The sequence below is a fragment of the Microbacterium kribbense genome (genome assembly GCF_039537285.1).
GTDB classification, from domain to species: domain Bacteria; phylum Actinomycetota; class Actinomycetes; order Actinomycetales; family Microbacteriaceae; genus Microbacterium; species Microbacterium kribbense.
The window spans coordinates 286469-343434 of the sequence record NZ_BAABAF010000007.1 but is presented as its reverse complement, the minus strand read 5'-3'; the positions used below and the strand labels follow the sequence as shown (position 1 = coordinate 343434).

Genomic DNA, 56966 nt, shown 5'->3' with positions numbered 1-56966 from the left:
ACCGGTGGACGATCGCCCGTGACGGACACGCGTTTCGTCGGGTCGTACCCTCCCCCGACCCGGTCCGCATCATGCAGGCGCCACTCATACGCCTGCTGCTGGAAAACAACCACCTCGTGGTCTGCGTGGGTGGGGGCGGAGTACCGGTGAAGACCGATGCGAAGGGCCGCCGGCAGACTGGGATGCAGGCTGTTGTCGACAAAGACCTCGCGAGCTCGGCACTGGCGGCCGAACTCGGAGCCGATACCCTCATTATGCTCACCGATGGTGACTTCGTCAGCGAGAACTGGGGCACTCCTGAACAGCGCGATATCCTGACTGCGTCGGCCAATGCGATCTCCGAGTTGAAGTTCGCCGAAGGGTCGATGCAGCCCAAGGTCGATGCTGCGATTCGCGTCGCCCGCGCTGGCGGCCGTGCTCTGATCGGTCCGCTCGACCGTCTCGATGACCTGCTGGCCCGCAAGGTCGGCACCGAGATCCGTCCCGACGTCGAGGGCGGCATCGTCTACGTCTGAGGGTTCCTACCGACCCGGGCGCGAGTCGTCGGCGGCGTGAGGGGCGCCTCGGAGTACTGGATCCTCATCACGCCACGTCGGGTCGTCGAGGTAGCGGATGTTGCCCATGTGCGCGAGGATCAGTTCGCTGACGCTCCGGACATCGCGCCGGGCGATGGCCTGGTAGAGCGCCTCATGCTCGGTGACCACATCCTGAAGTTTCTCATGCTGCACGAGTAGCCAGCGGATACGGCTGCGCAGCAGGGTGTCGATCTCGAAGAGCAGATCGTTGCCCGCGATCGAGGTAACGGTTTCGTGGAAATCGGCGGCGGCACGCCGCGCCGCGGCGTCATCGTCTTCCCGCGCCGCGGCGACTTCGCGCTCCAGTACTGCCCGCAGCCGGCCCAATCCTTCGCGACTGCGCCGGTCTGCTGCGAGTCGGAACGTCAGCACCTCGAGCGCGGAGCGCACTTCATTGAGGTCGGCAACATCGGCTGGTGTGAACTCGCGCACGATCGCCCAGGTGCGGGGGCGCAGCGTCACCAGACCCTCAGCGACCAGGGTCTTAAGCGCCTCGCGCACCGGGACCCGGCTCACACCGAGTTCGGCGGCCAGGTCGCGCTCGACCAGTTTGCTGCCGGGCACCCGCACGCGGTCCACGATGTCATCACGGATCTGCCGCGTCACCCGGGCGGTCTCGGACTCGGTGGTCTCTGCGGCAGGCACGCCCTCCATTCTGTCATCGGTGGCGTTGGGTGACGCCCTGTGAGCGACGCGACCGGCCGAGTCCGCGCGCACTCGGAGGGGGCCGAAGCGAGGAGATCTGGCCCGATGAGGACCGGATGTGCCCCGGGCGTCCTCATTCCGGCAGGCAACGCTGTCCGGCCTGAGTCTCCGGTGCTCGCTGGGGCGCCGTGGGCCACCTGCTCGTCCGCTCGATGTCGCACCTGCGCGGCAGAATGAAGTAATGTCGCCGGATCGCCTGCGCGCCCTACGTCTGCGCTCGCATCGGCTGTCGGCGCCGGCGGTGACGGTGACGGGTGCTGCGGCTCACATGCTGGCCGTGCAAGCCCAGGAGTTCTCTCGTACACTGACCGTTCACGCGCATGCCCACCCGGCGTGGCCGCTGTCATCGGGCCGGGCAAGAACGGCATGGTGCGGCCGATCCTGCTTGCGCACGGCATCGTCGTCGGCGTCTGGTCGCACTCTGGGGCCGTCGGCCGACACGCCGACGATCCGGTGCCCGAGGTGCTCACGGCCGGTGCCGCAACGGAAGCGGAGGTGGCTGCCGCCCTCGCGCGCTACGCCCGGTTCATCGCCTGCTGACGCGCGGGCACGCGGGTCCCCTACAGCTCCAGGGCGTTCAGGCCGCTTCATCGCACGGGAACGCTCGAAGGCATATCCAGCGCCGACATTCCATGCACGGACTCGCGCGACGTGACGCAGGCGGTCATGCCGACCTGCGCTGCGACCGGATCAGGTGCACCGTCAGCGCGACGATCGACGGCATCATGCGGGCCGGCGGCGCGACCCGCCCGAGAGCCTCGCCGGCCGGCACGCACTCGATCGTCATCACCGCGGTGGATGCCGCGGGCGACGCGTCGACAGGCGTGGGCGGCCGACCTGTCGGTCGGGACCGTCCCGCCCGCGGCGGGGGACGCACAGAGTTCGGAGGATGGCCCCAACCTCGGACGGTTCGGTGGGAATTCATCCGAGGTACGTCACATCTCCGAAGCCTGGGAGCCTACCCATGCCCGAGCGCGCGCAGCAGGGCTGCCCCGGCTATTCCGCCGCGTGCTTGTCCAAGAACGCGTACACCTCGGCGTCATCCACCCCGGGGAAGGCCCCGCGGGGCAGGGGCGCGAACATCTGCATGTGCACCCGCGCACTCGGCCACGCCTTGTCCTGCCAGCGCGCCGTCAGGTCCGGGTCCGGCCGGTGGCAACAGGCCTCGTCCGGGCACGTCGACACCCCGCGTTTGTGCGTCTCCCGCCCGCGGAACCACTTCGCATCGTCGAAGGGCACACCCACCGTGATCGAGAACTCGTCGTCAGCCGTCGAGCCGGTCTGCGTCGCGCACCAGAACGTGCCCGCCGGGGTATCGGTGTACTGGTAGTGCTCGGTGGTGCGGTTGCGCTCGGCGAACGCCGACCGCGCCGAGAAGTTGCGGCACACCAGCTGCCCCTCCACCGCGCCGGTCACATCCATCGGCAGCGGCAGGTCGTCGTTCTCGTACACCCGTGAGATCGTGCCCGCCCCGTCCACCCGCAGGAAGTGCAGCGACATGCCCAGGTGCTCGGTGACCAGGTTGGTCATCCGCATCCCGGCTGCCTCATGCGTGACGCCGAACGCGTCGCGGAAGTCCTCGACCGCGAGGTTGCGGTCCTTCTTGGCCTGCTGCAGGAACGCCAGCGATGCCGTCTCGGGCATCAAGCAGCAGGCGGCGTAGTAGTTGATCTCGAGGCGCTGCTCCAGGAAGTGCGCGTAATCGGTCGGCGGCTGGTGCCCCAGCAGCCGGTGGGCCATTGCCTGCAGCGCCATCGAGCGCAGGCCGTGGCCGCCGGGGATGGATGCCGGCGGCAGATAGATGCGGCCGTTCTCCAGGTCGGTCACCGACCGGGCCGAGTGCGGCAGGTCGCTCACATAGATCAGCTCGAAGCCGAGCTGATCGGCCATGATGCTGACCGTGCGATGCGTGAGCGCACCCGCGACGTGCCCGGCCGCCTTCAGCTGCTTCTCGGCGAGGTGCTCGATATCGGGCAGGTAGTTGTTCTGTGCGCGCATCCGCAGCCGCAGCTCGGTGTTGGCCCGGCGCGCCTCCTCGGGGGTGGCGATGGCCTCGCGCTCGCGGCGCTGCAGTTCGCGGTGCAGCCCCAGGATCGACTCCAGCGTCTGGTCGCCGATCCCCTTGGTGACCTTCACCGGAGGGATGCCGAGCCGCCGGAACAGCGTGCCGGCCTGCGCCCGCTCCAACTCGATCTCCAGCGCCGCACGCCGGTTCGGCGGCTCGGCCGACAGCAGGTCCGTGACATCGGTGCCGGTGACCCGCGCGATCTCCTGCAGCAGCGACAGCTTCGGCTCGCGCTTGCCGTTCTCGATCAGGCTCAGATGGCTGCCGGCGACGCCGACCTGCGCGCCCAGCTCGTCAAGGGTCAGCGAGTGGGCGAGGCGATGATGCCGAATGCGATGCCCGAGGGTCGTGAGTTCGATGGCGGAGACCATTCCTTGATGATAGCGAAAGAATCGATGTTCTTTGCACTGAAATCTCGCGAAAGAGTGCTAATCCCTTGAAATAGTTGGAGAAACAGGCGTGATCCGAACCAGGACACGCGATCTGATGGGAGCAGCCATGGCCCTTGCTGAATCGTTCATCCGTACCGCATCCACCGGCATCCGCCCGCTGCGCGACGTGCGCGACTTCGGCCGCCAGCCCGATTATGACGGGCCGGGTATGGCCGCTCTGATCGCGTGGGTCGACGAGATCGCGGCATTGACCGAGCCCGACCGCATCCACTGGATCGACGGCTCGCGCGCCGAGAACGACGCATTGCTGCGCGAGATGGTCGACGAGGGCAAGCTCATCAAGCTGAACCCGGAGTGGCGGCCCGGCTCCTACCTGGCCCGTTCCAACCCGAAGGACGTCGCCCGGACCGAGGCGCGCACCTTCATCTGCTCGGCGCGCGAAGAGGACGCCGGCCCCACGAACAACTGGGCTGATCCGGACCAGATGCACGCCACCCTGAACGGCGTGTTCGCCGGCTCGATGCGCGGCCGCACGATGTACGTGATCCCGTTCTCGATGGGCGCCGTGGGTGGCCCGCTTTCGCACATCGGCGTGCAGGTCACCGATAGTGCCTACGCGGTGGCATCCGTGAGCATCATGACCCGCGTCGGCGACTCCGTCACGCAGCTGATCGCCGAAGGGGCGCCGTGGGTCAAGACCGTGCACTCGGTCGGCGCGCCGTTGGCTCCGGGCGAGCAGGATGTCGTCTGGCCGTGCAGCGACGAGAAGTACATCGCGCACTTCCCCGACACGCTCGAGGTGTACTCCTACGGGTCGGGCTACGGCGGCAACGCCATCCTCGCCAAGAAGTGCTTCGCGCTGCGGATCGCGTCGGTCATCGGCCGGAATGAGGGATGGCTCGCCGAGCACATGCTGCTGATCCGCGTGATCGACCCGCGGGGCAAGGCCTACCACGTCGCGGCGGCGTTCCCGTCGGCGTGCGGCAAGACGAACCTGGCCATGCTGCGCCCCACGATCCCCGGGTGGCGGGTCGAGACGATCGGGGACGACATCGCTTGGCTGCGTCCGGGCGAGGACGGCCGGCTGTGGGCCATCAACCCCGAGGCCGGTTTCTTCGGCGTCGCGCCGGGCACCGGCGAGTCGACCAACGTCACCGCGGTCGAGACGCTGTGGGGGAACACGATCTTCACCAACGTCGCGCTGCGCCCGGACGGCGACGTCTGGTGGGAGGGACTGACCGACCAGGCGCCGGCCGAGCTGATCGACTGGCAGGGCAACCCGTGGACGCCGGCATCCGGCCGCCCCGCCGCCCACCCGAACTCGCGCTTCACGGTCAGCGCCGCGCAGTGCCCGCAGATCGCCGGTGACTGGGAAGAGGCCGTTCCGCTGGATGTCATCCTGTTCGGCGGCCGCCGCGCCACGAACGTGCCGCTCGTGGTCGAAGCCACCGACTGGACGCACGGCGTGTTCCTCGGCTCGAACATCTCGTCCGAGCGGACCGCCGCCGCTGAGGGCACCGTCGGCGAGCTGCGTCGCGACCCGTTCGCGATGCTGCCGTTCTGCGGCTACAACATGGCCGACTACTTCGGGCACTGGCTGGACGTCGGGCAGAAGCTGCGCTTCGACAAGGCGCCGCGCATCTTCCAGGTCAACTGGTTCCGCAAGGGCACCGACGGGCGCTTCCTGTGGCCCGGCTTCGGCGACAACTCGCGCGTGATCGACTGGATCATCCGCCGCGTGGACGGCACCGTGCCCGCCGTGGACAGCCCGATCGGCCGCCTGCCGCGCCCCACCGACCTGAACCTCGAGGGCCTGAGCGTGTCCGACGACGACCTGCGCGAGCTGTTCGCCGTCGACCCGGCGACCTGGCAGCAGGAGGCCGACCTGACGGCGGAGTACTACGCGACCTTCGGCGGCAAGATCCCGGCGGCACTGCAGGCCGAGCTGTCGGCGTTGCGCTACCGCCTGAAGAAGGCCGCCCAGGCCTGATCCGGCAGCGCTCGGCTGCACCAGCGGCGCCTCGCTACACCAGCAGCGCCTCGCTACACCAGCAGCTGGTGCTTGGCAAGGTCGCGGTACAGCGGAGTGGATGCCACCAGCTCGGAGTGCGTGCCCTGCCCGATCACCCGCCCGTGATCGAGCACCACGATGTGGTCGGAATCGACCACCGTCGACAGGCGGTGGGCGATCACGATCAGCGTGCGGCCCTGCGCGACGGCGTCGATGGCCTCCCGCATCCGCTGCTCGTTGACGCCGTCCAGCGATGAGGTCGACTCGTCCAGCAGCAGGATCGGATGAGCGGCCAGCAGCGTCCGTGCGATCGCGAGGCGCTGCCGCTCGCCGCCGGAGAGCATGACCCCCGACTCGCCGACCGGTGCATCCACTCCGAGCGGGCTGCGCTCGAGCACCTCGGTGAGGTTGACCGCGTGCAGCACGCGCACGCAGTCCTCATCGGATGCCTCGGGACTGGCCAGGCGCAGATTGTCGGCGATCGAACCGGCCAGGGTCGGGGCATCCTGCTCGACGTAGCCGAGCTGCTCGCGCAGCGCGCCGCGCTCCAGCATCCGCACGTCCTGCCCGTGCAGCAGGATCGCGCCGGAGGTGGGGTCGTAGAACCGCTCGATCAGCGCGAGCGCGGTCGACTTGCCGGCGCCCGAGGGGCCCACCAGCGCCACGCGCGCCCCCGCCGGCACCTTGAACGACACGCCGCGCAGGACCTCGGCGTCGGCGTCGGCGCGCGGCCGGGCGCCGTCCCCGACGCCCTCGGGCGCGGTCGGGTCCGCCGACTCTGCGGGGTCTGATGCGGCCGGCAGCGAGACGCCGGAGGTGTCCACCCGCGCGGACTCCAGCAGCGCGAGGGCTTCGGACTCGGCCGTGCGGCGTGCCCGCACGACCGCAGTCGGGTACCGGAAGTGCACGTCGCGGAACGCGATCGCCGCAGGGGATGCCGCAGCCGCGGACCGCTCCGCGGCTCCTTCTGCACCCCGCTCCGCGGCCCCTTCTGCACCCCGCTCCTCGGCCCCTTCTGCACCCCGCTCCTCGCTCCGCTCCGCGGCTCGCTCTCTGCCCTGCTCCTCGCTCCGCTCCGCGGCTCGCTCTCTGCCCTGCTCCTCGCTCCGCTCCGCGCCCCACCCCTCGGCCCGGCCGAGGGGATCTGCCGAAGCGAGGACCGAAACCGCGGCATCCGTCCTCGCCTCAGCGAATCTCCTCGGCTCGGCCGAGGGTGCCGCCGAGGGGGCCGCAGGGCATGCCGCCGAGGGTGCCGCCGAAGGTGCCGCCGAGGGTGCCAACTGCGCCGCGATCGCGGCGTCGTCTTGCGTCTCGGTGGGCAGCTCGAGCACTTCCTGGATGCGCCCGAGCGCGCCGAGGGCCTGGTTGACCGAGGTGATCGCGCCGAAGAACGTGCCCAGCGGCTGGATCAGCATGAACAGGAACATCACGAACGTCACGAGCGAGGCGATCGTGATGGCGCCGGCCGCGACGCGGAACCCGCCGACGCCGAGCACGACCAGCAGCGACACCTGCAGTGCGATGCCCGCGACCGGCACCACCAGTGCCGATGCCTTCGCGATCCGCACGCCGACGTCGAAGGTCCGCGCCGCGATGTCGGTGATCGACGCCTGCTCGCGCGCGGCGGCGCCGGATGCCCGGATGGTGCGGATCGATCCGATGGCGCGCTCCACGCCCGATGAGAGATGGCCGACCATCTCCTGCTGCACGCGCGTCTCGCGCCGGATGCGGCCGGCCAGGGCCCCCACCACCGCCACGGAGGCGCCGATGACGACCAGGATCAGCACCAGCAGCAGCGGGTCGATGATGGCCATCGCGATGATCGCGCCGGCGAACAGCAGCGCATTGCCGACGGCGTCGGCCAGCCCCTGCGTGAGCACCGCGTACAGCAGCGTCGTGTCGGTGCCCACGCGCGAGACGAGGTCGCCGGTGCGCCGCGAGTCGAACTCGCTGATCGGCAGGTGCAGGATGCGGGCGATCAGCCGCCGTCGGCTGGAATACACCACGGCCGTGCCGGTGCGCTGGAGCAGATAATGCTGGAACCCCGAGATGAGCGACGCCACCACCACGAGCACGACCAGTACCAGAACCAGGGTGCCCAGAGGCCGGTCGGACTGCACTCGGGTGATCACCTGGCCGACGATCAGCGGCTGGGCCAGGCTCGCGATCGCGCCGAAGATGCTGAGGATGATCACGACGGTGATCACCGGTTTGTGCTCGAAGATGTAGGGCAGCAGCTGGCCCAGGCGTGCCCGCGGACCCTCGGGTCGGCGGAATCTGCGGCGGGGACGTGCGGCCTGTGACATAGCGGTACCTCGGTCAGCGAAAGGGGGCTTGTCTACGACCGTACTTCTTCTGCGCGTCTCCACGCGCACGAGGGCCCGCGGCGATGCGCCGCGGGCCCTCGTGGGGGAGTGCTCAGTGCGGCATCGCCGCCAATGCTTCGGGGTCGATCGTGGCGATCGCGCGGGTGTCCTGGAAGTCACGGACTCCTTCGATGCCCTGCTCGCGGCCGAATCCGGAGCTCTTCATGCCGCCGAACGGGGCGCGCAGGTCCAGGCGCGGCGCGCCGTGGTCGTTGACCCAGACGTAGCCGCAGACCAGCTGGGATCCGACGCGCTGCGCCGATTCGGGCGAGGCGGTCCAGACCGACCCGCACAGCCCGCCCCAGGTGTCGTTGGCCTCCCGGACGGCTTCCTCTTCGGTGTCGAACGGGATGATCGGGATCACCGGGCCGAACTGCTCCTGGGTGACCACCCGCAGGTTCAGCGCCGGGTCGATCACGATCGCCGGGCGGATGAAGTTGCCGCCGGCCAGATCGCCTCCGGGCAGCTCCGCGAATTCGCGCACGTCGGCACCGGCATCCTTGGCCTCCTGGATCATGTCGGCCACGAATGCCTTCTGCGCGCCGGAGTTCAGCGGGCCCATCGTGGTGCCCTCATCCAGTCCGTAGCCGAGCACGACCTTCTCCAGCCGGGCGGTCAGCCCGGCCACGAGCTCGTCCATCCGGGACCGGTGCACGAACACCCGCTTGGCATTCATGCAGATCTGTCCGGTCGTGTCGTAGATCGAGGCGAACAGCCGGTCCAGGTGCTCGTCGTCCAGGATCGCGTCGTCCAGCAGCACCGCCGCGTCGTTGCCGCCCAGCTCCAGGGTCACCCGGGTGAGGGTCTTGGATGCCATCTCCATCATCCGCTTGCCGCCGGGCACCGACCCGGTGAAGGAGATCTTCGCCACGTCGGGGTTCTGGATCAGGCCGGACATGTTCTCGTCCTTGCCGCTGATCACATTCAACACGCCGGCGGGCAGCTTCTCGGCCACCCGCTGCACGACCCGGGCGATCGCCAGCGGGGTTGTCGGCGGGACCTTCACGATCACGCTGTTGCCGGCCAGCAGCGCGTTTGGCAGGGACGCGCCCAGGATCGCGATCGGCCAGTTGAACGGCACGATCAGGGTGACCACGCCCAGGGACTGGTATGCGATCTCGGTCGAGACCGGGATGGCCCCCGGAACCACCGGCAGCGTCTGCGTGGTGTCGACCTGGTCGGCAACCCCCAGGGTCAGGTTCCACCGGATCTCGAAGACGAGGGCATCCACCCACGCCTCGAACCGGATCTTGCCGTTCTCCTGCGAGAGGATCGCGGCATCGGCGTCGCGATCATCGCCGATCCCGGCGATCGCGGTGGCCATCGCCGCCGCCCGGTCGGTCGCACTCAGCGCCGACCAGGCCGGATACGCGGCCTTGGCCGCGGCGACCGCATCGGCCACGTCCTGCGCGGACGCCGAGGCCGCCTCGCCCACGATCACGCCAGGCTTGCCCGGATCGGCGACCTTGAGCACCTCGTCGGTGAACCGCTCCTGGCCACCGATGTACAACCCGGTGCGCACCCCCTGCATCGTGGTGCCGACCGCTTCTGCTGTTTCAGACATCCCCATCACCCTTCGTGTGCCGTGCCTGTTCGCGCACTCAGGTGTGCGCGATGATTCCGCGCTGATGCCGCGTGCGCGGGGCCGCCCACGCCGCATTCTCGGGAAGCTGGTGACTCCATCGTCCCGCACTGTGCGGCGGTATTCAAGACTCGCGACAAAATCATCACGAATATCGTTGACAACTTTCAGTCCGCGTTATCCTCGGAACACGGACTGGGCGCGAGAACGCCCTCCGCAGCGGCACGGTTCCTAGGAGGCACGGCGGCCATGACGACGATCGAACAGGGCGCGGACGTGTCCGCGGACCTCACCCATCAACTGCGTGAAGCGATCCAGGATGCCGAGTTCGCGCCGCACCAGCGCCTCATCGAGGCCGACCTCAGCGAGCGCTTCGGCGCATCGCGTGCCTCGGTGCGCACGGCACTGCTGAACCTCGCCAACGAGGGGCTGATCGAACGGCTGCCCAACCGGGGTGCGCGGGTGCGCGCCATCACGGTGGCCGAGGCGGTCGAGATCGTCGAGGTGCGCATGGAGCTGGAATCGCTGGTCGCACGCAAGACCGCGCAGTCGCTGACCGCGGAGGATGCGGCGGTGCTGCGGGAGCTGCGCGGCGGCATCCTGGACGCGATGCACGAGGGCAGCCTGATCCAGTACTCGCGGTTGAACCAGCAGCTGGACCGGGTCATCTGGGATGCCAGCGGGCACGCGACCGCGATCGGACTTCTCGAGCGACTGCGCGCGCAGTCCGCCCGGCATCAGTTCCGGTTGAGCTTCCTGCCGGGGCGCGCGACGCTGTCGGCACCCGAGCACGTCGCCATCATCGACGCGATCCTGGCGCGCGACCCGGAGGCCGCCGACCATGCGACCCGGGTGCACCTGGCGGGGATCATCGCGGTGCTGCGCAGCCAGGAATGAGACGAACGGCCCGGCGGATCCGCCGGGCCGTTCGCCGCTGTGAGGTGGGACAGCTATCGGGTCATCCGAAAGAGCTGACCGTGTCGTAGCCCTTGCCGTTGTACTTCTGCACGACCACGCTCGACACTGCCGGCTGACCGTCGACGGTGGTGTCCACCGCGGTGTCGGGCAGCATCAGCGGCGCTTGGAAGTCCGAGATCGTCCGCAGTTCCTTCATGAACTCATCCCGGGTGGGCGTGGTCATCTTCTGGAACACCTGGTCGAGCACGGCACCGCTCATGTAGCTCCAGATGCAGTGCGGGAACGCCGGCACATCCGGGTAGTTCGCGTACGTCTTCAGATTCGACAGGAATGCCTTCATGTCGGCGTCATCGGCGAACGCGGGGCTGGATGCCGATGCCGAGAATGCGACCGAGTACACGCCGGGGAAGGCCGAGGCTTTTCCGGGTGTCAGGATCGCGCCCGGGCTCGACGTGTTCGAGGGCAGGAACCAGCTGGGCTTCCAGTTCAGCTGCTGCGCCTTCTGCAGTGCCGAGATCACCAGCGGGGTGATCGACATCGCATTGAAGAAGACGTCTGCCTTGGTGGCCGCCATCTCGGTGAGCTGGCCGTCCACCGAGGTGTCGGTGGCCTCGTAGGTGAGCTCCTTGACGATCGTGATGTTCGATGCGCCCTCGATGCCCTTCTTGAACCCCTCGACGTAGCCCTTGCCGTAGTCGTCGTTCTGCGACAGCACGGCGACCTTGTGGTCGCTGCCGGAGGCGGCCAGCAGCTTGCCGAACGCCTCGCCCTCGTTTAGGTAGGTCGGCACGAAGCCGAGCTGCCAGGGGCTCTGCGACTGATCGCTGAAGATCGGGTCACCGGTCTCGACGAGCACCTGCGGCACCTTGTCGGCGGTCGCCGCTTCGCGCCAGGCGCGGTTGGTCGGCGTGCCCAGGCCCATGCCCATCAGGAACACACTGTCCTTGAGCTGGTCGTAGTTCGCCTTCGCCTTCTGCGGGTCGTAGCCGTCGTCGAGGGCCTTGATCTCGATCTTGCGGGTCTTGCCGTCGCCGAACTTCACGCCGCCGTCAGCGTTCTTCGCGCCGAAGTACGCCGTGACGCCGGCGACCGTGCAGGTGCCGGGACCGGCGGTCGCGCCGCTCAGCGGCGTCGTGATGCCGATCGTCAGCGTCGTGTCGGTCACGCCGGGACTGGTCGGGGCGGCGCTGCCGCCGCCACCGCCGTTGTCGGTGCCGCCACGGGCGCACCCGGCGAGTGCGAGCGCGACGGCTGCCACGGCGACGATGCCGACGGCATTCCTTGCTGTCCTTCGCATGTTCATGCCTGACCTTGCCTCTCTGTTGGGGTTCCCTCCGCCGCTGCGGCCAATTCGGGGGCCTGGGGCGGAGTGGCTTGGGGACTGGGTGCGGACCCACCGCGCGTGCGGCGCGTGAACCGGGAGAGCACACGCGGCAGCGACACGAGGCCGCCGGGCAGCAGGAACAGCACCGCGAGCAGGATCGCACCCTGCAGCACCGCGGTCAGGTTCGGGTCGACGATGTTGGCCAGCTGAGGGATCAGCACGTAATACGCCCCGCCCAGCAGCGAACCGAAGATGCTCGCCGCGCCGCCGATGACCATGGCCGCCAGCAGGTTGATCGAGTGGATGAAGCTCATCGTCTCGGGGGAGGTGTACTGGATCACGAACATGTACATGAACCCGGCGACACCTCCGATGAGGGATGCCACGGTGAAGGAGAGCACCTTGTACCGATAGGGCGAGATGCCCATCGACGAGGCCACCGCCTCGTTGCCCTTGACGATCGCGAACGCGCGCCCGTACTTGCCGCGCACCAGGTTGCGGGTGAGCAGGAAAACCACTGCCGTGAGCAGGATGACGATGTACAGCTGCCACTGGTCGTCGTACAGACCGCTCCAGGCCGGGGCATCCGAGAACCGCGAGGACAGCCCCTGCGAGCCGCCGGTGATCTCTTCCAGCCGCTTGGCCAGCGGCACGCCGACGATCGGCAGGGCGATGGTCACCATGGCGATCGCGAGTCCGCCCAGCCGGGCGGCGGCCAGAGCCACCAGCAGGCCGATGACCCCCGGGATCACGCACGCGGCGATGAACACGAGCGCGATGTTCCACTCGTGCTGCACGCCGTAGGCGGTGACGTAGGCGCCGACCCCGACGAAGAAGATCTGACCCAGTGAGACCTGGCCGGTGTAGCCCATCACGACGTTCAGGCCGAGCACCCCCACCGCGAACACGCCGATGCGGGCGACGGTCAGGTTGGCGAACTCGGGCAGGATCAGCGGGGCGATGGCCAGGACGACGACCACGATCAGTGCGGCGACCCAGCGCACCCAGGGGCGCCGCAGCAGGGGCGTGTGCACAGCAGAGGTGATGGACATCAGACGCGCACCACGACTTTCCGGCCGAACAGACCTTGAGGCCGCACGATCAGCACGACGAAGATGAGGATGAACGGCACCGCGACCTTCAGGTCATAGCCGATGAAGGGGAGGTAGGCGGCGGCGAGGTTCTCCAGCACGCCGATCAGCCAGGCGGCCACCACGACGCCGATCGGGCTGGTCAGGCCGCCGAGGATCACCGCGGCCAGCGCGTAGACCAGGGCGGTGTCCATCATCCCCGGGGTCAGGCTCAGCTGCGGCGCCACCAGGGCCCCGGCCACGGCGCCGAGTACGGCCGCCATGCCCCAGCCCACCATCAGCAGGCGCCCCACCGGCAAACCCGAGAACGAGGCGGATTGCGGGTTGATCGCCACCGCGCGCAGCGCCAGACCGAGCTTCGTGCCGACGAACATCGCCTGCAGCAGCAGCATCATCGCCACGATCACGACGATCGTGCCGATCGAGCGCACGCTGATCGAGGCGCCCAGCACCTGCACGGTGTCCAGCGAGAACAGCGAGGCGAACTGCCGGTTGTTGTATGTCCACAGCCAGCCGCAGACGCCGGTGATCAGGGTCAGCAGACCGATCGTGACCACCACCGCGGTGTCGGGGTCGCCGCGCTCGAACCGACGCATCAGATACCGCTCGATGAGCGCGCCCATCACGAACGAGACCAGCACCGCCAGCAGGATCGCCAGGATCAGCGGCAGGCCGAGCGTCGTGAACCACCACGCGACATACGCCGACAGCACGGCCATGCCGCCCTGCGCGAAGTTGATCAGGCCGGTGGCCTGGCTCACCAGCACGATCGCCAGCGCCAGTGCGCCGTAGATCGACCCGGTCGACAGGCCGTCGACCACGAGTTGGATGAAGGTCCCCATCGGTCAGCCTCCCAGGTATGCGCGGCGGATCTCGTCCATGCCCCGCAGCTCGGCGGTGCTGCCGGTCAGCGCATTGCGTCCGGTCTCCAGCACGGTGGCCGACTCGACGAGGGTGAAGGCGAGGTTGGCGTTCTGCTCGACCACGAGCATCGCGATGCCCGATTCTCGGCGCAGCCGCCCGATGGCCTCATAGACGTTCTTGGCGGTGCTCGGTGCCAGGCCCAGGGACGCCTCGTCCAGCAGCATCAGCCGGGGCCGGGCCATGATCGCCCGGCCGATGGCCAGCATCTGCTGCTCGCCGCCGGACAGCGCCGACCCGTTCGAGCGAATGCGGCTCTGCAGCTGCGGGAACAGGTCGAGGCAGTAGTCGATGTCGGTGGCGATGGCCTTGCGGTCCCGGCGCAGGTACGCACCCACGCGCAGGTTCTCGCGCACCGTCAGATCGCCGAGCGTGCCGCGGCCCTCCGGCACGTGCGCGATGCCCAGCGCCGCCACCTTGTCCGGCCGCATCCCGCGGATGTCGGTGCCGTCGAAGACGATCCGCCCCTCGGCGCGCACCGTGCCGCTGATCGATCGCAGCGTCGTGGTCTTGCCGGCCCCGTTCGCACCGAGGATGCCGACGGCACCGCTTTCGGGAACGGTCAGCGACACGCCTTCGAGCACTTGGACGGGGCCGTAGAAGGCGGTGACGTCTTCGAGCTCAAGCAGCGGCATCCGCGGCGTCCTTCCCGATGTAGGCCTCGATGACCCGCGGGTCGGCCTGCGCCTGGGCGGCGGTGCCCTCCATCAGCTTGCGACCGTGGTCGAGCACGACGACGTGGTCGGTCAGCGCCCCGATCAGCCCCATGTTGTGCTCCACGATCACGATCGTGATGTCCTCTTCATCACGCAGCCGGCGCACGGTGGCGATGAGCTGCTCCACCTCGCCGTGCGGCAGCCCGGCGGCCGGCTCGTCCAGCAGCAGCAGCTGCGGCCTGGACAGCAGGGCGCGGCACAGCTCGATGCCCTTGTGCAGCCCGTGCGAGAGCTCGTCGGCGCGGACGTCGGCGGCCCAGCCGAGGCCGTTGCGCTCCAGCAGGTCGCGTGCCTCGGTGCGCATCGCGCGTTCGGAACGGCTCGTGCGCGGCAGCCGCAGCGACCAGCCCACCGGTCCGCCGGGCAGGCGGGTGTGGGCGCCGAGCAGCACGTTCTCGAGCACCGTCTCGTGCAGCTGCAGTGCGGGGTGCTGGAAGGTGCGGGCGAGGCCGTGCTGGGCCAGCAGTGAGGGCCGCATGCCGCGCACCTCGGCGCCGTTGATCGTGATCGATCCGCTGCTGGGTCGGTAGTGGCCGCTGATGCAGTTGAACAGCGACGTCTTGCCTGCCCCGTTGGGGCCGACCAACCCGAAGATCTGGCTGGGCTCGACATCGAAGCTGACGCCCTCCAGCACCTGCACACCGCCGAAGTGCAGGTTGATGCCATCCAGGGTCAATCGAGCGGCCATTGCCTGCCTTTCCGAGTCGGGTGCCTCGTCGCAACAACACGGGATGAGATCCCTGTGCAAGGGACGCTACGGATTCGCGCTGGGATTGTCAACGATTTTGGTTCGAGCCTACTCAGTCTTTACCCATTCGTTGCGAACGCGCACCACGCCCTATCGAAGTGTTGCGGACAGGGGCGGTCATCGGGGTGAGTGATTCTGCTGAACGGAAACTCCTCGAGGAAGAGCAGTACCCGTGCCTACGCTTCCGGTGACCCCGAAAGGAAGCTCGAAGATGACATCCGAATCTCTCGCACAGGCCATCGCCCGCGTCGGCAACCCCGTTGAGGTGCTGCGCAATCAGGACTGGCCGGCGTTCACCTTCCCCGTCGCACCCGAGTTCACGAACTGGCGCGACGAGCAGCGCGCCTGGAACTCCACGGTTGCGCTGATGGACCAGTCCCATCACATGACCCAGCTGTTCCTGCACGGCGCCGATCTGATCCCGATGCTGTCGACGATCTCGCCGAACACCTTCGCGACCTTCCGCCCGGGCGTGGCGAAGCAGCTGATCTCCGTCAACAAAGACGGCTACCTGATCGGCGACGGCATCCTCTTCTACAACTCCGAGGGCCCCGAGGGTCTCGTGCTGATCGGGCACCACCTGCTGATCGACTGGGTGCGCTTCAATGCCGAGAAGGCCGAGGCGGCGGGCAAGGACGTGCACCACCGGCTCGAGGCCAACTCGAACATGCGCCAGGGTCCGCCCACGTTCTACCGCTACGAGCTGCAGGGCCCGCGCGCCGACGAGGTGATGGAGAAGGTGTTCGGCGGTCCAGTGCCCGAGATCAAGTTCTTCCACATCGGCGAGGTCACCATCGCCGGCCGGCAGGTCAAAGCGCTGCGCCATGGCATGGCCGGCCAGCCCGGGTTCGAGTTCTACGGCCCGTGGGAGGACAACGAGGTCGTGCTGAACGCGCTGATGGAGGCCGGCGCCGAGCACGACATCCGGCGCGTGGGCGCCAAGGCGTACTCGTCGTCGCCGCTGGAGTCGGGCTGGGTGCCCACCCCGTTCCCGGCGATCTTCGACGACGACTTCGCCGAGTACCGCGAGTGGCTGCCCGCGGCCCGGGCCGGATCGATCGGCGGATCGCTGTATTCCACCGACATCCACGACTATTACATGACCCCGTTCGACATCGGGCTGGGCAAGTCGGTGCGCTTCGACCACGACTTCCACGGTCGCGAGGCGCTGGAGAAGATCGCCGCGAACCAGACCCACCGCAAGGTGACCCTGCTGTGGAATGCGGAGGATGTCGCCGCCGTGGTCCGCTCGCAGGTCGAGCCCGGAGTGCCGGCGAAGTTCCTGGAGTTCCCGAAGGCGCGCTATGGGCTGTTCCAGATGGACCAGGTGCTCTCTGGCGGTGCACAGGTGGGCATCTCGACCGACCCCGGCTATGTCGCCTTCGACCAGCTCTACATGTCGCTGGCAACCCTCGACCTGGACGTCGAGAACGGCACCGAGGTCGAGATCGTCTGGGGCGAGGACCCCATTTCGCACAAGCCCCAGGTCGATGCCAACCACCGCCAGGTGCGCATCCGCGCCACCGTCGCGCCGGCGCCGTACCACGAGTACGCGCGGACGGTGTATCGCGCCAACTCCTGACCGGACGCGTAGCCTGGCGGCGGGAGGTCGTGATGGCGCGCGGATCGGACGGCGAGTCGGTGCTGCACAAGCACCTGCGGGTGCTCGAGGCATTCGACGCGATGCATCCCTTCCGCACCCTCACCGAGATCTCGACCGCCGCCGGGCTCGCCCCGTCCACGGCGCACCGCCTGATCGCCGAGCTCGAGCGCGAGGGGCTGCTGGAGCGGCTGCCGGACCGCACCTATCGGCTCGGCGTGCGGCTGTGGGAGTTCGCCTCGCGCACGCCGGGGGCGCTGGGCCTGCGTGAGCTGGCCAGGCCCTGGATGGAGGCCGTGCACGCCCGCGTCCGGCAGCACACCCAGCTGGGTGTGCTCGCCGGGCGCGACGTGCTGTTCATCGAGCGGATGTCCACCCGCGAGGCCGTCGTGAACGCGACGCTGATCGGCGGGCGCACGCCGCTGCCGGTCTCCTCGAGCGGGCTCGTGCTGCTCGCGCACGCCGGCGCCGCGCTCGTCGACGACGTCGTCGCGGCCGGCTGGCCCCGGTACACGGCTCACACGATCGTGGAGGGCGCGACGCTGCGCGGCCGGCTGCGGCGCGTGCGCAGCGACGGGTTCGCCGATCTGCGCGGGCACATCCACGAACAGTCCCGGGGCATCGCCGTCCCGGTGATGGGCCCGCATGGCGTCGTGTACGCCGCGCTGGGCGTGGTCGTACCCAATGACGGGCGGGCGGCGCAGGGGATCATCGAGCTGCTCACCGTGGCCGCCGCCGGGGTGACCCGCGCGCTGGAGGAGGCGTATCTGCCCGACGGCGCGCCGACCCGCTCGCGCCGCGGCGCCCATCCGCTGGTGAGCAGTTCACTGGCCTCGCTCGACTACTTCGCCGGTCTCGGCGAGGAGCGCACCGCCGCCGCCGGGTGAGGCGGCGACGGCCTGCTCAATCCGCGCGGTAGTTCTCCCGGGCGAAGCGTGAATACGGTGCGGGCTGGACGACCGCGCGGATCTGCACCTGGCGATGCCGCTCGACCGCGGGCTTGTGGGAGTTCGGCTCCTCACCCCACACCACGACGACCGCGGTCCCCGGGGTGGCGAAGGCCGCCTCGATGCTCGCCAGCGAGGCGAACACCTGCTCGTTGGTGATGTAGCCGCAGTCGTGCGAGATCCCGACATCCCGACCGTCGACGAGGACCCGGTCCACCTGGTACTGGCCGTACCGTGCCTTCGGGAACTCGATGTACTTCGCGGGCACGCCGTCTTCATACAGAGTGCGTTGCGCGGCGGCCACGTCGTCGGCATCCCACACGAGGGTGACCTTCTGACGCTGCTCTGCGGCGGCGATCCGCTCCAGGGCGGCGCGGCCGATGAAGTCATGGTCGAAGGCGACGCTGCGGCCGTAACCGAGGTCGTAGGGGGTGAGGTAGTAGTCCTCGATGTCATCGGAGGTGAAGCTGCCCGCCAGTGAGCCGAGGCGCGCTGCCGGAAGCCATTCCAGATACCGGGCCGAACCCTCGCCCGTGAAGATCGCCGGCAGCGGGGACGGGACCCACGCCGACTCGAGGTTGGCCGACGAGTAGGCGCGTGACCCGACCAGAACGAGCCCGAACTCGTCGCCGGCCTCGATGATCGCCTGCCGGACCGGCTCGCCGTCGGCCCACGGCCCGAACAGCTCGAATCCGGGTTGGCCGGCCATGCCGTGCCGCAGCGATCGCACGCGACGGCCGGCGATCGTGACGTCGGCCATGCCGAAGAACTTCGTGTGCGGCACCTCGCCACCGGTGACCTGCTCCATCAGTGCGAGCGCGTGCGGCCCCTGGATCTCGAAGCGGTACAGCACCGGGTCTCCCGCGCGCACGAGCGAGCTGCCGTCGCGCTCGAAGGTCACGTCGTAGTCGCCGCGCTCACCGTGGAACTGCAGCCAGTCGATGACCATGTGCCAGCCGACCAGGTCGTAGCGGTCCTCCTCGAGGCGGAAGAGGATCGCGTCGCCGATCAGGTGGCCCTCGTGGCCTACGGCGATGAACTGCTTCGCGGAGTTCGCGGGGAAGTTCGCGAAGCTGTTGACTGCGACGTCCGACAGCAGCCGCAGCGCGTCCGGACCGGTGATGAACAGGTCGGTCATGTGGTGCGACTGGTCCAGCAGCGCGACCGACTCGCGCCAGGCGCGCTGCTCGGACCGCCAGTTCGTGAACTCGGGCGTCACGGGGAAGACGGTCGGTCGGGCGGGCGCGTTGCGCAGATAGGGCACCGGGCCGCCGGCGGCGGTGATGACCTGGAGAGCGGAAGCGGTCATGGGAACTCCTTCGTTCGGGATGTCTCCCATGCTAGTAATTGCATCCTATTCAGACCATGGATGCCGATAATCAGCGCTTATGATCGAGCAAGCAGTGCTCACGGTGCGGGAAGGGGCGGTCGTGGACCTGAATCTGGTGCGCGTGTTCACGACGGTGTACGAGTCGCGGAGCCTGACGGCGGCCGCCCGGCGCCTGTTCGTCACCCAGCCGGCGGTGAGCCAGGCACTCGGGCGCCTGCGCCGGCAGTGCGACGATGCGCTGTTCGAACGGGTCGGCAGCGGGATGCAGCCGACGCCGCTGGCCGACACGCTCTACCCGGAGTTCCGCGACGCGGTCAGCCGGATCGACCGGGCTCTGGGCGCCGTGCACGGGTTCGATCCCGCCACGAGCGAGCGGGCCTTCCGGATCGCACTGTCCGAGCTCGGCGAGATCGGCTGGCTTGCTGCGATCGCCCGCGTCGTGGGAGCGCGAGCACCGCGGGCGCGCCTGGAGGTGGTCCCGCTGGACAACGACACCGTCGGCGACGAACTCGCGCGCGGCGCGATCGATCTGGCCGTGACGTCTGCCGCGCTGGACCACGGGCATCGCCTGGTCAAGCGCGAGCGATACCTCGTCGCGATGGGGCGATCGCACCCGCTGGCAGCGGCGGCGCTCACGGTGGACGACTACCGCGCCGCGCGCCGGGTCTGGGTGACCAGCGACTCCAGCGCGCGGCACCTGGCGGCGGCCCACCGCAGGCTGGGCGGCGTCACGGCGGCGGTGCTGAGCGTGCAGCACTTCGTGTCGCTGCCCGACGTGTTGATGGCGGGGGAGTGCATCGCCACGATTCCGGAGACCCTGGCCCGCGGTTGGGCCGAGAACTGGCCGATTGCGGTGCACGACGCGCCCTTCGCTGTGCCCGATGCCGAGCTGCACCTGTACCGGCGCCCCACGACGCAGCACCTGGGCGCGCTCGACTGGTTCGCGGCGACCGTCGGCGACGTCATCTCGGCGACCCCCGGGCGCTTCGCCGCGATCCACGCCAGCCGCTGACGAGCGTCGGCGCAGCGATGACCGGTGGCACCGTCGGGCGCTATCCGGTGCCGGCGAGCAGCGCACGCAGGTCGGCGGCGGCCGTCACCGGAGCCCGGCAGGCCAGCGACTGGCAGACATAGGCGGCCGGTGCGCCGTCGATGCGGGTGCGGCCGGCCAGCAGCGGGATCGACTCGGCGCCGGAATCGGCGACGACGGTCACCGTTCCCGGCCGCGGCCTGCCCTGTGCGATGCGGGCCAGCACGTCGCGCGCAGGGCCTGCGGGCCCGATGATGGCCACCTCGCGCTCACGCCCGCTCAGCCACTCGCATTGGCGCAGCCGCCAGCCGTGCCGGGTGGGCTGGATGTCGCGGTGCGTCGCGCTCAGCGCGTCCAGCGCCCGCTGCCGCCAGGTGAGATCACCGCTGAGCCCGGCCAGCAGCAGGCACACCTCGATCATCACCGAGGTGCCCGCCGGCACGGCGTCATCGGTGTGGGTGCGGGGCCGGACGAACAGCTCGTCGGCGGCCGTGTCGTACCAGCCGCCGCGCTCGCCCCAGAACCGCGCGAGGGCGGTCTGGGCCAGACGGCTGCCGCGTTCGTACCAGATCGGGTCGCCGGTGGCCTGGCACAGCTCGAGGTCGGCCAACGCGGTCGCCGCGTGGTCGAGCAGGAACCCGGGGTCGCCGCGGCCGGTGTGGCCGATGGCGCCGTCGGCGCCGATGCGCTCGTGCAGTCGCTCGGTCGTCACCGCCGCCGCGGCGATCCAGCCGGCTTCGCCCAGGGCGAGCCCGGCGCGCACGAGTCCGCGCGCGGCCAGCGCGTTCCAGTCCGTCAGCACGGTGGCATCGGTCGCGGGCGCCGGCCGCCCGGCGCGGCGCCGCGCGAGCACCGCGCGCACCTCGGACCAGCCGGGCGGGGGGACCGCGGGGGCGTCGCCGGAGGGGGCATCCTCGGTCGAGCGAGGACTGCGCAGATGCGGCACGAACCCGGCCTCGTCGGCATCCGCTGCGGCGGGAGGCACGCCGAGCACGGGCGCCCAGTGCGCGGCGTCAAGCCCGGCCTCGGTCAGCGTCGCCCGGAGCTCCCGCCCGCTCCAGCGGTAGTAGCCGCCCTCGCCGTCCGCGCTGTCGGCATCGAACGCCGAGGCGAAGGTGCCCTCGGCAGTGCCGAACCGGTGCAGCAGGAACTCCGCGGTGCCGCGGGCCACGGCGGCCAGGTCGGCGCGTCCGGTCAGCGCCGCGGCCGTCGCGTATGCCGGCAGCAGCAGCGCGCTGTCGGGCAGCATCTTCTCGAAGTGCGGCAGCTGCCACGCGGCATCCGTGCAGTACCGCGCGAATCCGCCCTCGAGCAGATCGTGGATGCCGCCGCGCGCGATCGCGGTCAGCGCATGCACCGCCATCTGCAGCGGCTCTTCTTCGCCCGAGCGGGCGTGGCGGTGCAGCAGCCACTCGATCGTCATCGGCTGCGGGAACTTCGGGCTCGTGCCGAACCCGCCGTGCTCCCGATCCCAGAGGGCGCGGATCGCCTCGAACGATGCGTCGGCGTCGGCCTGCGGATCGAACCGGTCGGCGCCGGCCGGCATCTGGTCGGCGGCGGCGAGCTCGGCGGCGACGGCCTGGGCCGACGCACGCACCGAGTTGCGGCGGCCGTGCCAGGTGCGGCCGATGGCGTCCAGCACGGTGCGGAACGACGGCTGCCGCCCGACCGCGATGCGCGGCCAGTACGAGCCGGCATAGAACGGCTGCCGGTCGGGGGTGAGGAACACCGACATCGGCCAGCCCCCGCCGCCGAGGGCGCGGGCGGCAGCCTGATGCACGGCATCGATGTCGGGCCGCGCGTCCTTGTCGACCAGGACGCAGACGAACCCTTCGTTCAGCTGCCGTGCGGTCGCCTCATCCGTGAACGATTCCGCCGCCATCACATGGCACCAGTGGCAGGTGCTGTAGCCGATCGACAGGAAGACCGGGATGTCGCGCCGGGCCGCCTCTGCGAACGCTCCCTCGCCCCACGGGTGCCAGTCGACCGGGTCGTCGCGGTGGGACAGCAGGTAGCGGGAACGCGAGCCCGCCAGGCGGTCGGCCATGATCTCCTCGATCCCGGTCAGGAATGGTCGAGCGCACGCAGCTGCTCGGCCAGGGTCAGCTGCGCCTGCGAGGCCTCATCGTCGGCCCGCTGCACCAGGCCGATCTCGGCGCGGCCGGCAGGGCGGTCCAGCGTCAGCCGGACCAGCCGCCCGGTGAGCACCGCGTAGGCCGGCACGAACGTTCCGACCACACCCAAGCCCGCCTCGGCGGCCAGCATCCGCGGCTGCAAGCCGCTGATCTCCAGCACCGAGCCGTGTTCGCTGACACCGCTGCGCCGCAGGATGTCGCGATAGAACGTGGTCTCCACTGCCGTCGTCGGTGCCGTGATCAGACCGGCGGCCGAGACCTCTTCGGGTGAGACCGATGACTGCGCCGCCAGCGGATGGTCCGGCGCCGCGAAGAAGGTGAACTCGGCGGAGCCGAGCGGTTCGAACACCGCCTCGGCGGGCAGCTGCCAGTTGAGCACATAGGCCAGGTCGAGGCCGTGGTCCAGCACCGCCTGCGCCGTGGTGCCGCTGTGCCCGAACTGCAGCGAGAGCATCGTGTCGGGGTGGGCCGACAGAAACGGCGCCACGAACTGGTGGATGAAATAGGGCTGCTCGAACGCCAGGCTCGCTCCGACCCGCAGCGGCACCGCCTTGCCCTCGCGCAGGTTGTCGATCGCCCGCTCCAGCGACTCCTGCTCGCCGAGCATGATGCGGGCAGAGCGATAGACCTCGTGCCCGGCCGGTGTCAGCCGAATGCGGCCCTGCCGGTAGCTGAGCAGGGCCGCGCCGGCCTCCTTCTGCAGTTCGGCGATGTGGTGCGACACGGTGGACTGGCTCAGATGCAGGGATCTGGCCGCCGCCGAGTAGCCCTGCCGATCGACGACGGCGACGAACACCGCCAGTCGGAATCCGTCGAACGTCATCGGCCGCCTACCTGTTCACACCAGGACGGACTTCGCGTACCCGCTCTCTTCGCTCAGATCCAGGTCGAGAAGATCCCAGCTCTTCATCCAGCGCTGCGTCGCGTCGTACATCTCCTGCGTGTAAGTCTGGAACACGATGCGCTCACCGGGACCGAACCGACGCACGTCGGCGATCTGGGCGAGGTCTTCCGGCATCTCCTTGAGCCAGTACTTGCGGTACCGCTCCTGCTCCAGGTCGATGTCGCGCTGCGCCCGCTCGAGCGCGCGGAAGTATGCCTGCGTGTCGGCGTGGTCGGCCTTGTCGGAGACGAAGAAGCCCATCATGAAGCTCGTATCGACGAGCTTGCGGAAGCCGAGCTGCTCGAGCAGGTAGTACTGCGGTCCGAACACGTTGGCCGCCGCCACCTCGCCCCGCATCATCAGCCGCACCCGGTCGTACGGGAACCCGGCGAAGGTCGTGGCGACCTGGTCGCGCTCCAAGAAGCTGGACAGCCCCTGGATCGCCGAGTAGTGGCTGCCCGAGTGATAGCCGACCGCGACCGGCACGCCGGCCAGGTCCTCAGGAGAGCGCAGGTCCGAGTCTCCGGCGACGAAGATCCCCGCCGGAGACACCGAGTACGCCGATGCCCACAGCTTTCCGGCTGACTGGTGACTGGCCGCCTCGTTCACGGCCCAGTGGCAGGCGCCCGAGACGTCGCAGGCGCGACCCTGCTCCATGTCCTCCAGCGCGCCGCTCTTGAACTCCGCGGGTGCGCTGTCGGCGGCCTGCACCGTCGACGTGGTCCGGGAGGCACCGGCGAACCACTCCTCGGCGAATTCGTAGTCGAGGCCCTCATCGGTGAAATAGCCGTGCTCCTCGGCGACCCACTCCTGCAACCGGCCGTGCGGCTGGATGATGAACTTGCCCATGATCGAACTTCCCTCACAACTCTGTGGTGCCGGGTGCCGGCCCCGTGCTGCTCACGGTACGCGGAGCGTCGCGCCGTCACAACGGGGCCGGATCGATCACGCCATCGGGCTTGTCGATGGGGCCGCGTCGGCGGCCTGCCCGGAACCCCGCCCCCGACACCTGTCCCACTGGCTAAACTGCCCACAACCGCTCCGTGCGAACGCACCGCTCGCGACGAGCGCCGCCGACCCGTCGGCGGTCGCCGTGTCTGAGCCACTTCTCGAAGGAGAGAAAATGTCGAGTACCGACGCCGAGATCGCCACGGACGCACGGGCCTTCCGCACCGAATTGTTCATCGGGGGGCGCTGGGTCGCACCGGCAGAGGGCGGCCGGCTCGAGGTGATCGACCCATCGACCGGACGACGCGTCGGCGAGGTCGCCGCTGCCTCCATCAGCGATGTCGACGCGGCTATTGCCGCAGCGCGTGCGGCCTTCGATGACGGCCGCTGGTCGGGGCTGTCCGGCCGGCAGCGCTCCCGGGTGCTGCTGCGCGTCGCCTCCCTCATGCGGGAGCGGCTGGAGGATCTCGCGCAGGCCGAGAGCCTGGATGTGGGCAAGCCGATTCTCTTCACCCGCATGATCGACGTGCCCAACTCGGCGGACCTGTTCGAGTACTACGGCACGCTGGCGCCGCACATCGACGGCTCGGTGCGCGACACGCCGCTGCCGGCGTTCGCCTACACGCGTCGCGAGCCGCGAGGCGTCGTCGGTGCGATCAGCCCCTTCAACTTCCCGTTGATCCTGTCGAGCTCCAAGATCGCGCCGGCGCTCGCGGTGGGGAACACGATCGTCCACAAGCCCTCTCCGCTGACGCCGCTCAGCGCGATCCTGATGTCCGAGATCCTCGCCGACGCCGGGGTGCCCGATGGTGTCTACAACCTCATCACCGGGGGCGGATCCGACCTCGGCGAGGCGCTGGTGCGCCACCCCGGCGTCGACATGATCGCGTTCACCGGGTCCACGAAGGTCGGGCGCGAGGTGGCGTCGGTCGCCGGAAGGCTCCTCAAGCCGGTTGCGGCCGAGCTCGGCGGCAATGCCGCGAACATCGTGTTCGCCGACGCCGACCTCGACAAGGTCATCGGCACCGTGATCAACAGCTTCGTCTTCAACACGGGTCAGTTCTGCATGGCAGCGCCCCGACTGCTGGTCGAGCGCCCGATCTACGAGACGGTCGTGGGCATCCTCGCCGACGCCGTCACGCACGTGCCGCTCGGCCGCCCCAGTGACGACGCAACGGTGATCGGGCCGTTGGTCAGCGCCGCACAGCTGGAGCGCGTCGAAGCGATGGTGGGCGATGCCGTCGCCGCCGGCGGAACCGTTGCCACCGGCGGCGAACGCATCGATCTCGACGGCGGCTTCTACTACGCGCCCACCGTCATCGCGGGGCTCGGCAACGACGCCGACGCCATCCAGGAGGAGGTGTTCGGCCCGGTGCTGACCGTGCAGCCGTTCGACACGGAGTCCGAAGCGATCGCGCTGGCCAACAGCACGGACTACGGTCTGGCCGCCGGCATCCAGACGACCGACATCAGTCGCGCACATCGTGTCGCGAACGCGCTGCACGCCGGCATCATCTGGGTCAACGGGTGGGCGATGCTCGATGCGGCCGTGCCGTTCGGGGGTGTCAAGGCCTCGGGTTGGGGCCGGGAGAACGGTCCGGAGGCGCTGGAGTCGTACACGCGCATGAAGTCGGTGACCATCGCGATCGATCCGCCGGCGGCACCGGAGCACGGCGGCGCGTCCTGATCGTCGCGACGCGCAGGGGAGAAGGGCGGATGCCGCGGCATCCGCCCTTCTCCCATTCATCGCATCCGGCCTACAGCGCGCCGGTGGTGCGCCAGCCGCCGTGGTACTCGGTGCGGGCCGTCTCGGCGTACGGCACCGGGCTGACCACGGCGCGCACGGCGACCTGCTCGTGCGGCTCGACGGTGCTCTTGGCGGTGTTGGGGTTCTCGCCCCACAGCACCCGCACCTCGGCGCCCAGCGGCACGTCGTGGTCGACGGTGGCCAGCGACAGGCCGCGCTTCTCGTTCGCGGTGATGCCGGTGAACATCGACAGGCCGACGTTCGTCCCGTCGGCGTCGACGACGGAGTCGAAGTTGCTCGACCCGTAGTTCGCGTTCGGCAGGTCGAAGAACTGGTAGCCGAGGCCGTCGCGGTCGAGCACCGAGGTCAGGATCTTGCCGAGGTCCTCGTCGTTCCAGGCCAGCGTGACCTTGCGGCGCTGTGTGGTCGGGTCGATCTTCTCCAGCACATCGCGGCCGATGAAGTCGTGGTCGAACTTCACGAACGAGCCGTACCCGAGCTCCCACGGGTTCAGGTAGTAGTCGTCGATGCTGTCCGAGACGAACGATCCGTCGATCGCGTTGATCGCCTCGTAGCTGTCGGCAGGCAGCCACTGGCGGAAGCCGCGCTCGATGTCGCCGCCGGTGTAGATCGCCGGCAGCGGAGAGGGGATCCAGCCCGACTCCAGCGTGTTCGACGAGTAGGCGCGCGATCCGCACGGCTCCATCCCGAACTCGCGGCCGGCCTCCAGGATCGCATCCCGGATCTTGCCGTGCTCGGCGTACGGACCCCACAGCTCCAGGCCCGGCTGGCCGGCCATGCCGTGCCGCAGCGTGCGCACCTGGGAGCCGGCGATTCTCATGTGCCCCATCCGGAAGAATTTGACCTGCTCGACGGTGCCGCCGGCGAGCTTCTCGATGACCTGCCACGCTGCCGGTCCCTGGATCTGGAACCGGTAGTAGTCGCGGTGCACGGCGTTGCCGTAGGGGCGCGAGGAGGACCGGTCGTCGTAGCGGGTCTGAACGTCGTATCCGCCGGTTTCGGCGTGGTACTGCAGCCAGTTCGCCCCGGGGTTGCGGCCGACGTAGACGTATTCGTCCTCGGCCTCGTGGAACAGGATGCCGTCGCCGATGACGCCGCCGTTTGACGCGGTCGGCACGAACTGCTTGGCGGTGTCGACCGGGAAGTTGGCGAACGAGTTGATGCCGGTGTCCGAGAGCAGCTTCAGCGCGCCCGGGCCGGACATGAAGAAGTTGACCATGTGGTGGGTCTGGTCGTAGAGCACCGCCGTGTTGCGCCACGCCTTCTGCTCGCGGCGCCAGTTGGTGAACTCCGCCGGCACCACGGGATAGATGTAGGCGCCCAGCTGCGAATTGCGCAGCATCTGGACGATGTTGTCCTGCTCGTCGAGCAGTTCCTGAAGATTTGCGGCCATGTCTAGCTCCCTCGACCTCGTTGTCGGACGACCGGGCGCGTCCGTTGCCGATGCTACGGACATTTTTTCACTATGTCCATAGGCAATGGCCGTAGTGATACTCGGCCGCCAAGATTGTAACCAAAATCTTGACCAATAGTGCGGGCTGTGCTTATCTGGCAGTGACCGTGCGTCAATGCGCGGCGTCCGCACAGCTCGAGGAGTTCCATGGCTGCCACCCCGTCTCTGCTGGTCATCAGCGCCCACGCCGGCGATTTCGTATGGCGTGCCGGGGGGGCGATCGCCGCGGCCGTCCTGCGCGGCGAGCGTGCCACCGTCGTGTGCCTGTCCTTCGGTGAACGCGGCGAATCGGCCAGCCAGTGGCTTGCGGGCAAGAGCCTGGACGAGATCAAGGCGCTGCGCCGCGCCGAGGCCGAGGCGGCGGCGGCGGCGCTCGGCGCCGACATCGAGTTCCTCGACCTCGGCGACTACCCGCTGCGCGAGAGCCCCGAGGCCGTGGCACGACTCGTCGACGTCTACCGGCGGACCCAGCCCACCGTCGTGCTCACGCACACCCTGACCGACCCGTACAACGGCGACCACCCGGCCGCGGCGCGGATGGCGCTGCAGGCGCGGGTGCTGGCGCAGGCGATCGGGGTGGCGGGCGCCGACGGCTCGTTCCCGACGACCGACGAGATCATCGGCGCCCCGCCGGTGTTCTTCTTCGAGCCGCATCAGGGCGAGCAGTGCGACTTCCGCCCGAACGTGCTGCTGGACATCACCGACGCCTTCCCGCACAAGCGCGCCGCGATGGAGTGCCTGCCCGCGCAGAAGCACATGTGGTCGTACTACACCGACCTGGCGGTGCGCCGCGGCGTGCAGGTGCGGCGCAACGCGGGCCCCAACCTCGGCCTGCCGCACGAGACGATGGGCGAGGCGTACGTGCGCTACTACCCGCAGGTGACCGGAGTCCTCGAATGAGCGGCGTGATCGTCACCGACATCGCCCGGGCGGACGCCGGGGCCGTCGACGCGCTCGCCGCCGAGGGTGTCGCGACGGTGCACGAGGCGATGGGTCGGGTCGGGCTGGTCGGCGCCGGGGTGCGCCCGATCCAGAACGGCACCCGCGTCGCCGGCACCGCAGTGACGGTGCTGAGCTGGCCCGGCGACAACCTGATGATCCACGCCGCCGTCGAGCAGTGCCAGGCCGGTGACATCCTCGTCGTGACCACCACCTCGCCGTCGCCCGACGGTGCGTTCGGCGAGCTGTTCGCCACAGCGCTGACCGCCCGCGGGGTGCGGGGCCTGGTCACCACGACGGGTGTGCGCGATCTTCTCGAGCTGCGCGCGATGGGCTTTCCGGTCTGGTCGGCCGCCGTCAACGCGCAGGGCACCGTGAAAGCCACCGGCGGATCGGTGAACGTGCCGATCGTCGTCGGCGGGGCGATCGTGCACCCGGGCGACGTGATCGTCGCCGACGACGACGGCGTGCTGTGCGTGCCGCGGCAGGATGCGGCAGCGGCCCTCGCGGCAGCCCGGGCGCGAGTGGCCAAGGAGGCCGCCGACCGCGCCGCCTACCAGGGGGGCGACCTGAGTCTGGACCGCAAGGGCCTGCGCACGCTGCTGGCCGATCTCGGCGTGAGCTATCTGACGCAGCAGGAGTACGATGCCCGCTGACGGGATCCGCTGCATGCTGATGCGCGGCGGCACCTCGAAGGGGGCGTATTTCCTCGCCGCCGACGTGCCCGCCGATCCGGCCGTGCGCGACGAGCTGATGCTGCGGATCATGGGCAGCCCCGACAAGACGCAGATCGACGGGCTCGGCGGCGCGCACCCGCTGACCAGCAAGGTCGCGATCGTGTCGCCCTCGGCCGAGGAGGGCATCGACCTGGACTACCTGTTCCTGCAGGTCGGCGTCGACCAGCCCATCGTCAGCGACCGGCAGACCTGCGGCAATCTGCTCGCCGGCATCGGCCCGTTCGCGCTCGAGCGCGGACTGATCGCCCCGACCGAACCCGCCACCACGGTGCGCATCCGGCTGCGCAACACCGGCGACGTCGCCACCGCGACCTTCGCCGTCGCCGGCGGCCTGCCCGACTACGACGGCGACGCGCAGATCGACGGTGTGCCGGGCACGGCGTGCCCGATAGACCTGGAGCTGTCCGGCGGCGACAAGCCGCTGCTGCCCACCGGCAACGTCAGCGATGAGATCGACGGGCACCGTGTCACGCTGGTCGACAACGGCATGGCGGTGGTGCTCATGGATGCCGCCGAGTTCGGCGTGACCGGCACCGAGGCCGCCACCGAGCTGGAGGCGGACGCTGCGCTGCGCGAGCAGGTCGAGTCCATCCGCCGACAGGCCGGCCCGCTGTTCGGGTTGGGGGATGTGACCGCCCAGACGGTGCCGAAGATGTTCCTGCTGTCGGCGCCGCGTGCCGGCGGTGCGATCGGCACACGGGCGTTCATCCCCTCCCGCGTGCACACCGCGATCGGCGTTCTGATGGCGGCCTCGGTGGCCGCCGGCATCCGGATCCCCGGTGCCGTCGGACACGACCTCGCGCACCTGCCCGAGGGCGATGTGCACGGCCTCGAGCATCCGTCCGGCACGTTCCCCGCCCACGTGCAGGTCACGCAGGACGAGGATGGGGTGTGGCACGCGGCATCCCGCTCGCTGCGCACCGCCCGCAAGATCTTCGACGGGGTCGTATTCCCGCGACCCCGCCTGTAAGCCCCGTCAGAGAGGACCGGAAATGGCCGACATGGAGAACTTCGATCTCGCCCACCTGGGTGCCATCGAGCTGTTCACCCCCAAGTTCGAAGAGAGCCTGCACTTCTTCCGCGACATCTGCGCGATGCGCGAGGTCGAGCGGATCGGCGACTCGGCGTACCTGCGCACCTGGGACGAATACCAGCGATACTCGCTGAAGCTGACCGCCTCCGACACCAACGGCGTCGGGCGCACGCTGTTCCGCGCCACCAGTCAGGAGGCCCTCGACCGGCGGGTCGCCGCCATCGAGGCAGCCGGCCTCGGCCACGAGTGGCACGACCCCGAGGTGGGCGTGGGCCGCTCGTTCGAGTTCGAGGACCCGGACGGGCATCTGATGGCGATCTACTACGACACCGAGCACTATGTGCCCGACGACGAGGACCGCCCGGCGCTGAAGAACCAGGCGTCGGCCTACCCGGGGCGCGGCATCAACGCGCGCCGGCTCGATCACATCAACTACCTGGCCGCCGACGTGGACGCCGCCGGAGACTTCTGGCAGAACGTGATGCGCTCCCGCGAGTCGGAGCGGGTGCGGATGGACGACGGTCACTACGCCGCACGCTGGTTCCGCTTCCACCAGAAGTCGTACGACGTGGTCTACTCCGAGGACTGGACGAAGGAGCGCGGGCGCTTCCACCACTTCGCGTTCGCACCCGACTCGCGGGAGGACGTTCTCAAGGCCGCCGACATCTGCCTCGAGAACGGCATCTACATCGAGTACGGGCCGTACAAGCACGCGATCAACCAGACCTTCTTCCTGTACGTCTGGGAGCCCGGCGGCAACCGCATCGAGTTCGCCAATGCGCAGGCCCGGCTGCTGCTGGACCCGGACTGGCCGGTCGTGCAGTGGAGCGCCGCCGAGCGCGCCAAGGGTCAGGCGTGGGGCATGAAGACCGTCGCCACCTTCCACACGCACGGCACGCCGTACGTCGAGAACCAGGAGGAGATCGACCGGCAGGCCCTCGCCGGTCACTGATCGCAGCGATCGGGACCGCTCGCGTCGCAGAATTCAGTCGTCGCGTTTTACGGTTTTGCCGCGGGCGGCCGGTAAATCGCGCCGACTGAACCGGCGCTCGAGACAGTCGAGCGTTCGGCCGTGAGTGCAGAACCGCCGCTACGGGGCGACGAAGCGGCCGGCCTCGGCGTCGGCCGGGGCCTGCTCCTTCAGCTTGAAGTGCTGCTTCTTGCCAGTCGCGGTGTAGGGCAGCTCGGTGACGAAGGTGTACCGGCGCGGCCGCTTGTAGTCGGCCAGCTTGACGCTCGCGCGCAGATGCGCATCGAGCTCGCGGGCCGTGGCCGTGGCATCCGCCCCGCCGCCGTCGCGCAGCTGCACGTACGCGACCACCAGCTCACCCCACTGCGGGTCGGGCAGGCCGACCACGATCGAATCGGCGACCTCGTCGTGGCCCGCCAGGACCTCTTCGACCTGGACGGGGTGCACGTTCTCACCGCCGGAGATGATCATGTCGTCCTTGCGGCCGACGACGGTGACGATCTCGTCCTCGTCCCACGTGGCCAGGTCGCCGGGGTACACCCAGCCGTCACGGAACTTCTCGGCCTGCTCGGTCGGATTGCCGAGGTACGCGTAGCCGGACTTGACCGACCGCATGATGACCTCGCCGATCTCCTGCCCGTCCTTCTTGGCGTGCTCGTCCGGGCCCGAGATGCGGCCGGCCTGCACCTTCACGACGGCGACGTCGTCGTCCAGACACGCGCGGCCGGCGGCGCCCGCGGCGGCGGGCAGGTCGTCGGGGCGCAGATAGGTGTTCCAGAACGCTTCGGTGGTGCCGTAGCCGTTCGCGATGCGCGGGGTCAGCACGCGCTGGTAGCGCAGTGCGGCCTCCTCGCTGAGCGGGGCGCCCATCGTGACCATGCCGCGCAGGCTCGACAGGTCGCGCGGGTGCGCCTCCTGCGTCTCGGCGAGCCGCTCCAGGTTCGTCGGCGCACCGATCACATACGTGAGGTGGTATTCCTCGACTGAGTCGAGCACCACGTCGGCGTCGAACTGCGGCAGCGTGACCACCTCGGCGCCCACGAAGAACGCCGTGTTCGGGCCCGCGCAGTAGTTGCCGCCGCGGTGGAACCACGGCGACATGTTCATCGTCTTGTCGCTCGGTCCGAGCGGGAAGTGCATCGTCACGTCGTGCGCCGTGAGCATCTCGTTCAGGCTGGTCAGCGGCACCGCCTTGGGCATGCCGGTGGTGCCCGAGGTGTAGAGCCGGGATGTCTCGTCCCACGTGCTCGCCCCGTCCGGCGCGCGATAGGTCGGTGCCTCCTCGGCCAGCAGATCGTCGAACCGGATGGCGCCCGGCAGCAGGTCGCCGCCGACGGCGGCGAGGATGCGCGGCTGGTGCGTGGCCAGCTGCAGCGCGGTGGCGACGTTGTCGGCATCCGCCCCGTCGTAGACGAACACGGTCGGCGTGACCTGATCGAGGATGTGCGCGGTCTCGGCCGGCGCCAGCCGGAAGTTCATCGGCGAGCTGACCGCCCGCAGGCCCTGCGCGGCGATGTACAGGAACGCGAACTCGGGAGTGTTCTTCAGCTGATAGCAGACGATGTCGCCCACGCCCACCTCGCGCGCCCGCAGCCCTGCGACCAGCCGGCCGGTGACCAGGCCCAGCTCCGCATACGTCCAGGTGCGGCCCGAGGACGGGTCGGTCAGCGCGCGTCGGTGCGCGTAGCGATGGGTGTTGCGGGCGAATGCCGCCGCCCAGGTGAAGTTCGCCTCGAAGACCCGCTTGAGCTCACTGGGGTCGTATTCGGTGTTCCGGTCGCTGTGATCCTGCGTCATACTCCCTCATCCTGGCCTTGCCCGGTCGCCGGATGCAACCTGGCGGCGGACGGTCAGCGCCAGACATCGGCGGCGATCTCCACCACCGAGCGGATCTTGGCCCACTGCTCGTCCTCGGACAGCGCGTTGCCCTCCTCGGTCGAGGCGAATCCGCACTGCGGGCTGAGGGCGAGCTGCTCCAGCGGCGCGAACGCGGAGGCCTCATCGATGCGGCGCTTCACGTCGGACGGGTCCTCCAACTGTCCGCTCTTGGTGGTCACCAGGCCCAGCACGACGGTCTTGTCGCCCGGGGGCAGGAAGCGCAGCGGCTCGAACCCGCCGGCGCGATCACTGTCGTACTCCAGGAAGTAGCCGTCGTAGGCCACGACATCCAGCAGCTGCTCGGCCACCGGCTCGTACCCGCCGGACGAGATCCAGGTGGAGCGGAAGTTGCCGCGGCACACGTGCGTGGTCACCGTCAGGTCGTCCGGCTTGCCGGCCAGCACCCGGTTGAGGATGTCGGCGTAGCGCTCGGCGATGCCGTCGGTGTCGATGCCGCGCTCGCGCGCCTTGGCGAGTTCGACCTCGGAGCACAGGTACGCCCATGCGGTGTCATCCAGCTGCAGGTAGCGCGCGCCGGCGGCGTAGAACGCGGCGATCGCGTCACGGTAGGCCTGCACCAGGTCGTCGACGATCGCCTCGCGCCCGTCGTAGCCGGCGATGTGCCCGGGCTCGAGACGGAAGTCGAGCACGGTCGGCGAGGGGATGCTGAACTTCGGCGTGATGCCGGGCGCTGCGGCATCCTGCACGAAGCGGAAGTGGTCCAGGAACGGATGCTGCCCGTCGAACCGGATCGGGCCGGAGACCTCCACGCCCCGGGATTTGGTCTGCACGCCCTGGAACTGGATGCCGTGGTCCAGTTCGACGATGTCGACGCCGCCGAGGAGCCCGAAGAAGTCGAAATGCCACCACGAGCGACGGAACTCGCCGTCGGTGGCCAGCCGCAGGCCGGCGTCGGACTCCTTGCGCACCAGGTCGGCGACGGCGGCATCCTCGACTTCCCGCAGGCCGGCATCATCGAGCCGGCCGTCGGCATGGCCGCGGCGGGCAGCGGCGAGGGAGGCGGGGCGCAGGAAGCTGCCGACGATGTCGGCGCGGAAGGGAGGTGTGCTCATGCCCCGATCGTAAACAGCCGCAGCGGCCGGCCTCACCGGCGTCGTCATCCGCCGACATACGCCCGTGTCGCCGCCCTTGGGTAGGGTTGATCGGTGCCCGCCCCCGTCATCCGTGCAGCGAACCTCGTCAAGGCGTACAAAGTCAAGGGAAAGCCGGACTTCCTCGCCGTGGACGGACTGAGCTTCGAGGTCGCGCCCGGCGAGTCGTTCGGGTTGCTCGGCCCGAACGGCGCGGGCAAGTCCACGACGATGAAGATGGTCGGCGCGGTGTCCACTCGCACCTCCGGCGACCTGGAGATACTGGGGCTCGACCCCGACCGGTACGGACCGGAGATCCGCTCCCGACTGGGCGTCGTGCCGCAGCAGGACAACCTCGACGGCGAGCTGAATGCGCGCGAGAACCTGTACGTGTACGGGCGGTACTTCGGGCTGCCCGGCAAGGTGTGCCGGCAGAAGGCCGACGAGCTGCTCGCGTTCGCACAGCTCGAGGATCGGGCCGGCCACAAGGTCGACCAGCTCTCCGGCGGCATGAAGCGGCGCCTGACCATCGCGCGGGGCCTGATCAACGACCCGCGGATCCTGCTGCTGGACGAGCCGACCACGGGGCTCGATCCGCAGGCGCGGCACATTCTCTGGGACCGCCTGTTCCGGCTCAAGGAGCGGGGCACGACCCTGGTGCTGACCACGCACTACATGGACGAGGCCGAGCAGCTGTGCGACCGGCTGATCGTGGTCGACAACGGGCGGATCATGGCGGAGGGCACGCCGTCGTCGCTGATCCGCGAGCACTCCAGCCGCGAGGTGCTCGAGGTGCGGTTCGGGTCGACGCATAACAGCGAGGTCGCACCGCTTCTGGCGGGCATCGGCGATCGCATCGAGACGCTGCCCGATCGCATCCTGATCTACGCGCACGACGGCGAGGCGGCTCTGGACCGCGTGACGCAGCAGGGGCTGAAGCCGCTGACCAGCCTGGTGCGCCGCTCGAGTCTGGAGGACGTGTTCCTGCGCCTGACCGGACGGTCGTTGATCGAATGACCGACGTTCACCCCGACCCCACCCAGGCACATCCTTCGCTGGACCAGCTGCGCGCCGAGGCGATGGCCGGCGGACGCCGGCCGCGCCGATTCGGCTCGTGGTACGCCACCGAGCACATGCTGCGCGCGATGCGCGCCTACGGCTGGACGATCGTGGTCGGTGCGCTCGGCCAGCCGCTGGTGTACCTGTTCGGCCTGGCCGTCGGACTGGCAGCGCTGATCTCGCAGGACATCCCCGCCGGCGACGGCGGTTCGGTCTCGTACCTCGTATTCGTCGCGCCCGCACTGCTGATGACGGCGACGATCTCGGTGGCATCCGAGGAGTTCACCTACCCGGTGCTGGCCGGCTTCAAATGGCGACGGTACTTCTACGGATTCAACGCGTCGGCGCTGTCGTCCCCGCAGATCGCCCACGGCGTGGCGGTGGCCGCGAGTGCCCGGATGCTGTTCGCCGGCGCCGCGTACTACCTGTTCATCTGGGCGTTCGGGGCCGTGTTCCCGCTGGTGACCGTGCCGGCACCGCAGACCGGCTGGATCGCGATCGCGGTCGGCCTGCTCGCGGGCTGGTCGTTCGGGATGCCGCTGATGGCATATGCGGCATCCATCGAAGACGACAAGGGGCAGTTCGCCCTGGTGCAGCGGTTCGTGTTCATGCCGATGTTCCTGTTCTCGGGCACGTTCTACCCGCTGACGGTGCTGCCGCTGTGGCTGCAGCCGATCGGGTGGGTCTCGCCGCTGTGGCACGCGACCGAGCTGGGGCGGATGGCGACCTTCGGCGGCCCGGTCGATGTCGTGATGCTGTGCGTGCACCTGGCCTACCTGCTGCTGCTGTCGATCGGCGGCTACCTGCTGGCGCGGCGCGCGTTCACGCGGAGGCTGGCGAAATGACCCAGCTGGTGAGCGATCGGCCGCAGGTGCATCCGCACCGCGGCGGTGTGCGCGCGCTGTGGGCGGGCAATCCCGGAGCGGTCGTGCAGCGGGGCCTGATCGCGGCGCGCTCCTCGAGCTGGGTCGTCATCCTCTCCGGCTTCTTCGAGCCGGTGTTCTATCTGGCTTCGATGGGGCTCGGCCTGGGCACGTTCATCGGCACGGTGCAGGTGCCCGGCGGCGGATCGGTGTCGTATGCGGCATACATCGCGCCGGCGCTGCTGGCCGTGTCGGCGATGAACGGGGCCATCTACGATTCGACGTGGAACGTGTTCTTCAAGCTGAACTACGGCAAGCTCTATGAGGGGATGCTGGCCACCTCGCTGGGGCCGCTGGATGTCGCCTTCGGCGAGATTCTGTACGCGCTGCTGCGCGGGCTGCTGTACGCGTGCGGGTTCATGATCATCATGCAGGCGTTCGGGCTGAACCTGGCACCGACGGCCATTCTGGCGATCCCGGGGGCACTGCTGGTGGCGTTCGGATTCGCGAGCCTGGGCATGGCGGTCACCAGCTACATGAAGACCTTCCAGCACATGGACTGGATCAACCTCGTGCTGCTGCCGATGTTCCTGTTCTCGGCGACGCTGTACCCGATCTCGATCTATCCGCAGTGGATCCAGGGCGTCGTGATGGCCTTTCCGCTCTGGCACGGCGTCGAACTGATCCGGGCGCTGACCACCGGCGCGTTCAGCGGCGCGATGCTCTGGCACATCGTCTACTATGTCGTGATGATCGTGGTCGGCCTCGTGTTCACCACCAAGCGCCTGCGCGCCCTGTTCCTGGACTGACCGATTCCCCGGCGGACCGGCACGATTCAGTGAAACCTTCAGTGTGACGTAAGCTTTGAGCATGAGCACCTTGCTGAGCATTCTGCACGTCGCCACCGCCGTCTTCATCGTCGGCCCGATGGCGATCATCCCGATGACCGGCCTACGCGCCCTCCGCTCCGGAAACGCCGCACAGGCGCGCACCCTGGCGCGCTCGACAGCGGTCTTCTCCTGGCTGTCGCTGATCACCTTCGTGCTCGGCTTCGGCGTCCTCGGCAAGAACGCCGGCGCCGCATTCACGACGGGCTGGATCCTGAGCGCCATGATCACCTACGCGATCGCATTCCTGCTCAGCGTCATCGTCATCGTGCCGCAGATGCACAAGGCCGCGGACCTGGCCGCAGACACCCCGGCGGGCGACAAGCCTGCCGGCTACGGTGCGATCGTCGGCAGCAGCGGCGTGGCCTCCCTGCTGCTGGTGGCCACGGTCGTGCTGATGATCTGGCGCCCCTGAGACCGGTCCGCGGGGGTCTCAGCCGCGCAGGTCGCGCAGGATGGCGACCATCCGCAGCGCGGCATCGACGGCCTCGGCGCCCTTGTCCTCCTGCGAACCGGGGAACCCGGCCCGATCCAGGCCCTGCTCCTCGTCATCCAGGGTCAGCACTCCGAACCCCACCGGCTTGCCGACATCCAGCGCCACCCGGTTCAGGCCGTCGGTGGTCGCGGCCGAGACGTATTCGAAGTGCGGCGTGCCACCGCGGATGATCACACCCAGGGCCACCACGGCATCGGCGCCGCCGGCGAAGGCCGCCTGAGCGGCCGTGGCCAGCTCGAACGAGCCGGGCACCCGCGCCACGCGATAGGCGGCGCCGGAAGCGTCCAGCGTGCGCTGCGCGCCGGCGACGAGCCCCGCCATGATCTTCTCGTGCCAGGTCGCGGCCACCACGACCACGCGAAGGCCCCGGCCGTCCAACTCCTGCGCCTGCGGCGCCCCTTCCTTGCTCACGCCGTCGCCCCCGCAGCCGGCACGTCGCCCTCGGGCACGTCGCTGTGGTGGAGGGCGCCGTCATGGCCAGCCTCGTGCATCTGCTCGAGCGCGTCGGCGAGGTCGTCGGCGTCGATGATGTGACCCATCCGGTCGCGCTTGGTCTCGAGGTACTGGTGGTTGTTCGGCCCGACGCCCACCAGCAGCGGCACCTGCTCGGCGATGTCCAGGCCCAACTCACGCAGCTGCGTCACCTTGTCGGTGTTGTTGGTCAGCAGCCGCACCCGCTGCACGCCGAGGTCGGCGAGGATGCCCGCTGCCGCCGCATAATCGCGGGCGTCGGCCGGCAGGCCCAGTGCCAGGTTCGCGTCGACGGTGTCCAGGCCCTCCTCCTGCAAGCTGTACGCCCGCAGCTTGTTGAGCAGGCCGATCCCGCGGCCCTCGTGCCCGCGCATGTACACGACGACGCCGCCATCGCGGCCGATCAGGTCCAGCGACGCGCGCAGCTGCGGCCCGCACTCGCACTTCTGCGACCCGAACGCCTCGCCGGTCAGGCACTCCGAGTGCACCCGCACCAGCGGCGCGTCGTCGGAGAGAGTGCCCGAGACGACGGCGAGGTGGTCGGTGCCGGTGATCCGGTCCTTGTAGACCAGGAATCGGAAGGTGCCGTGCGAGGTGGGCACGTGGGCTTCGGCCCGCAGGCTGACCCGGCGCTTGTGCACCGGCGCCGCCGGGCGCGGGTCGTGCTCGTCCAGGTAGGCGATCAGCGACTCGATCGTGATGACCGGTACGCCGTAGCGCTCGCCCATCTCGATCAGCCCCGGCAGCCGCATCATGCTGCCGTCCTCGGCGACGACCTCGGCGATGGCGCCCACCGGCGACAGGCCCGCGAGCCGGGTCAGCTCGACGGCGGCCTCGGTGTGGCCGCTGCGCTCGCGCACACCGCCGTCCACGGCGCGCAGCGGCAGCACGTGCCCGGGGCGGATCACCGAGCTGGGCGTGGAATCGGGGTCGGCCAGCACGTTCAGCGTGTGGGCGCGGTCGGTGGCGCTGATCCCGGTCGAGACGCGGTCGGCGGCATCCACACTCACGGTGTACGCGGTGCCGCGCGAGTCCTCGTTGCGCGCGACCATCGGCGGCAGGTCCAGCCGGTCGGCCCACTCGGCCGGCATCGGCGCGCACAGGTATCCGCTGGAGTAGCGGATCGTCCACGCCAGCCATTCCGGCGTGGCCAGCTGTGCCGACAGGATGACGTCACCCTCGTTCTCGCGGTTCTCGTCGTCGGCGACGAGGACCGGGCGGCCTGCGCGCAGGCTCTCCAGTGCTTCGGGGATGGTGGCCAGGCTCATCGGGAGCCCCCTTCGTTCGAATCGTGTCCGGCCGGAGTGCCGGATGCCGAGGTGAATGCGAGCATGCGCCGCACATGGCGGGCGAGGATGTCGGTCTCCAGGTTCACGCGGTCGCCGGCAGCGCGTTCGCCCAGGGTCGTCGCGGCCAGGGTCTCGGGGATCAGCGACACCTCGAACCATGGCTCGGCGGCCTCGGGGGCGCTGACGGCGCTGACGGTGAGCGAGACGCCGTCCACGGCGATCGAGCCCTTGTCGACGACGAGGTCGGCCAGTGGTGCAGGCAGCCCGATGCGCAGCACCCGCCACTGGTCGCCGGGGCGGACCGCCGCGACCGTGCCGGTGGCGTCGATGTGCCCCTGCACGATGTGGCCGCCCAGCCGGTCGCCGGCGGCCATCGCCCGCTCGAGGTTCACCCGGCGGCCGGCGACCGCGTCGTCGAGCGTCGACATCCGCAAGGTCTGGGCCATCACGTCGGCGGTGAACCAGTCCGCGCCCTGGTCGACGACCGTCAGGCACACGCCGCTGACCGCGATCGAGTCGCCGTGCGCGGCATCCGACACCGCCGTCGGCGCGCGCACGGTCAGCCGCACGCCGTCGCCCGAGGGCGCCACGGCGGTGATGCTGCCGAGCTCTTCGATGATTCCGGTGAACACTAGAGGTCTCCTTCGGACGGGGTGGCGACGATCAGCAGATCGTCGCCGAGAGTGTCGACGGATGCCACCGCCAGGCGCCGTGCGGCGCCGATGGTCGGCACGCCCAGGTCGGCCAGCGCGAGCCGGGCGCCGCCCAGCAGCACCGGGGCGATGTAGGCGAGGATCTGGTCGTACAGACCCGCGCGGATGAACGCGCTGGCGATCGTGGGGCCGCCCTCGATGAACACGCGCTGGATGCCGCGGACGCGCAGATCCTCCAGGAGCGCCGGCAGATCGCGCCCGTCGAAGAACAGCGCCTCGTGCGGGTGGCGGCGCACGGCGGCGCCGGCTGGGACGGGGCGGACGCCGAGGATGACCGGCACCGGCTGGTGCGGGTACAGCGTGCCGTCTGCGGTGCGCGCGGTCAGGGCCGGGTCGTCGGCGAGCACGGTGCCGGTGCCCGCGACGATGGCGTCGGCACCGGCGCGGCGGCGGTGCACGTCGGCGCGGGCGACGGCGCCGGTGATCCACTGGCTGGTGCCGTCGGCGGCGGCAGCCCGGCCGTCCAGGCTCTGCGCCCACTTGACGCTGATGTGCGGGCGGCCCAGCCGCTGCACGACGAGCCAGTCGTGCACGAGCAGGCGCACGCGGTCGGCGAGCACGCCGCCGGTGACCGAGACGCCGGCCGAGCGCAGGTGGTCGGCGCCGCCGGCCGAGCGCACGCCGCGGTCGTCGATGCCGTAGACGACGCGGGAGACTCCGGCTTCGATCAGGGCGACCGCGCACGGGCCGGTGCGGCCGGTGTGGTTGCACGGCTCGAGGGTGACCACCGCCGTGGCGCCGCGGGCCTGGTCGCCGGGCAGCTTCGACAGCGCGTCCACCTCGGCGTGCGCGGTGCCGGCGCCGCGATGCCAGCCCTCGGCGATGATCTCGCCGGCGGGGGAGAGGATGACCGCGCCGACCTGCGGGTTCAGCCCGCGCGGTCCGCGCCGGGCGAGCTCGAGCGCACGACGCATCGCGTCCTGCTCGATCGCACTCGCCGACATCCACTCTCCTGGCCTTCGGGCACTCCAGGCGACGGGCGGCGGCAGCGCCCACGGCGCTGCGCGTGCTGCCTCCCATCCGGACTTGTGATGGTGGACCATCACTTCACCGTCGGTCCCGGAATTCCACCGGATCGGCCGGGCCCCCATCCCAGATGCGGGCCGCGGTTCGCGGACTGTCACCGCCGGTTCGGATTCACACCGACCCCGGAGCACGTTGTACTGCTACGAGTCTAGCGGGCGCCCGGCGGCGCGGATCATCCCCGGGCGGGTGCGCCGCGGTGCACACACCCGACGGGCATGAATACGGCCCGTGCCCGTAAGGGGGACATAGCCTGGATACCAGGGAGGGCACGCGGATGCAGGGGACCGGCACACTTCAGCGCGAGGGGTTCGCGCAGCTCGCGGCCCGCCCGTACGCCGATGTGCTGGTCATCGGTGGCGGCATCAACGGAATCGCGGCACTGCGCGATCTGGCGATGCAAGGGGTGGATGTCGCCCTCGTCGAGCGCGGTGACTTCGTCAGCGGAGCATCCTCCAAGTCCAGCCACATGATCCACGGCGGCATCCGCTATCTCGAGAACGGCGAGTTCCGCCTCGTGCACGAGGCGGTCACCGAGCGCAACGCGCTGCTGCGCACCGCCGCGCACTACGTGCGGCCGCTGCAGACCACGATCCCGATCTTCTCGACGTTCTCCGGCGTGCTGTCGGCGCCGCTGCGGTTCCTCCGGCACGGGTCGGGGACACCGCACGAGCGCGGCGCCGTGCTGATCAAGATCGGGCTGGTCATCTACGATTCGTTCTCGCGCGGCGGCGGACGGGTGCCGCGGCACAGCTTCCACGGGCGGCGCGCGTCGTTGCGGCAGCTGCCGCACCTGAACCCCGACGTGAAGTATACGGCGACGTACTGGGATGCCTCGGTGCACGATCCGGAGCGACTGGCCCTGGATGTGCTGCGTGACGGGCTCGCGGCGGGGGCGGGTCGTGCACGCGCCGCGAACTACACCGCGGCGGTCGGCGTCGACGACGGGCGCGTCGTGCTGCGGGATGTCGAGACCGGCAGCGAGGTGCCGTTCACGGCATCCGTCGTCATCAACGCGACGGGGCCGTGGACCGACGTCACCAACGCGCAGCTGCACGAGCGCACCCGCTACATGGGCGGCACGAAGGGCTCGCACATCGTGCTGGACCACCCGCAGCTGCTGGCGGCCACCGGCGGCCGGGAGCTCTTCTTCGAACACAGCGACGGGCGGATCGTGCTGATCTACCCGTTGAAGGGCCGGGTGCTGGTGGGCACCACCGACATCGAGCACGACATGGCCGACCCGATCGTGTGCACCGAGGCCGAGGTCGACTACTTCCTCCAACTGATCTCACACGTGCTGCCCGACGTCCCGGTCTCGCGGCAGGAGATCGTCTACCGGTACTCCGGCGTGCGGCCGCTGCCCGGTCACGGCGACCTCGCGCCCGGGTTCGTCTCGCGCGACTACCGGATCGAGCGGGCCCCCCTGCCGGGGCGGACGGATGCCTGCATCCTGAGCCTGGTCGGCGGCAAGTGGACCACGTTCCGCGCATCGGCCGAGCACCTGACCGACCGCACGCTCGGGCTGCTCGCGCACCCGCGGCGCTGCTCGACGAAGGGCGTGGCGATCGGCGGCGGCCGGGGCTTCCCGGTCACCGAACGGGCGCGGCGGCAGTGGGTCGCCGATCACGACGGGGGACTGGGCCCGGCGCGCGTGGGCGTGCTGCTGGCGCGCTACGGCACCCTGGCCGCCGAGGTGATCGCCGCGATCGCGGCCGACCCCGACGATGCCGCCCTGATCTCGCTGCCCCGCTACAGCACCGCCGAGCTGCGGCACGTGGCGTCGACCGAGGCCGTGCACCACCTGGACGATGTGCTGATGCGTCGCACCAGCATCGCCTTCACCGGCCGGGCGTCGGCGGATGCGGCCCGCGAGGTCGCCGAGGCCATCGCCCCGGTGCTGGGGTGGGATGCGGATGCCTGCGCGGCCGAGGTGGACCGCGCATCGGCCGCCGTGCACGCGGCCGTCCCGGCACCCTCCTGACCGCCGCACCCCGGGGCAGTGTCTGAGCCGGAGGTTCAGCGGTGCGTGGGCGGGAGGTTCAGCAGAGCGTGAGCCGGAAGTTCAGGATGCGTTTCAGACAGCGCGAATCCGGCTGGGCAGCCGGGCGGCGGCGTCCCGAACCTGCCGGCACCGCACGCGGCGATGATCGGAGCCTCGCGGTAGCCTGGCCGTCAGACGTAGGCGTAGACGCGGAAGCAGCCGCGGTGCGGGCGAGGGGGCAGCGTGGCCGAGCATGTGCTGGCGATCGACCAGGGGACGACCTCGACCCGAGCGATCGTGTTCGACCGGCAGGGGCAGATCGTCGCGACCGCGCAGCGCGAGCACGAGCAGATCTTTCCGCGTGCGGGCTGGGTCGAGCACGACCCCGCCGAGATCTGGACCAACACCGAGTGGGTTCTCGCACAGGCGCTGGAGCGCGCCCACTTGAGCGCGGGCGAGATCGCCGGCATCGGGATCACCAACCAGCGTGAGACGGCGATCGTGTGGGACCGCCGCATGGGACGCCCGGTCTACAACGCGATCGTGTGGCAGGACACCCGCACCCAAGAGCGCATCGACGCGCTCGCCGCGCAGGACCCGGCCGGCGTGCAGCGCTTCGCGCGCGAGACCGGGCTGCCCCTGGCCACGTACTTCTCGGCATCGAAGATCGCATGGATCCTCGATCAGGTGCCGGGCGCCCGCGCGGCCGCCGAGGCCGGCGATCTGCTGCTGGGCACGCCCGACAGCTGGGTGATCTGGAACCTGACCGGCGGCACCGACGGCGGCGTGCACGTCACCGATGTGACCAACGCCTCGCGCACGCTGCTGATGGATCTGCAGCGCCTGGACTGGTCCGATCAGATGCTGCAGATCTGGAACATCCCGCGCGCGATGCTGCCCGAGATCCGCTCATCATCCGAGACCGTGGGGCACGTGCAGCTGCCCGCGGCACGCGGCATCCCGATCGCCGGGATCCTCGGCGACCAGCAGGCGGCGGCCTTCGGGCAGGTGGCCTTCGAGGCCGGCGAGTCGAAGAACACCTACGGCACCGGAAACTTCCTGCTCGTGAACACCGGCGAGCAGATCGTGCGCAGCGAGCACGGCCTCATCACGACGGTGGCGTTCCGATGCGACGGGCAGCCGGCCCGCTACGCGTTGGAAGGGTCGATCGCGGTCACCGGCTCGCTCGTGCAGTGGCTGCGGGACAACCTCGGCATCATCAGCCGCGCCGAGGACGTCGAGAGCCTCGCCACCACCGTGGACGACAACGGCGGGGCCTACTTCGTGCCGGCGTTCTCGGGCCTGTTCGCACCCTATTGGCGGGCGGATGCCCGAGGTGCCCTGGTCGGTCTGACCCGCTACGTCAACAAGGCGCACATCGCACGTGCCGCGCTGGAGGCGACGGCCTTCCAGACCCGCGACGTCATCGACGCCGCCGTCGGCGACACCGGCCAGGCGCTGCCCGAGCTGCGGGTGGACGGCGGGATGACTCGCAACGACCTGCTGATGCAGTTCCAGGCGGACATCCTCGGCATCCCGGTCGTCCGGCCCCAGGTGGTCGAGACGACGGCGCTGGGCGCCGCATACGCGGCCGGACTGGCGACCGGGTTGTGGTCGGGGTTCGACCAGCTGCGCGGGCTGTGGCTGCAGGACCGTCGGTTCGAGCCGGCGATGGCCGGCGATGAACGCGAGCGTCGCCTCCGGATGTGGCAGAAGGCGGTCACGAAGTCGCTGGACTGGGTGGATGACGACGTCCGCGCCGTGGCAGACGCCCCCGACCGCTGACGGGCCGCGCCTACTTCAGCAGCCGCGACAGCCGGCGGTCGGCGAGGGCCTTGCCGCCGGTCTGGCAGGTGGGGCAGTACTCCAGGCTGTTGTCGGCGAAGAACACCGACCGCACCGTGTCGCCGCAGACCGGGCAGGTCTGGCCCCGCCGGCCGTGCACCCGCATGCCGCGGCGCTTGGCGTCTTTCAGATCGGCGGGGGGCTTGCCGGATGCCTCGGCCAGCGCCTCGGCGAGAGTCGTGGTCATCGCCGCGTACAGGGTGTCGATGTCGGCATCGGTGAGGTTCGCCGCCAGCGCGTACGGCGACATGCGCGCGACGTGCAGGATCTCGTCAGAATAGGCGTTGCCGATGCCCGCGATCACCGCCTGATCGCGCAGCAGCCCCTTGATCTGCGTGCGCTTGCCCGCCAGCAGCGTGGCGAAGGCCTCCCGAGCGAAGCCCTCGTCGAGCGGATCCGGGCCGAGCCGCGCGATGCCCGGCACGTCAGCGGGGTCGCGCACGACATAGACCGCGAGCGACTTCTTGGTGCCGGCCTCGGTCAGATCGAAGCCGGAGTCGTCCGACAGCGCGACCCGCAGCGCGATCGGCGTGCGACCGGGCTTGATGACAGTCGACGGCAGCGCGTCGTACCAGCGCAGCCACCCCGCCTTCGCCAGGTGGAAGACCAGATGTGCCGCGTCGGTCGCGATGTCGACGAACTTGCCGTGACGCGTGACACCGGTGATGGATGCCCCGTGCAGGGCGTCGATCGGAGGGTCGTACGTCTTCAGTGCGGCGATCGCCGCGACGGTCGCACGCGTGATCGCCGTCCCCGTGACGCGCCCGTCGAGGAAGTCGACGAGCCCCTGCACTTCCGGCATCTCCGGCATGCGCCCATCCTGTCACGCATCGCCGACACGGGAGGGGTCAGAGCACCGCGCGGCGCAGCAGTCCGACCTTGTCGTAGACGTCGGCGAGAGTGCGCTCGGCGACCTCGGACGCGCGCGCGGCGTTCGCCGCCAGCATCCGGTCCAGCTCGGCCGGATCGTCCAGCAGCGCCAGCGCACGCTCGCGCACCGGACCGAACTCGCCTATCACGACATCGGCCAGGCCCTTCTTGAAGTCGCCGTAGCCGCGGCCGGCGTACTCGTCCTCGATCGCGGGAACCTGCCGGCCGCTGAGTGCGGCATAGATCACCAGCAGGTTCGACACACCCGGCTTGTTCTCGCGGTCGAAGCGGACCGCACCCTCGGAGTCGGTCACGGCGCGCATGATCTTCTTCTTCGTGATCGCCGGGTCATCCAGCAGCCACAGCACACCGGCATCCGACTCGGCCGACTTCGACATCTTCGACGTCGGGTTCTGCAGATCGTAGATGCGCGCGGTCTCCTTCTGGATCACGGCCCTGGGCACCGTGAACGCGGTGCCATAGCGGCTGTTGAACCGCTCCGCCAGATCGCGGGTGAGCTCGACGTGCTGCTTCTGGTCCTCGCCGACCGGGACGATGTCGGTCTGGTACAGCAGGATGTCTGCGGCCATCAGCACCGGATAGGTGAACAGGCCGACGGTGGTGTTCTCGTTGCCGTAGCGCTGCGACTTGTCCTTGAACTGGGTCATCCGATTCGCCTCGCCGAACCCCGTGATCGTCGACAGGATCCAGGTCAGCTCGGCATGGGCCGCCACGTGCGACTGCACGTACAGCGTCGACTGGCTCGGCTCGATGCCGGCGGCGATGTACTGTGCGGCGGTGCGCCGGGTCTTCGCGCGCAGCTCGTCCGGGATGCTCGGCTGGGTCAGCGCATGCAGGTCGACCACGGAGAAGAAGGCGTCGTACGCCTGCTGCAGATCACGCCATTGCACCAGCGCCCCGATGTAGTTGCCCGCCTGGAGGGAGTCGGCGGAGGGCTGCATTCCGGAGTAGAGGCGCGGTTTGTTCACCTGACAATCCTACGGGTGCGGATGCCTCGGCCCTCGGCGCGGGTCATCGCACGCCGTCGCCGTCAGAGGGCGTAGTCCACCACGACCGGTGCGTGATCGCTCCACCGGGTGTCCCACGACGGTGCGCGGCCGATGAAATAGTCGCGCACCCGCTCGGCCAGCGCCGGCGTCGCCACGTGGTAGTCGATGCGCCAGCCGGTGTCGTTGTCGAAGGCCTTGCCCCGGTTCGACCACCAGGAGTAAGGGCCGTCGACCTCGCCATGGAACCGACGGCCGACATCCACCCAGCCCAGGCCCGTGCCGGTGGATCCGTCGACCCCTTCGACCGGTGCGCCGGCCGGCCCGAAGAACCGGTCGAAGTAAGCGCGTTCGCGCGGCAGGAACCCGGCCTTCTTCACGTTCCCGCGCCAATTGCGGATGTCCAGTTCGCGATGCCCGACGTTCAGATCGCCCATGACCAGCGCCAAGGCTCCACCGGAGGCGAGCTGCGGCAGCCGCGCCGTCATCGCGTCGAGGAACCCCCACTTCTGATCCTGCTTGGGGGTGTCGGCCTCGCCGGTCGGGACGTAGGCGCTCACGATCCTCAGGCGCGCATCGCCCAGCGCGAGGTCGGCCTCGATCCAGCGTCCGGCCGAATCGAGCTCGTCGGCGGCCAGTCCCGTGTGCGATGCCGATACCGGTGCGCGGGTGGCGATGGCGACACCGGCACGGCCCTTCGCCAGCGCTTCGTCGTTCACGATCTGCCAGCCCGGCAGCGCCGTGCGCAGCTGCTCGGCCGTGGCGCGCACCTCTTGCAGCGCCATCACGTCGGGCTCGGCCTGATCGATCCAGGCGAGCATCCCGCCTCGGACGGCGGCGCGGATGCCGTTCACGTTGATCGAGGCGATGCGGAGGGTGTCGGGCTGTCGTTTCGGTGCGGGCACGCGTTCCACCTTAGCTGCGGCCTCCGACGCCGGGCGGTGGTTCAGCGGCGCGCGCCGATCGGCAGCGGGGGAGCGGAGGCCTCGACCCGCGCGAGCTCGACTTCGGCCTCCCGCACCGCGCGCGCCGCACGGCGACGCCGGTACCAGGGCGAGGACGTGAGGTGCGCACGGGCCTCGCGCAGCCGGATGTGTGCCGCGGTCAGCAGTGCCTCATGCTCGGCCAGCAGCCGCTCGGCCTGGCTGGGCGTGCGCAGCGGGATGTCACCGTCCTGTGCGGCCACGGCGATCCACGAGGTGCAGACCAGGATCACGATGCCGACCAGGCGGAACCAGACCAGGAATCCGATCATCACCGAGAACGTCGCCAGCAGCGGATTGGACGGTGTGTAGGAGAACAGCAGTCCGACACCGACCTGCAGCACGGCGATGGCCGCTCCACCCAGCAGCGCACCCGGCCAGATCGTGCGCCAGGGCAGCGAGGTGCCCGCCAGAAATCGCACCAGCGCAGCCAGCGCGACCGAGTTCACCGCGAACGCGACCAGCGCGGAGAGCGCGCGCACCGCGATCTGGAATCCGATGGATCGATGCCCAAGCCCGGCCAGGCCCAGCAGCCAGTCCAGCAGGCCGCCGGCGATCGAGCCGACCGCGCCGCCGATGATCAGCGCCAGACCGAACAGGGCTGCCGCGATCAGATCGCGGGTCTTCAGGATGAAGTAGTTGCGCGGGTCGAAGGAGAGCCCGAAGATGTCGCGCACCGCTCGCCGCGTGAACGTCACGAAGCCGATCGCGGTCCAGATCGCCACAGCCAGCGCGACGGCACCGGTGACGGCCAGGACCCCGCCGCTGGCCCCGGCGACCTCGGTGACCGCCTCGGGCGCGATCAGGCCGCCCTCGTCGCTGATCAGATTCGGGATGTAGCGGTTGACCAGCCCGATCATCCGCTCGATCGCGGCCGGGCTGCCCCCGACCCAGACACCGACGGAGGCGAATGCCACGTAGATGACCGCGAAGATCGAGAACAGCGACTGATAGCTGATGCTGGCCGCCAGCAGGAATCCGTTGTTGCGCAGGAAGTGCCGCCACACCCGCACCCCGAACCAGGCCAGGGTGCGCCGGGTCAGCGCGGTGGCACGGCTCAGCGGTTCGTCGAACCGTTCGCGCAGCGAGGCGGCGAGCGCCTCCCCGCGCTCGCGCAGACTGTCGTCGTCGCCGGGTGCGGCATCCACCCCACCCATGGCCACTCCTGCGCGCCCCGACCCCGAGGCGTCGGCGCTCGGGCGCGGCAGGCGGGTCTGACTCACGGTCACAGACTACCCAGAGCGCCCTCGCGCAGCGCGCGGCGCTGCCGGATCAGCGTCCGCCGCGCAGCACCGCCTGCTTGACCTCCGCGATGGCACGGGTCACCTGGATGCCGCGGGGGCACGCCTCGGTGCAGTTGAAGGTCGTGCGGCAGCGCCAGACGCCCTCCTTGTCGTTGAGGATGTCCAGACGCACGTCCGCCGCATCGTCGCGCGAGTCGAAGATGAACCGGTGCGCGTTGACGATGGCGGCCGGACCGAAGTACTGCCCGTCGGTCCAGAACACCGGGCACGACGAGGTGCAGGCGGCGCACAGGATGCACTTGGTGGTGTCGTCGTAGCGGGCGCGGTCCTCGGCGGATTGGTAGCGCTCCTTGCCGGGCTCGGCGGCCGAGTGCGAGATGAGGAACGGCTGGATGGCGCGGTAGGAGTCCATGAACGGCTCCATGTCCACAACCAGGTCCTTCTCCAGCGGCAGTCCCTTCAAGGCCTCGATGTAGATCGGCTTGGAGATGTCCAGGTCCTTGATCAGGGTCTTGCAGGCCAGGCGGTTGCGGCCGTTGATGCGCATCGCATCCGACCCGCACACGCCGTGCGCGCACGAGCGGCGGAAGGTCAGCGACCCGTCCTGCTCCCACTTGATCTTGTGGAGCGCGTCCAGCACCCGCTCGGTCGGGTACAGCTCGACGTCGTAGTCGACCCAGCGCGGCTCTTCGTCCACCTCCGGGTCGAACCGTCGGATGTTGAAGGTGACCAGGAACGACTGGATCGGCGGCTCCGCAGCAGGCGCCGGCTTGTCAGACTCGACGACAGTGCTTGACATCAGTACTTCCTCTCCATCGGCTGGTAGCGCGTGATGACCACGGGCTTCCAATCCAGCGTGACGTGGTCGGTGGCGTCGGACGAGTGCGGGTCGCCGGTCAGGTACGCCATGGTGTGCTTCAGGTAGTTCACGTCGTCGCGCTTGGGGTAGTCGTCGCGCTGGTGGCCGCCGCGGCTCTCCTTGCGGTTGCGGGCGGCGTAGACGACGACCTCGGCGATGTCCAGCAGGAACCCGAGCTCGACCGCCTCGAGCAGATCGGTGTTGAAGCGACGGCCCTTGTCGTCCACGTGCACGTTCTTGTAGCGCGCCCGCAGCTCCTCGATCACGCCGAGCACGCCCGCCAGCGACTCGTCGGTGCGGAACACCTGGGCGTTGCGGTCCATCTCGTCCTGCAGCGTCTTGCGCAGCGTCGCGATCCGCTCGGTGCCGGTGCCGGCGCGCAGCCCCTCGATCAGCTCGCGGACCTCTTTGGCGGGGTCTTCGGGGATCGGGAGCCAGTCCGGGGTCTTGTTGACATAAGCCACAGCGTTGCGGCCGGCGCGCTTGCCGAACACGTTGATGTCCAGCAGCGAGTTGGTGCCCAGCCGGTTCGAGCCGTGCACCGAGACGCACGCGCACTCTCCGGCGGCGTACAGGCCCGGCACGACGGTCGTGTTGGCGGCGAGCACTTCGGCGTCGTTGGTGGTCGGGATGCCGCCCATCGCGTAGTGCGCGGTCGGCATCACCGGCACCGGCTCGGTGACCGGGTCCACGCCCAGGTAGGTGCGGGCGAACTCGGTGATGTCGGGGAGCTTGGTCTCGAGCACTTCGGCGCCCAGGTGTGTGCAGTCCAGGTAGACGTAGTCCTTGTGCGGGCCGGCGCCGCGGCCTTCGGCCACCTCCTGCACCATGCTGCGGGCCACGATGTCACGTGGCGCGAGGTCCTTGATCGTCGGAGCGTAGCGCTCCATGAACCGCTCGCCGGACGCGTTGCGCAAGATCGCGCCTTCGCCGCGGGCGCCTTCGGTCAGCAGGATGCCCAGGCCGTACAGGCCGGTCGGGTGGAACTGGAAGAACTCCATGTCCTCCAGCGGCAGTCCCTTGCGCCACACGATGCCCACGCCGTCACCGGTCAGGGTGTGCGCGTTCGAGGTCGTCTTGTAGATCTTGCCGAAGCCGCCGGTCGCGAAGATGATGGCCTTGGCCTGGAAGACGTGCAGCTCACCGGTGGCCAGCTCATATGAGACGACCCCGGCGATGCGGGTCTGGCCGTCCTCCTTGACCGTGATCAGGTCGAGCACGTAGTACTCGTTGAAGAAGTTGATGCCCAGCTTCACGCAGTTCTGATACAGCGTCTGCAGGATCATGTGCCCGGTGCGGTCGGCCGCATAGCAGGAGCGCCGCACGGCGGCCTTGCCGTGATCGCGGGTGTGCCCGCCGAAGCGGCGCTGGTCGATCTTGCCCTCGGGGGTGCGGTTGAACGGCAGCCCCATGTTCTCCAGGTCGATGACGGCGTCAATGGCCTCTTTGGCGAGGATCTCGGCGGCATCCTGGTCGACCAGGTAGTCGCCGCCCTTGACGGTGTCGTAGGTGTGCCACTCCCAGTTGTCCTCTTCGACGTTGGACAGTGCCGCGGCCATCCCGCCCTGCGCGGCGCCGGTGTGCGAACGCGTCGGGTAGAGCTTGGAGATCACCGCCACGTTCGCGTTGGGCCCGGCCTCGAGGGCCGCGCGCATCCCGGCGCCGCCGGCGCCGACGATGACGATGTCGAACTTGTGGTAGTGCACGCCGTCTCTCACGACGCCCTGTTGTTCCTGGGTGCTCACTTGTGCGTTGCCTTTGTCTCTGGGTGGGTCAGGCGGGGCAGATGCCGGCCAGCGCGTCGGGGACGGGCGGGATGCAGGGGTCGAAGGTGAAGACGACCAGTGTTCCGAGCAGGATCAGGAACGCGGCCACCAGCCACAGCGCCCAGATCAGCACCCGTCGGGGTCCGTTGTGCGTCACGTAGTCGTTGACGATGGTGCGCATGCCGTTGGTGCCGTGGATCAGCGCCAGCCACAGCATGATGACATCCCACCATTGCCAGAACGGCGTGGCGTATTTGCCGGCGACGAAGGCGAAGTCCAGCCCGAGTACGCCCTTGCCGAGCATCAGGTTCACGAACAGGTGCCCGAAGATCAGCACGACCAGGAGCACGCCCGAGCCGCGCATGAACAGCCAGCCCCACTTCTCGAGGTTGACGCCCTTGCGGCGCGGTGCGACCGGCGTGCGCGGGTTCACGATGGTGTCGGCGGTCATCTCAGTGCCCTCCGGTGATCTCGGCGATGATGACCATCGCCTGGCGGGGGACGAAGCCGGCCATTGTGACGACCCACAGGGCGAGCACGCCCCACCACAGCTGACGCTGGAACTTCGCGCCCTTCTCCGAGAAGTCGACGATGATCACGCGCAGGCCGTTGTAGGCGTGGTACGCGATCGCGGCGACCAGGACGATCTCGCCGATGCCCATGATCGGCTGCTTGTACGTGCCGATCACCGCGTCGTACGCATTCGGGGAGACCCGGATCAGCGCGGTGTCGAGCACATGCACCAGGAGGAAGAAAAAGATCCCGATGCCGGTGATACGGTGCAGCACCCAAGACCACATGCCCTCATGTCCGCGGTACAGCGTGCCGCGCGGCGTTCTGGACGTGGTCTGAGATACCGACGATGTGAGGCGTGCTGGTGCAGACACGGTCGTCCTCCCTGGTCGAACTCGAGTCGGGGCGACACATGCCCCTCAAAGGCCGGGCGGCCTCGGCGTCACACGGGCGCGAGCCCATCCTATTCCCGTCCCGCGGAGGGAGTCGAACCGGCGGGCCGCATCCCGGCGCGCCGGTGCGACTAGCCTTGAGCCCATGACAGAGCCGGTCTCCGACTTCTATTCGATCATCCCTGCCGGCGGCATCGGCAGCCGACTGTGGCCGCTGTCCCGCGCCGACGCGCCGAAGTTCCTCCACGATCTGACCGGGTCCGGCCAGACGCTGCTGCGCGACACCTGGGACCGGCTCGCGCCGCTGTCCGGCCCCGACCGGATCGCCGTGGTCACCGGCCGCGCCCATCGCGCCGCGGTCGAGAAGGAGCTGCCCGGGATCGCCGATGCCAACGTGTTCCTCGAGTCGGAGCCGCGCGAATCGACCGCCGCGATCGGGCTGGCCGCGGCCATCCTCTCTCGCCGCGAGCCGGACGTGATCGTCGGCTCGTTCCCCGCCGATCAGGTCATCCGGGTACCGCACCTGTTCGAGTGGGCCGTGCAGCAGGCGATCGCGGTGGCACGCGAAGGCTACATCTGCACCATCGGCATCCCGCCCACCGAGCCGTCGATCGGCTTCGGCTACATCAAGAAGGCCGGCGAGCTGATCGTGGACGGCGCGCCCGAGGCGGCGATGGTGGAGCGCTTCGTCGAGAAGCCGAACCTGGCCACCGCCAAGGAGTACTTCGCCGACCGTTCGTACCTGTGGAACGCCGGCATGTTCATCGCCCGCGCCGATGTGCTCCTCGGCGAGATCGCCGAGAGCCGGCCGCAGCTGTATGCGGGACTGATGGACCTGGCCGAGGCGTGGGACGACCACGCCGCGCGCGGACCGGTCGTGGACCGGGTGTGGCCGACCCTGGAGAAGATCGCCATCGACTACACGGTCGCCGAGCCTGCCGCCGAGCGCGGCCGGCTCGCCGTCATCCCCGGTCACTTCGACTGGGACGACGTGGGGGACTTCGCGAGCCTGGCCAAGCTCAACTCGCACGGCCGCAAGAACGATCTGGCCATACTCGGCTCCAACGCCCGCGTTCTCGCCGACTCGGCCAGCGGCATCGTGGTCAGCCAGACCAAGAGGGTGATCTCGCTGATCGGTGTCAAGGACATCGTCGTGGTCGACACTCCGGACGCGCTGCTGGTGACCACCAGTGAGAACGCGCAGCGGGTGAAGGGCGTGGTGGATGCGCTCAAGCTGACCGGTCGTGACGTGCTGTAGCAGAACGCACGGTCTTACAAGTCGAATTATTGCGGGTTGATAACCTTTCGCTAAGTCAACTGTGATAAGTGTGCACAAACAGGGCGCGGTATGTACCTTCGAACGAGCACCCGCGAAATCCGCGGCGCTTTTTCGTGGAGGTCGCGTTGACCATCTCTTCTACCCGTAAGCTCGTCGGCCTCACCGCCGCAGCGGGCCTCATCCTCGCCCTCGCCGGCTGCGGTGCCGCACCCGAGGCGGCCCCGACCGGCGACGGCAGCGGCAGCCAGGCCGCGGTTGCCGGCTTCAAGCCCTGCATCGTCTCGGACGACGGCGGCTGGAATGACCGGTCGTTCAACCAGTCCGCCAAGACCGGCATCGACCGCGCCGCCAAGGACCTGAAGGTCCAGAGCATCGACGTCGAGTCCGACTCGGCCAGCGCGTACGCCCCGAACCTGGAGAGCCTGGTCGGCCAGAACTGCACGCTGATCATCTCGGTGGGCTTCAAGCTGTCGGCCGACACGATCGCCTCGGCGCTGGCCAACCCCAAGATCAACTACGCCATCATCGACGACGCCGCCGACAACTCCGGTGCCAAGGACAAGGACGGCAAGGACATCCCGGACGGCAAGGTCGACGCGCCGAACATCAAGCCGATCCTGTTCAACACCGTCGAGGCGGCCTACCTGGGCGGCTACGCCGCGGCGGCCTACTCGCACCAGGCCGGCGTCGACAAGGTCGCGACCTTCGGCGGCTTGCAGATCCCATCGGTGTCGATCTTCATGGACGGCTTCATCGACGGCGTGCAGAAGTTCAACGACGACAACAGCGCCAAGGTCGCCACCTACGGCTGGGACGTCGCCAAGCAGACCGGCTCGTTCACCGGCGGCTTCGCCGCCAATGACACCGCCAAGCAGACCGCGAAGGGCCTGCTGGACCAGGGCGTCGACGTGATCCTGCCCGTCGGCGGTCCGATCTACCAGAGCGCCGCAGCGGCGATCAAGGACAGCGGCAAGGACACGCTGATGATGGGTGTGGACTCCGACCTGGCCGTCGCCGACCCGTCGGTGGCCGGCATCACGCTGGTGTCGATCATGAAGCGCATCGACCAGTCCGTGTACGACACCGTGATGTCCGCCGCCAGTGGCAACTACGACGTCACACCGTACATCGGCACGCTGAAGAACGAGGGCGTGGGGCTGTCCAGCTTCCACGACTTCGAGAGCAAGCTGCCGAAGGGGCTGACCGACAAGCTGGCCGAGCTGCAGAAGCAGATCATCTCGGGCGACCTGAAGGTCACCTCGGAGAACTCGCCCAAGTAGTCCCTGGCGCGGCCGGGCGGATGCGTCGCATCCCGCCCGGCCGCGTTCTGTTCTGGGTGGTGTCAATGCGGATAAGGTGCAGAATATGAAGCTCGAACTGCGCGGTGTGACGAAGCGGTTCGGCACACTGGTGGCCAACGATCACATCGATCTCGAACTGCGCAGCGGCGAGATCCATGCGCTGCTCGGGGAGAACGGCGCCGGCAAGTCGACGCTGATGAACGTGCTCTACGGCATGTACCAGGCCGACGAGGGCGAGATCGTGCTCGACGGCGTGCCGCAGCACTTCCGCGGGCCGGGCGACGCGATCGCCGCGGGCATCGGCATGGTGCACCAGCACTTCATGCTGATCCCGGTGTTCACCGTCGCCGAGAACCTGATGCTCGGCCACGAGGACACCAACGCCGTCGGCGCGCTGGATGTCGCTGCGGCCCGGCGCCGGGTGCGCGAGGTCGCCGAGCGGTTCGGGTTCCACATCGACCCCGACGCCCGGGTGGGCGATCTGCCGGTGGGCGTGCAGCAGCGGGTGGAGATCATCAAGGCGCTCACGCACGATGCGAAGATCCTGATCTTCGACGAGCCCACCGCCGTGCTCACCCCGCAGGAGACCGACGAGTTCATGGCCATCATGCGCCAGCTGCGCGACGAGGGCACCGCCATCGTGTTCATCACCCACAAGCTGCGCGAGGTGCGCGAGGTGGCCGACCGCATCACGGTGGTGCGCCTGGGCAAGGTCGTCGGCGAGGCCAGCCCGACCGCCACCAACGCCGAACTCGCCTCGATGATGGTCGGTCGCGCGGTCGAGCTCACGGTGCACAAGGATCCGCCCCGGATCGGCACCGGCGGACTGCAGGTGCGCGATCTGCGCGTGGTGGGCACCGATGGCTCGGTGCTCGTGGACGACATCAGCTTCGACGTGCGCCCCGGCGAGGTGGTGGCCATCGCCGGCGTGCAGGGCAACGGCCAGACCGAGCTGAGCGAGGCCATCATCGGCCTGGCCGAGCGCGTCACCGGCTCGATCCGCCTCGGCGAGGTCGAACTGGTCGGCAAGAGCGTGCGCGGCGTCCTCGACGAGGGCGTCGGCTTCGTGCCCGAAGACCGTCAGGAGGACGGCCTGGTCGGCTCGTTCACGGTCGCCGAGAACCTCATCCTCGATCGCAGCTCCGACCCCGCCTTCCGCACCGCCGGAACGATCCGGCGCGCCACCCTCGAACAATTCGCCCGAGCGAAGATCGACGAGTTCGACATCCGCACGCAGGGTCCCGCCGCCCCCGCGACATCGCTGTCCGGCGGCAACCAGCAGAAGGTCGTCATCGCGCGCGAGCTCAGCCGCGAGTTGAAGCTGCTGCTGGCCTCCCAGCCCACTCGGGGCGTGGACGTGGGCTCCATCGAGTTCATCCACAAGCGCATCGTGGCCACGCGGGATGCGGGCATCCCGGTCATCGTCGTCTCCAGCGAGCTGGACGAGGTCGTGGCGCTGGCCGATCGCATCGCCGTGATGTACCGCGGCGGGATCGTGGGGATCGTGCCCGCCGACACCCCGCGGGACGTACTGGGCCTGATGATGGCCGGCGAGAACCCGACGGAGGCCGCCGCGTGACCGATCGCATCCCCGGCGCCGAGCCGGAGCCCACCGGCCTGCCGCCCGCACAGCTGCCCGGCGCGACCGGACCGCTCAGCGGGCACGCCGCGCCCGCGCCGGCCGCATCCGAGCCGGTGCCGCCCGCGCCGCGCGGCACCGTCATCCTGCGCGAGATCCTGCGCGGCTCGGTCGTCACCACGATCCTGGCCATCGTCGCATCGATGATCGTCGGCGGCATCCTGATCGCCGTGACCGACGAGAACGTCCAGCGCACCGCCGGCTACTTCTTCGCCCGTCCGCAGGACATGCTGGTCGCCATCTGGCGGTCGGTCTCGGGTGGGTACTATGCACTGTTCCAGGGCGCGATCGTCAATCCCGGCGCGGACAGCTTCGTCAAGTTCATCC

Annotated in this window: 51 protein-coding genes and 1 riboswitch (2 of these 52 running past the window's edge); of the genes, 22 read left to right on the top strand and 29 right to left on the bottom strand. The window is 69.5% G+C overall.

Annotated features, from left to right (window positions below; translation table 11 throughout):
- A protein-coding gene (locus tag ABD705_RS10995; RefSeq protein ID WP_344783486.1) for a carbamate kinase crosses the window boundary here: on the top strand, positions 1-515 show its 3' portion. 418 nt of this gene lie to the left of the window's left edge; the window shows 515 of its 933 coding nt (coding positions 419-933); its start codon lies beyond the left edge, outside the window; the stop codon is at positions 513-515.
- Between the two features lie 6 nt (positions 516-521).
- On the opposite strand, the gene ABD705_RS10990 is transcribed toward ABD705_RS10995, so the two are convergent.
- Positions 522-1229, bottom strand: a complete 708-nt coding sequence (locus ABD705_RS10990) for a GntR family transcriptional regulator (protein ID WP_344783484.1) — start codon at positions 1227-1229, stop codon at positions 522-524.
- 384 nt (positions 1230-1613) lie between these two features.
- Here ABD705_RS10990 and ABD705_RS10985 point away from each other — a divergent pair, with 384 nt between their 5' ends.
- Positions 1614-1820, top strand: coding sequence for a hypothetical protein (locus ABD705_RS10985; protein WP_344783482.1), 207 nt, complete (start codon positions 1614-1616; stop codon positions 1818-1820).
- Between the two features lie 124 nt (positions 1821-1944).
- On the opposite strand, the gene ABD705_RS10980 is transcribed toward ABD705_RS10985, so the two are convergent.
- Both ABD705_RS10980 and ABD705_RS10975 read right to left on the bottom strand, forming a co-directional pair.
- Positions 1945-2067 carry a hypothetical protein gene (locus ABD705_RS10980; RefSeq protein WP_344783480.1) on the bottom strand — a complete coding sequence of 41 codons (123 nt, stop codon included), beginning with the start codon at positions 2065-2067 and terminating at the stop codon, positions 1945-1947.
- Between the two features lie 209 nt (positions 2068-2276).
- The gene (locus ABD705_RS10975; RefSeq protein ID WP_344783478.1) at positions 2277-3716 is read right to left on the bottom strand and encodes a helix-turn-helix domain-containing protein; all 1440 of its coding nucleotides are present in this window, start codon (positions 3714-3716) and stop codon (positions 2277-2279) included.
- Positions 3717-3843: 127 nt separating this feature from the next.
- Between ABD705_RS10975 and ABD705_RS10970 the strand changes: the two genes are divergently transcribed.
- Positions 3844-5727 (top strand): phosphoenolpyruvate carboxykinase (GTP), encoded by a 1884-nt coding sequence (locus ABD705_RS10970; RefSeq protein WP_344783476.1) that lies wholly within the window; start codon positions 3844-3846, stop codon positions 5725-5727.
- A 53-nt stretch (positions 5728-5780) separates the two neighbouring features.
- Here ABD705_RS10970 and ABD705_RS10965 read toward each other — a convergent pair whose 3' ends face one another.
- Both ABD705_RS10965 and ABD705_RS10960 read right to left on the bottom strand, forming a co-directional pair.
- Complete coding sequence (locus tag ABD705_RS10965) at positions 5781-8054, bottom strand: ABC transporter ATP-binding protein (RefSeq protein ID WP_344783474.1); 2274 nt, start codon at positions 8052-8054, stop codon at positions 5781-5783.
- A 112-nt stretch (positions 8055-8166) separates the two neighbouring features.
- Positions 8167-9678: an aldehyde dehydrogenase family protein gene (locus ABD705_RS10960; protein WP_344783472.1), complete on the bottom strand. Its 1512-nt coding sequence runs from the start codon at positions 9676-9678 to the stop codon at positions 8167-8169.
- A gap of 267 nt (positions 9679-9945) precedes the next feature.
- On the opposite strand from ABD705_RS10960, the gene ABD705_RS10955 reads away from it, so the two are divergent.
- Positions 9946-10593, top strand: a complete 648-nt coding sequence (locus ABD705_RS10955) for a GntR family transcriptional regulator (protein ID WP_344783470.1) — start codon at positions 9946-9948, stop codon at positions 10591-10593.
- A gap of 61 nt (positions 10594-10654) precedes the next feature.
- On the opposite strand, the gene ABD705_RS10950 is transcribed toward ABD705_RS10955, so the two are convergent.
- From ABD705_RS10950 to ABD705_RS10930, 5 genes are read right to left on the bottom strand one after another with little or no spacing between them, the layout of a single operon-like run.
- Positions 10655-11911 carry an ABC transporter substrate-binding protein gene (locus ABD705_RS10950; protein ID WP_344783469.1) on the bottom strand — a complete coding sequence of 419 codons (1257 nt, stop codon included), beginning with the start codon at positions 11909-11911 and terminating at the stop codon, positions 10655-10657.
- A 2-nt stretch (positions 11912-11913) separates the two neighbouring features.
- Positions 11914-12990, bottom strand: coding sequence for a branched-chain amino acid ABC transporter permease (locus ABD705_RS10945; RefSeq protein ID WP_344783467.1), 1077 nt, complete (start codon positions 12988-12990; stop codon positions 11914-11916).
- A complete protein-coding gene (locus tag ABD705_RS10940) occupies positions 12990-13871 on the bottom strand; it encodes a branched-chain amino acid ABC transporter permease (protein ID WP_344783465.1) in 882 nt (293 codons plus the stop codon). Before ABD705_RS10940 ends, ABD705_RS10945 begins: the two co-directional genes overlap by 1 nt.
- Before the next feature lie 3 nt (positions 13872-13874).
- The gene (locus ABD705_RS10935; RefSeq protein WP_344783463.1) at positions 13875-14585 is read right to left on the bottom strand and encodes an ABC transporter ATP-binding protein; all 711 of its coding nucleotides are present in this window, start codon (positions 14583-14585) and stop codon (positions 13875-13877) included.
- Positions 14572-15354, bottom strand: a complete 783-nt coding sequence (locus ABD705_RS10930) for an ABC transporter ATP-binding protein (RefSeq protein ID WP_344783461.1) — start codon at positions 15352-15354, stop codon at positions 14572-14574. Before ABD705_RS10930 ends, ABD705_RS10935 begins: the two co-directional genes overlap by 14 nt.
- Positions 15355-15625: 271 nt before the next feature.
- Between ABD705_RS10930 and ABD705_RS10925 the strand changes: the two genes are divergently transcribed.
- Positions 15626-16996 carry an aminomethyl transferase family protein gene (locus tag ABD705_RS10925; protein ID WP_344783459.1) on the top strand — a complete coding sequence of 457 codons (1371 nt, stop codon included), beginning with the start codon at positions 15626-15628 and terminating at the stop codon, positions 16994-16996.
- A 32-nt stretch (positions 16997-17028) separates the two neighbouring features.
- Positions 17029-17901 (top strand): IclR family transcriptional regulator, encoded by an 873-nt coding sequence (locus ABD705_RS10920; protein ID WP_344783457.1) that lies wholly within the window; start codon positions 17029-17031, stop codon positions 17899-17901.
- A 16-nt stretch (positions 17902-17917) separates the two neighbouring features.
- Here ABD705_RS10920 and ABD705_RS10915 read toward each other — a convergent pair whose 3' ends face one another.
- Positions 17918-19270 carry an aminomethyl transferase family protein gene (locus ABD705_RS10915; RefSeq protein WP_344783455.1) on the bottom strand — a complete coding sequence of 451 codons (1353 nt, stop codon included), beginning with the start codon at positions 19268-19270 and terminating at the stop codon, positions 17918-17920.
- 79 nt (positions 19271-19349) lie between these two features.
- Here ABD705_RS10915 and ABD705_RS10910 point away from each other — a divergent pair, with 79 nt between their 5' ends.
- A complete protein-coding gene (locus ABD705_RS10910) occupies positions 19350-20303 on the top strand; it encodes a LysR family transcriptional regulator (RefSeq protein WP_344783453.1) in 954 nt (317 codons plus the stop codon).
- A 40-nt stretch (positions 20304-20343) separates the two neighbouring features.
- On the opposite strand, the gene ABD705_RS10905 is transcribed toward ABD705_RS10910, so the two are convergent.
- The 3 genes from ABD705_RS10905 to ABD705_RS10895 are packed head-to-tail and all read right to left on the bottom strand — an operon-like array spanning position 20344 to position 24188.
- Complete coding sequence (locus ABD705_RS10905) at positions 20344-22368, bottom strand: thioredoxin domain-containing protein (protein ID WP_344783451.1); 2025 nt, start codon at positions 22366-22368, stop codon at positions 20344-20346.
- Between the two features lie 17 nt (positions 22369-22385).
- Positions 22386-23279, bottom strand: coding sequence for a LysR family transcriptional regulator (locus ABD705_RS10900; RefSeq protein WP_344783449.1), 894 nt, complete (start codon positions 23277-23279; stop codon positions 22386-22388).
- 15 nt (positions 23280-23294) lie between these two features.
- Entirely contained in the window at positions 23295-24188 is an 894-nt protein-coding gene (locus tag ABD705_RS10895; RefSeq protein ID WP_344783447.1) for an ABC transporter substrate-binding protein, read from the bottom strand.
- A gap of 274 nt (positions 24189-24462) precedes the next feature.
- Here ABD705_RS10895 and ABD705_RS10890 point away from each other — a divergent pair, with 274 nt between their 5' ends.
- Entirely contained in the window at positions 24463-25974 is a 1512-nt protein-coding gene (locus ABD705_RS10890) for an aldehyde dehydrogenase family protein (protein WP_344783445.1), read from the top strand.
- 70 nt (positions 25975-26044) lie between these two features.
- Here ABD705_RS10890 and ligM read toward each other — a convergent pair whose 3' ends face one another.
- A complete protein-coding gene (gene ligM / locus ABD705_RS10885; RefSeq protein WP_344783443.1) occupies positions 26045-27448 on the bottom strand; it encodes a vanillate/3-O-methylgallate O-demethylase in 1404 nt (467 codons plus the stop codon).
- A gap of 207 nt (positions 27449-27655) precedes the next feature.
- On the opposite strand from ligM, the gene ABD705_RS10880 reads away from it, so the two are divergent.
- Genes ABD705_RS10880 through ABD705_RS10865 form a run of 4 tightly spaced genes read left to right on the top strand, consistent with a single transcriptional unit; the run spans position 27656 to position 31169 of the window.
- On the top strand, positions 27656-28408 hold the full coding sequence (locus ABD705_RS10880) for a PIG-L deacetylase family protein (protein WP_344783441.1): 753 nt from the start codon (positions 27656-27658) through the stop codon (positions 28406-28408).
- Positions 28405-29103: a 4-carboxy-4-hydroxy-2-oxoadipate aldolase/oxaloacetate decarboxylase gene (locus ABD705_RS10875; RefSeq protein ID WP_344783439.1), complete on the top strand. Its 699-nt coding sequence runs from the start codon at positions 28405-28407 to the stop codon at positions 29101-29103. Before ABD705_RS10880 ends, ABD705_RS10875 begins: the two co-directional genes overlap by 4 nt.
- Positions 29093-30154, top strand: coding sequence for a PrpF domain-containing protein (locus ABD705_RS10870; RefSeq protein ID WP_344783437.1), 1062 nt, complete (start codon positions 29093-29095; stop codon positions 30152-30154). Before ABD705_RS10875 ends, ABD705_RS10870 begins: the two co-directional genes overlap by 11 nt.
- Before the next feature lie 22 nt (positions 30155-30176).
- The gene (locus ABD705_RS10865) at positions 30177-31169 is read left to right on the top strand and encodes a VOC family protein (RefSeq protein WP_344783435.1); all 993 of its coding nucleotides are present in this window, start codon (positions 30177-30179) and stop codon (positions 31167-31169) included.
- A 138-nt stretch (positions 31170-31307) separates the two neighbouring features.
- On the opposite strand, the gene ABD705_RS10860 is transcribed toward ABD705_RS10865, so the two are convergent.
- Positions 31308-32984, bottom strand: a complete 1677-nt coding sequence (locus ABD705_RS10860; RefSeq protein WP_344783433.1) for a class I adenylate-forming enzyme family protein — start codon at positions 32982-32984, stop codon at positions 31308-31310.
- 53 nt (positions 32985-33037) lie between these two features.
- A complete protein-coding gene (locus ABD705_RS10855; RefSeq protein WP_344783431.1) occupies positions 33038-34138 on the bottom strand; it encodes a 5-methyltetrahydropteroyltriglutamate--homocysteine S-methyltransferase in 1101 nt (366 codons plus the stop codon).
- Positions 34139-34231: 93 nt separating this feature from the next.
- Between ABD705_RS10855 and ABD705_RS10850 the strand changes: the two genes are divergently transcribed.
- From ABD705_RS10850 to ABD705_RS10835, 4 genes are all read left to right on the top strand, one after another.
- Positions 34232-35173 carry an ABC transporter ATP-binding protein gene (locus ABD705_RS10850; RefSeq protein ID WP_344783429.1) on the top strand — a complete coding sequence of 314 codons (942 nt, stop codon included), beginning with the start codon at positions 34232-34234 and terminating at the stop codon, positions 35171-35173.
- Entirely contained in the window at positions 35170-36060 is an 891-nt protein-coding gene (locus tag ABD705_RS10845) for an ABC transporter permease (protein WP_344783427.1), read from the top strand. The genes ABD705_RS10850 and ABD705_RS10845 overlap by 4 nt, the downstream gene beginning before the upstream one ends.
- Positions 36057-36887, top strand: a complete 831-nt coding sequence (locus ABD705_RS10840) for an ABC transporter permease (protein WP_344783425.1) — start codon at positions 36057-36059, stop codon at positions 36885-36887. Before ABD705_RS10845 ends, ABD705_RS10840 begins: the two co-directional genes overlap by 4 nt.
- Positions 36888-36948: 61 nt before the next feature.
- Positions 36949-37380, top strand: a complete 432-nt coding sequence (locus tag ABD705_RS10835; protein ID WP_344783423.1) for a DUF2269 family protein — start codon at positions 36949-36951, stop codon at positions 37378-37380.
- Between the two features lie 18 nt (positions 37381-37398).
- On the opposite strand, the gene ribH is transcribed toward ABD705_RS10835, so the two are convergent.
- Genes ribH through ribD form a run of 4 tightly spaced genes read right to left on the bottom strand, consistent with a single transcriptional unit; the run spans position 37399 to position 40878 of the window.
- Positions 37399-37872: a 6,7-dimethyl-8-ribityllumazine synthase gene (gene ribH / locus ABD705_RS10830; protein WP_344783421.1), complete on the bottom strand. Its 474-nt coding sequence runs from the start codon at positions 37870-37872 to the stop codon at positions 37399-37401.
- A complete protein-coding gene (gene ribA, locus ABD705_RS10825; RefSeq protein WP_344783420.1) occupies positions 37869-39200 on the bottom strand; it encodes a GTP cyclohydrolase II in 1332 nt (443 codons plus the stop codon). Before ribA ends, ribH begins: the two co-directional genes overlap by 4 nt.
- Positions 39197-39853 carry a riboflavin synthase gene (locus ABD705_RS10820; RefSeq protein WP_344783418.1) on the bottom strand — a complete coding sequence of 219 codons (657 nt, stop codon included), beginning with the start codon at positions 39851-39853 and terminating at the stop codon, positions 39197-39199. The genes ribA and ABD705_RS10820 overlap by 4 nt, the downstream gene beginning before the upstream one ends.
- A complete protein-coding gene (gene ribD / locus ABD705_RS10815) occupies positions 39853-40878 on the bottom strand; it encodes a bifunctional diaminohydroxyphosphoribosylaminopyrimidine deaminase/5-amino-6-(5-phosphoribosylamino)uracil reductase RibD (RefSeq protein ID WP_344783416.1) in 1026 nt (341 codons plus the stop codon). The genes ABD705_RS10820 and ribD overlap by 1 nt, the downstream gene beginning before the upstream one ends.
- Positions 40879-40937: 59 nt before the next feature.
- Positions 40938-41094: riboswitch (FMN riboswitch) on the bottom strand.
- A gap of 140 nt (positions 41095-41234) precedes the next feature.
- Here ribD and ABD705_RS10810 point away from each other — a divergent pair.
- Complete coding sequence (locus ABD705_RS10810) at positions 41235-42941, top strand: glycerol-3-phosphate dehydrogenase/oxidase (RefSeq protein WP_344783414.1); 1707 nt, start codon at positions 41235-41237, stop codon at positions 42939-42941.
- A 243-nt stretch (positions 42942-43184) separates the two neighbouring features.
- Entirely contained in the window at positions 43185-44726 is a 1542-nt protein-coding gene (glpK, locus tag ABD705_RS10805; protein ID WP_344783413.1) for a glycerol kinase GlpK, read from the top strand.
- Between the two features lie 10 nt (positions 44727-44736).
- Here glpK and ABD705_RS10800 read toward each other — a convergent pair whose 3' ends face one another.
- The 8 genes from ABD705_RS10800 to sdhC form a co-directional block, all read right to left on the bottom strand.
- Positions 44737-45597, bottom strand: a complete 861-nt coding sequence (locus tag ABD705_RS10800; RefSeq protein ID WP_344783411.1) for an Fpg/Nei family DNA glycosylase — start codon at positions 45595-45597, stop codon at positions 44737-44739.
- Positions 45598-45634: 37 nt separating this feature from the next.
- On the bottom strand, positions 45635-46645 hold the full coding sequence (trpS, locus tag ABD705_RS10795) for a tryptophan--tRNA ligase (RefSeq protein WP_344783409.1): 1011 nt from the start codon (positions 46643-46645) through the stop codon (positions 45635-45637).
- A gap of 62 nt (positions 46646-46707) precedes the next feature.
- A complete protein-coding gene (locus tag ABD705_RS10790) occupies positions 46708-47568 on the bottom strand; it encodes an exodeoxyribonuclease III (RefSeq protein WP_344783407.1) in 861 nt (286 codons plus the stop codon).
- A gap of 41 nt (positions 47569-47609) precedes the next feature.
- On the bottom strand, positions 47610-48869 hold the full coding sequence (locus tag ABD705_RS10785) for a YihY/virulence factor BrkB family protein (RefSeq protein ID WP_344783405.1): 1260 nt from the start codon (positions 48867-48869) through the stop codon (positions 47610-47612).
- A gap of 49 nt (positions 48870-48918) precedes the next feature.
- The gene (locus tag ABD705_RS10780; RefSeq protein ID WP_344783403.1) at positions 48919-49689 is read right to left on the bottom strand and encodes a succinate dehydrogenase iron-sulfur subunit; all 771 of its coding nucleotides are present in this window, start codon (positions 49687-49689) and stop codon (positions 48919-48921) included.
- Positions 49689-51494, bottom strand: coding sequence for a succinate dehydrogenase flavoprotein subunit (gene sdhA, locus ABD705_RS10775; protein WP_344783401.1), 1806 nt, complete (start codon positions 51492-51494; stop codon positions 49689-49691). Before sdhA ends, ABD705_RS10780 begins: the two co-directional genes overlap by 1 nt.
- 28 nt (positions 51495-51522) lie before the next feature.
- On the bottom strand, positions 51523-51966 hold the full coding sequence (locus tag ABD705_RS10770) for a succinate dehydrogenase hydrophobic membrane anchor subunit (protein WP_344783399.1): 444 nt from the start codon (positions 51964-51966) through the stop codon (positions 51523-51525).
- A gap of 1 nt (position 51967) precedes the next feature.
- The gene (gene sdhC, locus ABD705_RS10765; RefSeq protein ID WP_344783397.1) at positions 51968-52402 is read right to left on the bottom strand and encodes a succinate dehydrogenase, cytochrome b556 subunit; all 435 of its coding nucleotides are present in this window, start codon (positions 52400-52402) and stop codon (positions 51968-51970) included.
- Between the two features lie 163 nt (positions 52403-52565).
- Here sdhC and ABD705_RS10760 point away from each other — a divergent pair, with 163 nt between their 5' ends.
- From ABD705_RS10760 to ABD705_RS10745, 4 genes are all read left to right on the top strand, one after another.
- A complete protein-coding gene (locus ABD705_RS10760) occupies positions 52566-53678 on the top strand; it encodes a mannose-1-phosphate guanylyltransferase (protein ID WP_344783395.1) in 1113 nt (370 codons plus the stop codon).
- Positions 53679-53824: 146 nt separating this feature from the next.
- Complete coding sequence (locus ABD705_RS10755) at positions 53825-54979, top strand: BMP family lipoprotein (RefSeq protein ID WP_344783393.1); 1155 nt, start codon at positions 53825-53827, stop codon at positions 54977-54979.
- 85 nt (positions 54980-55064) lie between these two features.
- Positions 55065-56579 (top strand): ABC transporter ATP-binding protein, encoded by a 1515-nt coding sequence (locus tag ABD705_RS10750; RefSeq protein WP_344783391.1) that lies wholly within the window; start codon positions 55065-55067, stop codon positions 56577-56579.
- Positions 56576-56966, top strand: partial view of an ABC transporter permease gene (locus ABD705_RS10745; protein WP_344783389.1) — the 5' portion only. The gene runs 971 nt beyond the window's last position; the window shows 391 of its 1362 coding nt (coding positions 1-391); the start codon lies at positions 56576-56578; its stop codon lies beyond the right edge, outside the window. Before ABD705_RS10750 ends, ABD705_RS10745 begins: the two co-directional genes overlap by 4 nt.

Coding starts and splice junctions, on each gene's coding strand:
- ABD705_RS10990 (WP_344783484.1), bottom strand. CDS start 1,229: ATGGAGGGCGTGCCTGCCGCAGAGACCACCGAGTCCGAGACCGCCCGG.
- ABD705_RS10980 (WP_344783480.1), bottom strand. CDS start 2,067: ATGACGATCGAGTGCGTGCCGGCCGGCGAGGCTCTCGGGCGGGTCGCG.
- ABD705_RS10975 (WP_344783478.1), bottom strand. CDS start 3,716: ATGGTCTCCGCCATCGAACTCACGACCCTCGGGCATCGCATTCGGCAT.
- ABD705_RS10970 (WP_344783476.1), top strand. CDS start 3,844: ATGGCCCTTGCTGAATCGTTCATCCGTACCGCATCCACCGGCATCCGC.
- ABD705_RS10965 (WP_344783474.1), bottom strand. CDS start 8,054: ATGTCACAGGCCGCACGTCCCCGCCGCAGATTCCGCCGACCCGAGGGT.
- ABD705_RS10960 (WP_344783472.1), bottom strand. CDS start 9,678: ATGTCTGAAACAGCAGAAGCGGTCGGCACCACGATGCAGGGGGTGCGC.
- ABD705_RS10955 (WP_344783470.1), top strand. CDS start 9,946: ATGACGACGATCGAACAGGGCGCGGACGTGTCCGCGGACCTCACCCAT.
- ABD705_RS10950 (WP_344783469.1), bottom strand. CDS start 11,911: ATGCGAAGGACAGCAAGGAATGCCGTCGGCATCGTCGCCGTGGCAGCC.
- ABD705_RS10945 (WP_344783467.1), bottom strand. CDS start 12,990: ATGTCCATCACCTCTGCTGTGCACACGCCCCTGCTGCGGCGCCCCTGG.
- ABD705_RS10940 (WP_344783465.1), bottom strand. CDS start 13,871: ATGGGGACCTTCATCCAACTCGTGGTCGACGGCCTGTCGACCGGGTCG.
- ABD705_RS10935 (WP_344783463.1), bottom strand. CDS start 14,585: ATGCCGCTGCTTGAGCTCGAAGACGTCACCGCCTTCTACGGCCCCGTC.
- ABD705_RS10930 (WP_344783461.1), bottom strand. CDS start 15,354: ATGGCCGCTCGATTGACCCTGGATGGCATCAACCTGCACTTCGGCGGT.
- ABD705_RS10925 (WP_344783459.1), top strand. CDS start 15,626: ATGACATCCGAATCTCTCGCACAGGCCATCGCCCGCGTCGGCAACCCC.
- ABD705_RS10920 (WP_344783457.1), top strand. CDS start 17,029: ATGGCGCGCGGATCGGACGGCGAGTCGGTGCTGCACAAGCACCTGCGG.
- ABD705_RS10915 (WP_344783455.1), bottom strand. CDS start 19,270: ATGACCGCTTCCGCTCTCCAGGTCATCACCGCCGCCGGCGGCCCGGTG.
- ABD705_RS10910 (WP_344783453.1), top strand. CDS start 19,350: ATGATCGAGCAAGCAGTGCTCACGGTGCGGGAAGGGGCGGTCGTGGAC.
- ABD705_RS10905 (WP_344783451.1), bottom strand. CDS start 22,368: ATGGCCGACCGCCTGGCGGGCTCGCGTTCCCGCTACCTGCTGTCCCAC.
- ABD705_RS10900 (WP_344783449.1), bottom strand. CDS start 23,279: ATGACGTTCGACGGATTCCGACTGGCGGTGTTCGTCGCCGTCGTCGAT.
- ABD705_RS10895 (WP_344783447.1), bottom strand. CDS start 24,188: ATGGGCAAGTTCATCATCCAGCCGCACGGCCGGTTGCAGGAGTGGGTC.
- ABD705_RS10890 (WP_344783445.1), top strand. CDS start 24,463: ATGTCGAGTACCGACGCCGAGATCGCCACGGACGCACGGGCCTTCCGC.
- ligM (WP_344783443.1), bottom strand. CDS start 27,448: ATGGCCGCAAATCTTCAGGAACTGCTCGACGAGCAGGACAACATCGTC.
- ABD705_RS10880 (WP_344783441.1), top strand. CDS start 27,656: ATGGCTGCCACCCCGTCTCTGCTGGTCATCAGCGCCCACGCCGGCGAT.
- ABD705_RS10875 (WP_344783439.1), top strand. CDS start 28,405: ATGAGCGGCGTGATCGTCACCGACATCGCCCGGGCGGACGCCGGGGCC.
- ABD705_RS10870 (WP_344783437.1), top strand. CDS start 29,093: ATGCCCGCTGACGGGATCCGCTGCATGCTGATGCGCGGCGGCACCTCG.
- ABD705_RS10865 (WP_344783435.1), top strand. CDS start 30,177: ATGGCCGACATGGAGAACTTCGATCTCGCCCACCTGGGTGCCATCGAG.
- ABD705_RS10860 (WP_344783433.1), bottom strand. CDS start 32,984: ATGACGCAGGATCACAGCGACCGGAACACCGAATACGACCCCAGTGAG.
- ABD705_RS10855 (WP_344783431.1), bottom strand. CDS start 34,138: ATGAGCACACCTCCCTTCCGCGCCGACATCGTCGGCAGCTTCCTGCGC.
- ABD705_RS10845 (WP_344783427.1), top strand. CDS start 35,170: ATGACCGACGTTCACCCCGACCCCACCCAGGCACATCCTTCGCTGGAC.
- ABD705_RS10840 (WP_344783425.1), top strand. CDS start 36,057: ATGACCCAGCTGGTGAGCGATCGGCCGCAGGTGCATCCGCACCGCGGC.
- ABD705_RS10835 (WP_344783423.1), top strand. CDS start 36,949: ATGAGCACCTTGCTGAGCATTCTGCACGTCGCCACCGCCGTCTTCATC.
- ribA (WP_344783420.1), bottom strand. CDS start 39,200: ATGAGCCTGGCCACCATCCCCGAAGCACTGGAGAGCCTGCGCGCAGGC.
- ribD (WP_344783416.1), bottom strand. CDS start 40,878: ATGTCGGCGAGTGCGATCGAGCAGGACGCGATGCGTCGTGCGCTCGAG.
- ABD705_RS10810 (WP_344783414.1), top strand. CDS start 41,235: ATGCAGGGGACCGGCACACTTCAGCGCGAGGGGTTCGCGCAGCTCGCG.
- ABD705_RS10800 (WP_344783411.1), bottom strand. CDS start 45,597: ATGCCGGAGATGCCGGAAGTGCAGGGGCTCGTCGACTTCCTCGACGGG.
- ABD705_RS10780 (WP_344783403.1), bottom strand. CDS start 49,689: ATGTCAAGCACTGTCGTCGAGTCTGACAAGCCGGCGCCTGCTGCGGAG.
- ABD705_RS10770 (WP_344783399.1), bottom strand. CDS start 51,966: ATGACCGCCGACACCATCGTGAACCCGCGCACGCCGGTCGCACCGCGC.
- ABD705_RS10760 (WP_344783395.1), top strand. CDS start 52,566: ATGACAGAGCCGGTCTCCGACTTCTATTCGATCATCCCTGCCGGCGGC.
- ABD705_RS10750 (WP_344783391.1), top strand. CDS start 55,065: ATGAAGCTCGAACTGCGCGGTGTGACGAAGCGGTTCGGCACACTGGTG.